Annotated in this window: 57 protein-coding genes (2 of these 57 running past the window's edge); 38 read left to right on the forward strand and 19 right to left on the reverse strand. The window is 73.4% G+C overall.

The annotated features are described in order from the left end of the window. The 5 genes from HPT28_RS10495 to HPT28_RS10515 form a co-directional block, all read left to right on the forward strand. Positions 1-186, forward strand: partial view of a hypothetical protein gene (locus HPT28_RS10495; protein ID WP_219090735.1) — the end only. 1,173 nt of this gene lie to the left of the window's left edge; 186 of the gene's 1,359 nt are visible here — the last part of the coding sequence; its start codon lies off the left edge, out of view; its stop codon occupies positions 184-186. Between the two features lie 27 nt (positions 187-213). After that, positions 214-858 (forward strand): rhomboid family intramembrane serine protease, encoded by a 645-nt coding sequence (locus HPT28_RS10500; RefSeq protein ID WP_219090736.1) that lies wholly within the window; start codon positions 214-216, stop codon positions 856-858. Positions 859-973: 115 nt separating this feature from the next. After that, positions 974-1,807, forward strand: coding sequence for a hypothetical protein (locus HPT28_RS10505; protein WP_219090737.1), 834 nt, complete (start codon positions 974-976; stop codon positions 1,805-1,807). A gap of 233 nt (positions 1,808-2,040) precedes the next feature. Beyond that, the gene (locus HPT28_RS10510; protein WP_219090738.1) at positions 2,041-2,634 is read left to right on the forward strand and encodes a sigma-70 family RNA polymerase sigma factor; all 594 of its coding nucleotides are present in this window, start codon (positions 2,041-2,043) and stop codon (positions 2,632-2,634) included. A gap of 123 nt (positions 2,635-2,757) precedes the next feature. After that, the gene (locus HPT28_RS10515; RefSeq protein ID WP_219090739.1) at positions 2,758-3,513 is read left to right on the forward strand and encodes an aspartyl/asparaginyl beta-hydroxylase domain-containing protein; all 756 of its coding nucleotides are present in this window, start codon (positions 2,758-2,760) and stop codon (positions 3,511-3,513) included. Positions 3,514-3,563: 50 nt separating this feature from the next. Here the strand turns inward: HPT28_RS10515 and HPT28_RS10520 are convergent, their stop codons facing one another. From HPT28_RS10520 to HPT28_RS10530, 3 genes are read right to left on the reverse strand one after another with little or no spacing between them, the layout of a single operon-like run. After that, positions 3,564-4,058 (reverse strand): copper chaperone PCu(A)C, encoded by a 495-nt coding sequence (locus tag HPT28_RS10520; protein WP_219090740.1) that lies wholly within the window; start codon positions 4,056-4,058, stop codon positions 3,564-3,566. Beyond that, positions 4,055-6,454, reverse strand: coding sequence for a cation-translocating P-type ATPase (locus HPT28_RS10525; protein WP_257578377.1), 2,400 nt, complete (start codon positions 6,452-6,454; stop codon positions 4,055-4,057). Before HPT28_RS10525 ends, HPT28_RS10520 begins: the two co-directional genes overlap by 4 nt. Next, positions 6,454-6,699 (reverse strand): hypothetical protein, encoded by a 246-nt coding sequence (locus HPT28_RS10530; RefSeq protein ID WP_219090808.1) that lies wholly within the window; start codon positions 6,697-6,699, stop codon positions 6,454-6,456. Before HPT28_RS10530 ends, HPT28_RS10525 begins: the two co-directional genes overlap by 1 nt. Positions 6,700-7,250: 551 nt before the next feature. On the opposite strand from HPT28_RS10530, the gene HPT28_RS10535 reads away from it, so the two are divergent. The 11 genes from HPT28_RS10535 to HPT28_RS10585 all read left to right on the forward strand — a co-directional run bounded on the left by HPT28_RS10535 (position 7,251) and on the right by HPT28_RS10585 (position 21,220). Further along, positions 7,251-8,732, forward strand: a complete 1,482-nt coding sequence (locus tag HPT28_RS10535; protein WP_219090741.1) for an MFS transporter — start codon at positions 7,251-7,253, stop codon at positions 8,730-8,732. A gap of 124 nt (positions 8,733-8,856) precedes the next feature. Further along, entirely contained in the window at positions 8,857-10,026 is a 1,170-nt protein-coding gene (locus HPT28_RS10540; protein WP_219090742.1) for a beta-ketoacyl-ACP synthase III, read from the forward strand. Continuing rightward, positions 10,023-10,280, forward strand: a complete 258-nt coding sequence (locus tag HPT28_RS10545; protein WP_308119153.1) for an acyl carrier protein — start codon at positions 10,023-10,025, stop codon at positions 10,278-10,280. The genes HPT28_RS10540 and HPT28_RS10545 overlap by 4 nt, the downstream gene beginning before the upstream one ends. 8 nt (positions 10,281-10,288) lie before the next feature. Further along, a complete protein-coding gene (locus HPT28_RS10550; protein ID WP_219090743.1) occupies positions 10,289-11,227 on the forward strand; it encodes a TauD/TfdA family dioxygenase in 939 nt (312 codons plus the stop codon). Further along, entirely contained in the window at positions 11,224-11,817 is a 594-nt protein-coding gene (locus HPT28_RS10555; RefSeq protein WP_219090744.1) for an FcoT family thioesterase, read from the forward strand. Before HPT28_RS10550 ends, HPT28_RS10555 begins: the two co-directional genes overlap by 4 nt. After that, on the forward strand, positions 11,814-13,391 hold the full coding sequence (locus HPT28_RS10560; protein WP_219090745.1) for a long-chain-fatty-acid--CoA ligase: 1,578 nt from the start codon (positions 11,814-11,816) through the stop codon (positions 13,389-13,391). The genes HPT28_RS10555 and HPT28_RS10560 overlap by 4 nt, the downstream gene beginning before the upstream one ends. Before the next feature lie 91 nt (positions 13,392-13,482). Then, positions 13,483-13,749: a phosphopantetheine-binding protein gene (locus HPT28_RS10565; protein ID WP_219090746.1), complete on the forward strand. Its 267-nt coding sequence runs from the start codon at positions 13,483-13,485 to the stop codon at positions 13,747-13,749. Further along, positions 13,739-18,187, forward strand: a complete 4,449-nt coding sequence (locus tag HPT28_RS10570; protein WP_219090747.1) for a non-ribosomal peptide synthetase — start codon at positions 13,739-13,741, stop codon at positions 18,185-18,187. The genes HPT28_RS10565 and HPT28_RS10570 overlap by 11 nt, the downstream gene beginning before the upstream one ends. Before the next feature lie 107 nt (positions 18,188-18,294). Beyond that, positions 18,295-19,395: an ABC transporter substrate-binding protein gene (locus HPT28_RS10575; protein WP_219090748.1), complete on the forward strand. Its 1,101-nt coding sequence runs from the start codon at positions 18,295-18,297 to the stop codon at positions 19,393-19,395. 62 nt (positions 19,396-19,457) lie between these two features. Further along, positions 19,458-20,429 carry an iron ABC transporter permease gene (locus tag HPT28_RS10580; RefSeq protein WP_219090799.1) on the forward strand — a complete coding sequence of 324 codons (972 nt, stop codon included), beginning with the start codon at positions 19,458-19,460 and terminating at the stop codon, positions 20,427-20,429. Continuing rightward, positions 20,426-21,220 (forward strand): ABC transporter ATP-binding protein, encoded by a 795-nt coding sequence (locus HPT28_RS10585; RefSeq protein WP_219090749.1) that lies wholly within the window; start codon positions 20,426-20,428, stop codon positions 21,218-21,220. Before HPT28_RS10580 ends, HPT28_RS10585 begins: the two co-directional genes overlap by 4 nt. Positions 21,221-21,371: 151 nt before the next feature. Here the strand turns inward: HPT28_RS10585 and HPT28_RS10590 are convergent, their stop codons facing one another. From HPT28_RS10590 to HPT28_RS10605, 4 genes are all read right to left on the reverse strand, one after another. Then, positions 21,372-21,845 carry a diadenosine tetraphosphate hydrolase gene (locus HPT28_RS10590; RefSeq protein ID WP_219090750.1) on the reverse strand — a complete coding sequence of 158 codons (474 nt, stop codon included), beginning with the start codon at positions 21,843-21,845 and terminating at the stop codon, positions 21,372-21,374. A 48-nt stretch (positions 21,846-21,893) separates the two neighbouring features. Then, positions 21,894-22,466, reverse strand: a complete 573-nt coding sequence (locus HPT28_RS10595; RefSeq protein ID WP_219090751.1) for a Uma2 family endonuclease — start codon at positions 22,464-22,466, stop codon at positions 21,894-21,896. A 119-nt stretch (positions 22,467-22,585) separates the two neighbouring features. Next, a complete protein-coding gene (mqnP, locus tag HPT28_RS10600; protein WP_219090752.1) occupies positions 22,586-23,506 on the reverse strand; it encodes a menaquinone biosynthesis prenyltransferase MqnP in 921 nt (306 codons plus the stop codon). Next, positions 23,503-24,948, reverse strand: coding sequence for a menaquinone biosynthesis decarboxylase (locus tag HPT28_RS10605; protein WP_219090753.1), 1,446 nt, complete (start codon positions 24,946-24,948; stop codon positions 23,503-23,505). The genes mqnP and HPT28_RS10605 overlap by 4 nt, the downstream gene beginning before the upstream one ends. A gap of 75 nt (positions 24,949-25,023) precedes the next feature. On the opposite strand from HPT28_RS10605, the gene HPT28_RS10610 reads away from it, so the two are divergent. Both HPT28_RS10610 and HPT28_RS10615 read left to right on the forward strand, forming a co-directional pair. Continuing rightward, complete coding sequence (locus HPT28_RS10610; protein WP_374226948.1) at positions 25,024-25,494, forward strand: PLD nuclease N-terminal domain-containing protein; 471 nt, start codon at positions 25,024-25,026, stop codon at positions 25,492-25,494. Between the two features lie 184 nt (positions 25,495-25,678). Further along, complete coding sequence (locus tag HPT28_RS10615) at positions 25,679-26,926, forward strand: hypothetical protein (protein WP_219090754.1); 1,248 nt, start codon at positions 25,679-25,681, stop codon at positions 26,924-26,926. Between the two features lie 59 nt (positions 26,927-26,985). Here HPT28_RS10615 and ccsB read toward each other — a convergent pair whose 3' ends face one another. From ccsB to hemL, 6 genes are all read right to left on the reverse strand, one after another. Then, entirely contained in the window at positions 26,986-28,104 is a 1,119-nt protein-coding gene (gene ccsB / locus HPT28_RS10620) for a c-type cytochrome biogenesis protein CcsB (protein WP_219090755.1), read from the reverse strand. Positions 28,105-28,107: 3 nt separating this feature from the next. After that, positions 28,108-29,955: a cytochrome c biogenesis protein ResB gene (locus tag HPT28_RS10625; protein WP_219090756.1), complete on the reverse strand. Its 1,848-nt coding sequence runs from the start codon at positions 29,953-29,955 to the stop codon at positions 28,108-28,110. A gap of 4 nt (positions 29,956-29,959) precedes the next feature. Further along, positions 29,960-30,724 carry a cytochrome c biogenesis CcdA family protein gene (locus HPT28_RS10630; protein WP_219090757.1) on the reverse strand — a complete coding sequence of 255 codons (765 nt, stop codon included), beginning with the start codon at positions 30,722-30,724 and terminating at the stop codon, positions 29,960-29,962. 19 nt (positions 30,725-30,743) lie between these two features. Further along, a complete protein-coding gene (locus tag HPT28_RS10635) occupies positions 30,744-31,361 on the reverse strand; it encodes a TlpA disulfide reductase family protein (RefSeq protein WP_219090801.1) in 618 nt (205 codons plus the stop codon). A gap of 209 nt (positions 31,362-31,570) precedes the next feature. Further along, on the reverse strand, positions 31,571-32,218 hold the full coding sequence (locus HPT28_RS10640) for a histidine phosphatase family protein (RefSeq protein WP_257578400.1): 648 nt from the start codon (positions 32,216-32,218) through the stop codon (positions 31,571-31,573). 80 nt (positions 32,219-32,298) lie between these two features. Beyond that, positions 32,299-33,618: a glutamate-1-semialdehyde 2,1-aminomutase gene (gene hemL / locus HPT28_RS10645; protein WP_219090759.1), complete on the reverse strand. Its 1,320-nt coding sequence runs from the start codon at positions 33,616-33,618 to the stop codon at positions 32,299-32,301. 162 nt (positions 33,619-33,780) lie between these two features. Between hemL and HPT28_RS10650 the strand changes: the two genes are divergently transcribed. The 6 genes from HPT28_RS10650 (at position 33,781) to HPT28_RS10675 (ending at position 36,776) form a co-directional block, all read left to right on the forward strand. Next, the gene (locus HPT28_RS10650; RefSeq protein WP_219090760.1) at positions 33,781-34,335 is read left to right on the forward strand and encodes a hypothetical protein; all 555 of its coding nucleotides are present in this window, start codon (positions 33,781-33,783) and stop codon (positions 34,333-34,335) included. Positions 34,336-34,520: 185 nt separating this feature from the next. Continuing rightward, complete coding sequence (locus HPT28_RS10655) at positions 34,521-34,868, forward strand: transcriptional regulator (RefSeq protein ID WP_219090761.1); 348 nt, start codon at positions 34,521-34,523, stop codon at positions 34,866-34,868. After that, positions 34,865-35,533 (forward strand): nucleotidyl transferase AbiEii/AbiGii toxin family protein, encoded by a 669-nt coding sequence (locus tag HPT28_RS10660; RefSeq protein WP_219090762.1) that lies wholly within the window; start codon positions 34,865-34,867, stop codon positions 35,531-35,533. The genes HPT28_RS10655 and HPT28_RS10660 overlap by 4 nt, the downstream gene beginning before the upstream one ends. 185 nt (positions 35,534-35,718) lie before the next feature. Further along, entirely contained in the window at positions 35,719-36,090 is a 372-nt protein-coding gene (locus tag HPT28_RS10665; protein WP_257578401.1) for an IS3 family transposase, read from the forward strand. 13 nt (positions 36,091-36,103) lie between these two features. Continuing rightward, positions 36,104-36,592 (forward strand): hypothetical protein, encoded by a 489-nt coding sequence (locus HPT28_RS10670; RefSeq protein ID WP_219090763.1) that lies wholly within the window; start codon positions 36,104-36,106, stop codon positions 36,590-36,592. A 16-nt stretch (positions 36,593-36,608) separates the two neighbouring features. Then, the gene (locus HPT28_RS10675) at positions 36,609-36,776 is read left to right on the forward strand and encodes a hypothetical protein (protein WP_219090809.1); all 168 of its coding nucleotides are present in this window, start codon (positions 36,609-36,611) and stop codon (positions 36,774-36,776) included. A 144-nt stretch (positions 36,777-36,920) separates the two neighbouring features. Here the strand turns inward: HPT28_RS10675 and HPT28_RS10680 are convergent, their stop codons facing one another. The 4 genes from HPT28_RS10680 to HPT28_RS10695 all read right to left on the reverse strand — a co-directional run bounded on the left by HPT28_RS10680 (position 36,921) and on the right by HPT28_RS10695 (position 38,734). Further along, entirely contained in the window at positions 36,921-37,325 is a 405-nt protein-coding gene (locus HPT28_RS10680; RefSeq protein WP_219090764.1) for a PIN domain-containing protein, read from the reverse strand. After that, a complete protein-coding gene (locus HPT28_RS10685; RefSeq protein WP_219090765.1) occupies positions 37,318-37,596 on the reverse strand; it encodes a type II toxin-antitoxin system Phd/YefM family antitoxin in 279 nt (92 codons plus the stop codon). The genes HPT28_RS10680 and HPT28_RS10685 overlap by 8 nt, the downstream gene beginning before the upstream one ends. 213 nt (positions 37,597-37,809) lie before the next feature. After that, positions 37,810-38,202: a hypothetical protein gene (locus tag HPT28_RS10690; protein WP_219090766.1), complete on the reverse strand. Its 393-nt coding sequence runs from the start codon at positions 38,200-38,202 to the stop codon at positions 37,810-37,812. A gap of 100 nt (positions 38,203-38,302) precedes the next feature. Then, on the reverse strand, positions 38,303-38,734 hold the full coding sequence (locus HPT28_RS10695) for a hypothetical protein (RefSeq protein ID WP_257578378.1): 432 nt from the start codon (positions 38,732-38,734) through the stop codon (positions 38,303-38,305). Between the two features lie 114 nt (positions 38,735-38,848). Between HPT28_RS10695 and HPT28_RS10700 the strand changes: the two genes are divergently transcribed. From HPT28_RS10700 to HPT28_RS10735, 8 genes are all read left to right on the forward strand, one after another. Continuing rightward, positions 38,849-39,664 (forward strand): helix-turn-helix domain-containing protein, encoded by an 816-nt coding sequence (locus tag HPT28_RS10700; RefSeq protein WP_219090767.1) that lies wholly within the window; start codon positions 38,849-38,851, stop codon positions 39,662-39,664. A 244-nt stretch (positions 39,665-39,908) separates the two neighbouring features. Next, positions 39,909-40,448, forward strand: coding sequence for a hypothetical protein (locus HPT28_RS10705; protein WP_219090768.1), 540 nt, complete (start codon positions 39,909-39,911; stop codon positions 40,446-40,448). Positions 40,449-40,454: 6 nt separating this feature from the next. Continuing rightward, positions 40,455-40,928, forward strand: coding sequence for a hypothetical protein (locus HPT28_RS10710; protein ID WP_219090769.1), 474 nt, complete (start codon positions 40,455-40,457; stop codon positions 40,926-40,928). A gap of 382 nt (positions 40,929-41,310) precedes the next feature. After that, a complete protein-coding gene (locus HPT28_RS10715; protein ID WP_219090770.1) occupies positions 41,311-41,706 on the forward strand; it encodes a molybdopterin-binding protein in 396 nt (131 codons plus the stop codon). Between the two features lie 31 nt (positions 41,707-41,737). Further along, positions 41,738-42,502: a molybdate ABC transporter substrate-binding protein gene (gene modA / locus HPT28_RS10720; RefSeq protein WP_219090771.1), complete on the forward strand. Its 765-nt coding sequence runs from the start codon at positions 41,738-41,740 to the stop codon at positions 42,500-42,502. A 43-nt stretch (positions 42,503-42,545) separates the two neighbouring features. Then, entirely contained in the window at positions 42,546-44,546 is a 2,001-nt protein-coding gene (locus tag HPT28_RS10725; RefSeq protein ID WP_219090772.1) for an ABC transporter permease, read from the forward strand. Between the two features lie 20 nt (positions 44,547-44,566). After that, entirely contained in the window at positions 44,567-44,899 is a 333-nt protein-coding gene (locus HPT28_RS10730) for a YnfA family protein (protein WP_219090773.1), read from the forward strand. Positions 44,900-44,941: 42 nt separating this feature from the next. Beyond that, positions 44,942-45,706 carry an SDR family NAD(P)-dependent oxidoreductase gene (locus HPT28_RS10735; protein WP_219090774.1) on the forward strand — a complete coding sequence of 255 codons (765 nt, stop codon included), beginning with the start codon at positions 44,942-44,944 and terminating at the stop codon, positions 45,704-45,706. A gap of 7 nt (positions 45,707-45,713) precedes the next feature. Here HPT28_RS10735 and HPT28_RS10740 read toward each other — a convergent pair whose 3' ends face one another. After that, complete coding sequence (locus HPT28_RS10740) at positions 45,714-46,907, reverse strand: RtcB family protein (protein WP_219090775.1); 1,194 nt, start codon at positions 46,905-46,907, stop codon at positions 45,714-45,716. 192 nt (positions 46,908-47,099) lie between these two features. Between HPT28_RS10740 and HPT28_RS10745 the strand changes: the two genes are divergently transcribed. The 3 genes from HPT28_RS10745 to HPT28_RS10755 all read left to right on the forward strand — a co-directional run bounded on the left by HPT28_RS10745 (position 47,100) and on the right by HPT28_RS10755 (position 50,079). Continuing rightward, positions 47,100-48,089 carry a DUF3558 domain-containing protein gene (locus tag HPT28_RS10745; RefSeq protein ID WP_219090776.1) on the forward strand — a complete coding sequence of 330 codons (990 nt, stop codon included), beginning with the start codon at positions 47,100-47,102 and terminating at the stop codon, positions 48,087-48,089. 26 nt (positions 48,090-48,115) lie between these two features. After that, positions 48,116-48,862: a DUF3558 family protein gene (locus tag HPT28_RS10750; protein ID WP_219090777.1), complete on the forward strand. Its 747-nt coding sequence runs from the start codon at positions 48,116-48,118 to the stop codon at positions 48,860-48,862. Between the two features lie 98 nt (positions 48,863-48,960). Further along, positions 48,961-50,079, forward strand: coding sequence for a DUF2637 domain-containing protein (locus tag HPT28_RS10755; protein WP_219090804.1), 1,119 nt, complete (start codon positions 48,961-48,963; stop codon positions 50,077-50,079). Positions 50,080-50,205: 126 nt separating this feature from the next. On the opposite strand, the gene lysS is transcribed toward HPT28_RS10755, so the two are convergent. Then, entirely contained in the window at positions 50,206-51,948 is a 1,743-nt protein-coding gene (gene lysS / locus HPT28_RS10760; protein WP_219090778.1) for a lysine--tRNA ligase, read from the reverse strand. 261 nt (positions 51,949-52,209) lie between these two features. Between lysS and argS the strand changes: the two genes are divergently transcribed. From argS to HPT28_RS10775, 3 genes are all read left to right on the forward strand, one after another. Further along, a complete protein-coding gene (argS, locus tag HPT28_RS10765) occupies positions 52,210-53,967 on the forward strand; it encodes an arginine--tRNA ligase (protein ID WP_219090779.1) in 1,758 nt (585 codons plus the stop codon). Positions 53,968-54,056: 89 nt separating this feature from the next. Further along, positions 54,057-54,632 carry a carboxylesterase family protein gene (locus tag HPT28_RS10770; protein ID WP_257578379.1) on the forward strand — a complete coding sequence of 192 codons (576 nt, stop codon included), beginning with the start codon at positions 54,057-54,059 and terminating at the stop codon, positions 54,630-54,632. Positions 54,633-54,641: 9 nt separating this feature from the next. Continuing rightward, positions 54,642-55,707, forward strand: partial view of a CoA transferase gene (locus HPT28_RS10775; RefSeq protein ID WP_219090780.1) — the 5' portion only. It continues 284 nt past the right edge of the window; only the first 1,066 of its 1,350 coding nucleotides appear in the window; it begins with the start codon at positions 54,642-54,644; the stop codon falls past the right edge of the window.

A 55,707-nucleotide genomic window follows, 5' to 3' on the forward strand; every position in this document is an offset into this window, starting at 1 on the left:
CCCGCGGCGGCGACGCTCCCGCTGCGCCTGGACTTCGCGCCCGGCCAGGTGGTCCGCGTCTCCGCGCCGCACGACGCGCCACGTCTGCGGCCCCAGGACCTGCTGGCCGCCCTCACCTACGCCGACCTGCACAAGCCACGGCTCTCCTCGCTGTTGCGCACCTTGCGTACGCTTGATCTGGAGTAAACCGAACCGGGGGGTATGGGGGTCTGCATGCCGTACGGACCGAGCGGGACGGGAACCCACCCGTCACGCCGCTCACGCGTCGTCACCGCCGGCACGTTCATGCTGTCCTGGGTCGCGCTGATGTGGTTCCTGACCGCGCTGGACGGCGCGAGCGGCCCGATCGTACGCGAGTACGGCATCCAGCCGCGGGACACCGACGAACTGCTGGACATCTTCCCCGCCGCGTTCCTGCACTTCGGCTGGGACCACGTCCTCGCGAACACCGTCCCGCTGGTGATCTTCGGCTTCCTCGCGGCGCTGCGCGGCATGGGCCGGTTCCTCGCCGTCGTCCTCGTCATCATCGTGACGAGCGGGCTGGGCGTCTGGCTGACGGCCCCCGCCGGCACCAACACCGCGGGCGCCTCCGGCGTCGTCTTCGGCCTCTTCGGCTATCTGCTCGTGCGCGGGTTCGTGGAGCGCGACGCCCTCGACATCACGGCGGGCATCACCGTGCTCCTGCTCTACGGCTCGATCCTGTGGGGCGTCCTGCCCACGTCCTCGGGCGTCTCCTGGCAGGGTCACCTCTTCGGGCTGATCGGCGGCGTGCTGGCGGCGTTCTGGCTGCGCCGCACCCCGCCCCGGCGTCGCCGCCGTCCAGCGCCCTACGGCGCCGGGCCGAGCCCCTGGAGCTGACGGCCGCCCGGTGCCCGTCCCCGTTCGAGCGGCACCGGGCTTCTCCCGTGAGTAAGCCCCGAGTTGGGCGGAGGACCCGCGAGCGGCGAAAGGGACGGCTGGCACAATAAGGGGCATGGCTCGCCCGCCGGCTCCGCCCCCACTCCGCGCCGCGGTGTTCTCGGCGGTGTGCGTGCTTCCGGCGGCCACCGGGCACGTGATGATGTCCCACACGCTGCCGTTATGGGCACCCGTCGCCGCGTTCCTCCTCACCGCGGCCCTCAGCGTCCCGTTCGCGCGCCGCGAGCACGGCGCCCTGGCCGTCATCGGCTCCTCGGTCCTCGTCCAGACCCTGCTGCACCTGACGTTCTCGCTGGTCCAGGCGCTCGTGGCTCCCGCCATGAGGCACTCCGCCACGGGGGCGCACGCGGCCCCCGGTGGGCACTCCGACATGGCCGGGCACGCGGCCGCGGCCGGACACGGCCCCGGCGGGCCGCACGGCAACCCCGCGCTCGGCGGCTTCGGCACCTGCGGCGACGGCGTGACCGGCGCGCCGGCGCCGGGCGGCCCCGGCGACATCGGGACGGCCGCCGGGCACCACGTCCCCGGGCTCGACCTCTGGTCCCTGCTCACCCACGGCTCGGGGGGCATGACCGCCGCCCACCTCCTGGCCGCGACGATCACCGGCTGGTGGCTGTGGCGCGGCGAGGCGGCGGCCTTCCGGATCGGCCGCGCGCTGATCGCCGCCCTCTTCGAGCCGCTGCTCAGCCCGCCGCGCCGCGGCCACGTCCTCTTCCCCGACGTCCCCGCGGTCCCGCCCCGGTCCACGCTCGCCGTCCTCCGCGAGGGGCGGCACCTGCGCCACACCCTCTCCCGGAGAGGCCCGCCGCCGCGTCCCGCCGCCGTCGTCGACGTCGACGGGACGACACCCGTACCCCTGAGGACCGGCCGGGTGCTCGCGGTCTGCTGACCACCGCCGCGGGCGCCACGCCACGCTGCGCCGCGCCACACCGTGCCGCGTCGTGCCGCGCCGTGCCGTGGCATGCCAGCCCGTCGGGCGGCCCGCCCTCGGGGCCTCACCGCTCATCCCGACGACGTTCGACGACGGAACGCACCCACCTCCCCACCGGCCCGGCGCGACGGGCCGGCCGACCGGGGCCGGGCTGCCCCAGCGCGGCCCCCCTTGTGAACGAAGGAACAGGGATGCACTCCGTGACCGAACCCGTACCCCGCCGCGGCACCCCGCGCCCGGGTACGTCGAACGACGAGAAGGTGACCCGCTGGGCTCTCGCGGCCCAGCGGGGCGACCGGCTCGCGGCGGAACGCTTCGTCCGGGCGACCCACTGGGACGTCTGGCGCTTCGTCGCCCACCTCAGCGGGGACGTCCACGCGGCCGACGACCTCACCCAGGAGACGTTCGTCCGCGCCCTGCAGAGCCTCCACGGCTTCGCGGGACGCTCCTGCGCCCGGACCTGGCTGCTCACGATCGCCCGCCGGGTGGTCGTGGACCAGCGGCGCCGGGCGTCGGCCCGCCCGGCCATCGCCGACGTCGGCGACTGGCAGGCGGCCGTCGAGCGGACGCAGGACGAGGAGGACAGCGGCTTCGAGGAGCTGGTGGCCCTGCGCGACCTGATGGACGCGCTGGACCCGCCGCGGCGGCAGGCGTTCGTCCTCACCCAGCTCGTCGGGCTGTCCTACGCGGACACGGCGGAACTCGTGCGGTGCCCGGTGGGCACCGTGCGCTCCCGCGTGTCCCGGGCCCGGCGCGAGATGACCGCATCGATCAGGGCCGCGTAGGAGGCGCGGCCCCACGGTGACGGTGCCCCGGGCCGTGGCCCGCCCACGGCGGGCCCCACGGCCCGGGGCACCCCCGACCGAACGCAGAACCACGAGAAGGCAGAAGGAAAGGGTGAAGCACGCATGACACCGGAGATCGAGGCCGCCTTCGCGGCCCTGACCCAGGAGTACGGCCCCGGCGCTCTGGACCGGGTGGAACGCATGCTGGAGCCGGGCGGGGCCGAGCGCCATCCGCTCCAGGAGAAGACCCGCTGGGTGCTGCCCGGCATATCGCCCCGGCCCTGGCACGACCCGTACGAACACCCGGAGATCAAGCCGCTGGTGACGGCCCTGGAGACCCACCACGGGGCGATCCGGGAGGAGTTGGCGACCGCCTGGGCCGACCGGCGGGCCATGTTCGGCGACTACGAGCACTACCTGCAACGGCAGACGGACTGGCAGGCTCTCTACCTGTTCAAGGACGGTGCCACGGTGCCGTCCTCGGAGGCCGTCGTCCCGACGACCGCGCGGATCCTGCGGGAGCACGCCATCGAGCCGGGGCTGCTGTCACCGCTGCTGGAGTGCCACTTCTCCACCCTGCTCCCGGGAGCGGCCATCGCCCCGCACTGCGACCTGTGGAACTTCACGATCAACCTCCACCTCGCCGTGGACATCCCGGAGGGCTGCGGCATCCGGGTCGCGGAGGAGACCCGCGCCTGGGAGCAGGGCAGGTGCCTGCTGTTCGACTACTCCTTCGAGCACGAGGCGTGGAACCACGGCACCGCACCGCGTACCTGCCTGCTGATGGACCTGTGGCACCCGGAGACGACCGAGTGCGAGCGGCGGGCGCTGACGGTGCTGGTCACCGAGGTGCGCAAGCTCATGGGCGAGACGTCATGACCTCGTGGCCTCATGGCCTCGTCGCCTCATGGCCTCGTGGCCTCGTGGCCTCATGAGCGAGGGCGCGTGCGAGCGCCGTACTCCGCGATCGTCACGGTCGTGGCGACGGCCTCGATCTCGCCGCTGACGGCGAAGCGCAGGACGAAGCGAACCGGCTGCCCGGGCACCAGCCCGGGCGGCCGGTTCAGCATGACGTTGCCCTGCCAGGGGTCCATGCGGACCTCCTGCCCGGCGGGCACGGCCACCGAGTCCAGCGGACGCATGGAACCGCCGCCGTCCCGGACGACGACACGGCTGAGCATGACGCCGTCCGGGACGTCGGGCGAGGACACGGACAGCAGCCGGTCGGCGCCCTCCCCCGTGTTCCGCAGGGTGAAGTAGGCCGAGCCCTGGCGGTCGTTGGTGGGCTCCAGGACCATGCCGTCGACGACGGCGATCTCCGGCCGGCCCTCGCCCGCGGCACCGGTGGCGGTGTAGAGGGTGAGCAGGAGCAGCGTGACGGCGGCGGCGCCGAGGGCGGTGAGCGCGGTGCGGACGGTGCTCATGCGAGGCGGCTCCTGGCGGGCGGTGCGGGGCGGAGGCCGCGGCGGGCGGGGCGGAAGCCGCGCAGCCGCAGGCTGTTGCCGACGACGAGGAGGGAGCTGGCCGACATGGCGAGCCCCGCGAACATCGGCGTCAGCCAGCCGGTGGCGGCCAGCGGCACGGTGACGAGGTTGTAGCCGAAGGCCCACAGCAGGTTGGCGCGGATCGTGGCGAGCGTGGACCGGGTGAGCAGCACGGCGTCGGTGATGCCGTGCAGCCCGCCGTGCACGAGGGTGAAGTCCGCGGCGCCGATGGCGGCGTCGGTGCCGCTGCCCATGGCGATGCCGAGGTCGGCGGCGGCCAGGGCGGCGGCGTCGTTGACCCCGTCGCCCACCATGGCCACCCGTCGTCCCCCGGCGCGCAGTTCGGCGACCTTGGCCGCCTTGCCCTCGGGTGTGACCTCGGCGTGGACGGTGCGGATGCCGGCCTCGCGGGCGGCGGCCTCGGCGGCCGCGCGGGAGTCCCCGGAGACGAGTACGGGTTCGATGCCCTGGCGGCGGAGGGTGTCGACGGTCCGGTAGGCGTCGGGGCGCAGGGTGTCGCCGAGGGCGAGCACGGCCACGGGCCGGGCGTCGAACTCGACGACGACGGCGGTGCGTCCGGCCTCGTCCGCGCGGCGCAGGGCCAGGGTGAGGGGCTCGGGCAGGGCGCCGTTCGTCCGGGGACGCCGCACGGCCACCGTCCGGCCGCCGACGCGGCCGGTGACGCCGACGCCCGCCTCGGCCCGGAAGTCCTCCGCCGCGGGCAGGCGTTCGCCCGGCGCGAGGCGTTCGGCGGCGGCCACGACGGCCCTCCCCACGGGGTGTTCGGAGCCCGTCTCGACGGCCGCGGCGGCCCGGAGCACCTCGGCCTCGCCGGGGGCGTCGGGCTGGCCGTCCGCCGGGCCGCCGACCGTCGTCTCGTGCAGGGTCATGCGGCCGGTGGTGAGGGTGCCGGTCTTGTCGAAGAGCATGACGTCCACGCGGCGCAGCCGCTCCAGCGCCTCCGGGCCGCGCACGAGGACGCCGAGCTGGGCGCCCCTCCCGGTGGCGGCGAGGAACGCGGTGGGGATGGCCAGACCGAGGGCACAGGGGCAGGCGACGACGAGGACGGCGGCGGCGGCCGTCGCGGCGGCCGAGGCGTCCGCCCCGGCGCCGAGCCAGAACCCGCAGGTGGCGACGGCGACGGCGAGGACGGCGGGGACGAAGACCATGGAGACGGCGTCGGCCAGCCGCTGGGCCCGCGCCTTGCGGGCCTGCGCGTCGGTGACGAGCCGGGTGATGCGGGCGAGCTGGGTGTCGGCGCCCACCGCCGTCGCCCGGACGACCAGCAGCCCGGAGGAGTTGACGGCGGCGCCGACGACGGAGGTACCCGGCCCGGCCTCGACGGGGGCGCTCTCTCCGGTGACGAGGGAGAGGTCCAGCGTCGAGCGGCCGGAGACCACCTCGCCGTCGGTGGCCACCTTCTCCCCGGGCCGGACGAGGAAGTGCCGCCCGACGCCGAGTTCGGCGACGGGGACCCGGGTGCCCGTTCCGGTCCCGGTGGAGCTGTCGTACAACTCGACGTCCCTGGCCCCGAGTTCTGCCAGGGCCCGCAGGGCGGCACCGGAACCGGAGCGGGCCCGCCCCTCCAGCCGGCGGCCCGCCAGCACGAACAGGGTGACGGCGACGGCGGCCTCCAGGTACACGTGCGGGGTGCCGTTGTCGGCCCGGGGGAAGGGCGAGAAGTCCATGCGCATGCCGGGGTCGCCGGCGCCGCCGAGGAAGAGGGCGTAGACGGACCAGCCGTAGGAGGCGGCCACACCGAGGGAGACCAGGGTGTCCATGGTGGCCGTCCCGTGCCGCAGCCCGCTCAGCGCCCGCCGGTGGAAGGGGAGGGCGCTCCACAGCACGACGGGGGTGGACAGGGCGAAGCAGAGCCACTGCCAGGAGTCGAACTGGGCGGCGGGCACCATCGACAGGAAGATCACGGGGATGGCCAGGACCGCCGTCGCCAGGAGGCGGCGGTCCTCGTCGGTGTCGTCCCCAAAGTGGTGAGCGCTTGGGTCCGCCGGCTCGGGGGCCGTGGCCGCCGGTGCGCCGGAGCCCGCGGTCGCGGGCCCGGAGGCGTGCGGCCCGGAGGCCGCGGGCGGGGCGACAGGGCTGGCGGTGTAGCCGGCGTGCTCCACGGTGGCGACGAGGGTGTCCGCCGTGACCTCGGGCGCGTGGTCGACGTTGGCCCGTCCGGTCGCGAGGTTGACGCTCGCCGAGGTGACGCCGTCCAGCCGGGTCAGCTTGCGCTCGACGCGGCCGACGCAGGCGGCGCAGGTCATGCCGCCGACGAGCAGTTCGGTGACGACGAGTTCCTCCGGCTCCGCGGCGGCGGGAGACGCGGTGCTCATCAGTGCCCTCCTCCCCCGTGCCCCTGGCCCGTTCCCCGGCCGGGGGCGTCGGGGCTGTGCAGACCGGGCGCGACGGGCCCGGCGGCGGCGCCGGCCGCGTAGGACCCGGCGAACACGGCGGCGAGCAGCAGGAGGAACCCGGCAGCGGCGTGCCAGGCGGGGCGGGCGACCGCGGAGACGGTCCCCGTGCGCTCCCGGAGGCGGCCGGGCGCGGGGCCGGGCGCGGGGCCGGGCGGTGCGGGCATGACGACGGCTCCCTTGCTTGCGGGCCCGGACCCGGTACGGCTCCCTCGATGCGAAGCCGAGACGGGCCGGTGGACGGCTCTGACGGCGGTTCAGGGGCCGCGCCAGGCTAATACGCGCCCGGCACCGAACACACACAGAACCGCCGGGCCGAATGCCGGATGGTCGCGGATATCCCGCCGTTCGGCTAAAATCCACCAAGCCTTCGGGAACTTTCCCGACACGCCATCCGACTTCCTCTGAATGGCCTGCGGAGAAGCCATCCGGGTTTCGGTCATTCCCCCCGACCGGACGGGGCTCCGTCCCAGTTCCCGGCGCTGGCTCATTCGTCTGGAAATCGCCGGACGCATACTCGCTAATACCGTTGCTCCGCAGCAATCCACAAGACGGGTTCCAGCCTGGCCGAAATCGTGTGACCTGTTTGCCCTCGAACTGGCGTCGGGCGACAGTGGAACGGCCGGAGCGGAAGCTTCGACAGTAATCCGGTGACGCTACCGACGTGATTCATGTCACCGAATTCTGCGGCACTTTTTGTGTTCAGGGGGAGAGCACGATGGATGGAGCGGAAGGCACGCGACCCGTGCCGTCCGACGCGCACCGGACGGCCGACCGAACGGGCCGCGGACGCGGAGGCGCACGGGCGCAGCTGGCGGTGCTCGCCGCAGCGCAGTTCGTCATCGCCGCCGACTACAACATCGTGCACGTCGCCCTGCCCAGCATCGGCACGGCAGCCGGCTTCTCCGAGCACGACCTCCAGTGGGTCGTCAGCGCCTACGTCGTCGTCACCGGCGGCTTCCTGCTGTTCGGCGGGCGCGCCGCCGATCTGCTGGGCAGGCGCCGGATGTTCGTGACCGCGGCGGTGCTGTACGCGGTGGCCTCCCTGGCCGGCGGCGCCACGGCGGAGCCCGGGGTGATCGTCGCCGCCCGCGCGGCCCAGGGGCTGGGCGGCGCTCTCCTGTTCCCCGCCACGCTCTCCCTCATCAGCACGCTGTTCGCCGAAGGCCCCGCCCGCAACCGGGCGCTCGCGGTGTGGGGTGCGATGGGTGCCTTCGGCCTGTGCGCCGGTTCGCTGGCCGGCGGGCTGCTCGTGGACGCCTTCGGCTGGGCGTCCGTCTTCTACGCCAACATCCCGCCCGCGCTGGCCATCGCGGCGGGAGCGCTGCTGCTCTTCCCGCCCGACGCCGCCCGGGAGCCCGGCCGCCGCTTCGACGCCCCCGGCGCCGTGGCGGTCACGGGCGGCGCGACGCTTCTCGTCTACACCGTCGTACGCGGGCCCCAGTCCGGGTGGCTCAGCCCGGAGGTCCTCGGGTGCGGCGGGCTCGCCCTGCTGCTGCTCGCCGCCTACGCGCGGCGGGAGCGCCGCTTCGCGGACCCGCTCACGCCGCCGCGCCTGCTGCGGGCGGCGGGCGTGCGGACGGCCGTACCCACCGCGCTCGTCTTCGGCGCGACGTTCAGCGCGCTCCCCTACTTCCTCACCCTCTACCTCCAGCGCGTCGCCGGTCTGGAGCCGTTGGCCACCGGGGCCGCCTTCCTCTGGCCGGCCATCGTGGTGGCCGTCGGCGCCCGGGCCGGCGAGTGGGCGGTCGGCCGGTTCGACGCAGCGGCCCCGCTGCGCTACGGCCTGGCCTCGGGCGCGCTCGGCACCGCGCTGCTGGCCCTCGCCATGACCGAGGACGGCGGCTACCTCGCGTTGCTGCCCGGTCTCACCCTGCTCAGCCTGGCCCAGGGCGCGGTGTGGACGGCGCTGTGGATCGTCGCGGCCGACGGCATCGCGCCCGCCGACCAGGGCGTGGCCTCGGGCACCGCCTCCACCGCGCTCCAACTCGGCGGCGCGGTGGGCCTGGCCGTCCTGGTCGCCGTCGCCAACGCGGGAGTGTCCGGTGCGGCGGCCGAGGGTCCGGGCGCGGCGGGCGCGGACGGGCTGCGCACGACGGTGTTCGTCGTCGCCGGGACGCTGCTGGCCGCCGCCCTCGCCTACACCGCCCGTGCCCGCGCCGCCCGCCCGCGGAAGGCGGCTCCGGCCATGAGGCGCTGACCCGCGCGGACGGCGCTCCCCTCGCCCGCCGGCGAGGCGCTCCGCCACCACCACGATCCACGTCCACCGCCGCGGCCCTGACCCCGCCGCGCGGTTCCCCTCAGGCGAGAAGGAGTGACCCTCCATGGCCCGACCGTCCCCGCCCGAACACGGCGCCGCGGTGCTCTGCGGCCTGGGTGGCTGGGTGCCGCCCAGAGTCGTCGACAACGCGGAGCTCTCCGCCCGGCTCGACACGACCGACGCATGGATCACCGAGCGCACGGGGATCCGCTACCGGCGGCACATCGAGCCCGGTCAGGCCACCTCCGACCTGGCCGTCGAGGCCGGACGGCGAGCCCTGAGCTCGGCCGGCGGCGAGCCCCCGGACGCCGTCCTGGTGGCGACGACGACACCGGACCGGCCCTGCCCGGCCACAGCACCGGCGGTGGCGGCGCGGCTGGGCCTGGGCGGCGTCCCCGCGTTCGACGTCGCCGCCGTGTGCACCGGCTTCCTCTACGGGCTGGCCACGGCCTCCGGGCTCCTCGCGACCGGCGCCGCCCGCCGCGTCCTGCTGATCGGCGCCGACGCCTACTCGACCATCGTGGACCCCGACGACCGCACGAACGCGGTCATCTTCGGCGACGGAGCCGGGGCCGTCGTCCTGCGCCCGGGAACGCCCGACGAACTCGGCGCCCTCGGGCCGTTCGACCTGGGCAGCGACGGCACCGGCGAGGACCTGATCACCGTCCGGGCGGGCGGCTCCCGACAGCGCTCGGACCGGGGCGGCGACGAACCGGCCCGCGGGGACCGCTTCTTCGCGATGCACGGCCGCGCCGTCTACCGCCAGGCCGTCACCCGCATGACCGACTCGGCCAGGGCCGTGCTGGACGCGGCCGACTGGAAGCCCGACGCCGTCGGCCACATCGTCCCCCACCAGGCCAACCTGCGCATTCTGCGGTCCGTCGCCGAGCACCTCGGCCTGCCGGCGGAACGCCTCGTGACCAACATCCGCCACATCGGCAACACCGGCGCCGCCTCTGTCCCGCTCGCCCTGTGCGACGCGGCGGCCGAGGGCCGGCTCGCCTCCGGCGACGGCGTCCTGCTCACCGCCTTCGGCGGCGGGCTGACCTGGGGCTCCACCCTCCTGCGCTGGCCCGCCCTCGCCCCGCCGACCCGCCCGACCGACCCCACCGACCCGGCCGAGGCAGCCCACACGGCTGATCAGGCCGGGGCTCACGGAACCACCGACACCGCCGACCCCACGGACCCACGTCCCGGCACACCGCGGACCCCCGCACCGAAGGAGCACGCGTGAACGACACGACGACCACACTCGAACGGCTGGTCTCCGCCGTCGAGGCCCTGGACCCGGGGCTGGCCGACGCCGACCCCGACGCCACCTACCACGCGCTCGGACTCGACTCGCTGACGCTGGCCGAGATCAGCCTGCGCATCGAGCGCGACTTCGAGGTCCCGGTGGACGACACCGAGATCACCGAGGAGTTCAGCCTCCGCAGCACCGCCCAGCTCGTCGACGAGAAGCTCGCCCACCGCGCGAAGGAACAGTGAGAGCAGCCATGGAGATCACCGTCCGCACCGACGCCCAGCTCGGCGCCGAGGCCAACGACTTCGACCACCGCACCGCGAGCGAGGACGACATCGTCCGGCTCAAGGAGGCCGTGTACCGCCACAAGATCGTGGTGCTCAAGCAGCAGGACCTCTCCCCGCGCGCGTTCCTGGAGCTCGGCCGCCGTCTGGGCCGCCCGGAGACGTACTACGAGGAGATGTACCACCACCCCGAGGTGCCGGAGGTCTTCGTCTCCTCCAACGTTCCGGAGGACGGCAAGCAGGTCGGCGTTCCCAAGACGGGCAAGTTCTGGCACGCCGACTACATGTTCATGCCCGACCCCTTCGGGCTGACCCTCATCTATCCGCAGGTCATACCTGAGCGCAACCGGGGCACGTACTTCATCGACATGGGCCGCGCCTACGAACGGCTGCCCGAGGACCTGCGCCGGGAGATCGCCGGGACCCGCTGCGTCCACAGCGTGCGCAAGTACTTCAAGATCCGCCCGCACGACGTGTACCGGCCGCTGTCCGAGATCATCGACGAGGTCGAGCGCAAGTCGCCGCCCGTCACGCACCCCACCACGTTCACCCACCCCATGACCGGCGAGACGGTGCTCTACCTCAGCGAGGGCTTCACCGTCGGCATCGAGGACGAGGACGGCAAGCCGCTCGACGACCTGCTGCTGGACCGCCTCTACGAGGCCACCGGGCAGCGGGACGAAACGTACAGCCACGAGAACATCCACCTGCAGAGCTTCGAGAAGGGCGACCTGCTGGTCTGGGACAACCGCAGCCTCATCCACCGCGCCCTGCACACCAGCACCCCCGAGCCCACCGCCTCCTACCGCGTCACCGTGCACGACGAGAAGCCGCTCTACGAGGGGCTCGTCCACGAGGACGCCCGGCCCGAGGGCGCTCCGGGCGCGCCGGAGGTGGGCACACGATGACCGCCACCCGCGTCCAGGACCCCGCCCCGAGCGCGGGCGCGGAAACCCGCCACCCGACCGACGGCCCGCTGCTCACCCGGGTGCTGCGGCCCTACAAGCCGGGCTGCGCCTACCTGAGATCGGCGGAGGTCACCGTCTCCGGGGACGGGCGGCTCGCCGTGCACGGCACCTTCTCCATCCCCGAGTCCTGCTACATCGACGACACCGGGCACCTCAACGCCGTCGAAGTCAACATCGCCTACAACCAGATGATGTACTACGCGGTCGCGAAGTCGGTGAAGGAGCGGCTGCTGCCCGAGTTCGGCGACTGGACGCTGGAGGACTACTGGCGCCACCAGCTCCCCGACATCCTCATCGTCCGCTTCCACAGCACCTTCCGGCGCCCCGTCAGCCCGCGCGACTTCACGGGCTCCATGGAGTTCACCGGGTTCAGCCGTCCGCGTCGCACCGCCGACGCCCGCCCCATGGTGCTGGCCGACACCGCGTTCCGGTACGCCGACGCCGCGGGCGGGCGCTGCGACGGCGAGGTGCGGCTCGCCCTCGTCGGCCTCGGCGGCGGAGCCCTCGGCAGCGCGGAGGAGGCCCCGTGACGCTGCCCACTCTGGTGGACTCGCTGCGCGAGCAGGCCCGGCTGCGCCCCGACCACCCCGCCGTCCGCTGCGGCCCGCACGTCCTCACCTACGCCGAACTCCACGCGGCCGGTACGCGGGTGGCCCGGCGGCTGCGGCAGGCGGGGCTGCGCCCCGGGGACCGGGTGGTCTACCTGGGCAAGGAGTCCGAGCGCTACTACGAGATCCTCTACGGCTGCGCGCTCGCCGGCACCGTCCTCGTACCGCTCAACTGGCGGCTCACCGCCGTCGAGGTCAGCCACGTCCTCGCCGACTCGGGCGCGGAGCTGGTGTTCCTGGAGTCCGCCTTCGAGGAGCTGCTGCGGCAGGTGGACGACGCGGCCCGGCCCTCGCGGCACGTCCTGCTCGGGGACGACCGCCGGGACGCGTATGCCCGCTGGAAGGCGGACGCGGACGCCGACGACGCCCACGGCGGCGACGTGGCGGACGCGGGTGGCGCGCTCACGCCGGACACCCCCGTCGTCCAGCTCTACACGAGCGGAACCACCGGGCTGCCCAAGGGCGTCGTGCTCGCCCACCGCTCCTTCGCCGCCGTCCGCACCGCCATGGCGGAGGCGGGCGTCGACTGGATCGACTGGCGGCCCGAGGACGTGAGCCTCATCGGCATCCCCGGCTTCCACGTCGGCGGGCTGTGGTGGGCCACCCAGAACCTGGCCCGCGGCGCCACCGTCGTCGCCCTGCCCGCCTTCACGGCACGGGACGCCGTCCGCGCCGTCCGCGAGCACGGGGTGACGACCGCCTGCGTCGTGCCGTCCATGCTGCGGCTGCTGCTCGCCGAACCGGACGTCGGCCCCGCCGACTTCGCCAGCCTGCGGAAGATCGTCTACGGGGGCTCCCCGATCACCGAGGACCTGCTCGAACGCAGCCTCCGCGTGTTCGGCGCCGAGTTCGCCCAGATCTACGGCCTGACGGAGACGGGCAACACGGCCGTGTGCCTGCCGCCCGCCGACCACCGGCCCGGACAGCCCCGCATGCGCGCCGCGGGCCGCCCCTACCCCGGGGTGCGGGTCAAGGTCGTGGACGCGAAGGGCGCGGAGCTCCCGGCCGGACGGGTCGGCGAGGTATGCCTGGCCACCCCGGCCCGGATGGTCGAGTACTTCGGACTGCCCGAGCGCACGGCCGAGACGCTCGTCGACGGCTGGGTCCACACCGGCGACGCCGGCTACCTGGACGACGAGGGCTACGTCTTCATCCAGGACCGCATCAAGGACGCGATCATCGTCGCCGGGGAGAACGTCTACCCGGCGGAGATCGAAGACGCCCTGGAGAAGCACCCGGGCGTGGCCGACGCCGTCGTCGTCGGCGCACCGGACGACAGCTGGGGCGAGCGCGTGCACGCCTTCTGGGTCCCGGCGCCCGGCACCCCGCCCACGCGCCGCGAGCTGCACCGCTTCCTGACCGAGCGGCTGGCCGCCTTCAAACTGCCCGCCGCGTACGAGGAGATCGCGCACGTGCCGCGCAACCCCAGCGGGAAGATCCTCCGCCGCGAGCTGCGCGACCGGCTGTGGGACGGGCGCGACCGCAAGGTCAACTAGCCCGTCCCCCAACCGACCCGAGCGCCCCGCCCGCCCCCTTCCGGCGCGCGCCCTGGCCCGCCGCCCCGAACGCACCCCCCAGGAGAGGACGATGAACGAACGAGTCGAGGCCGTCACCCCGGCCTCCTTCCGGGCCGATCTGGCGGAGCTCCTCCACCAGAGCCCCGACGAGGTGGACCTCAGCGAGGGCCCGGTCGACGCGGGGCTGGACTCGCTGCGCATCAGCACCCTCGCCGAGCGCTGGCGGGCCGCGGGCGTCGAGGTCGGCTACGTCGACCTCGCCGAGCGCGGCACGTTCCAGGAGTGGTGGGAACTGCTGGCCGCGCGCATGGGGCGGACGGTGCCCGATGGCCGCTGACGCCGCGACGGCACCCGGTCTGCCCCTGCTCGCCGCGCAGTGGGGCATCTGGGCCGCCCAGCAACTCGACCCGGACAGCGCCGCGTTCAACACCGCCGAGTACCTCGCCATCGACGGCCCCCTCGACCCGGCGCTGTTCGAGGCCGCGCTCCGCCGCACCGTCGCCGAGACCGACGCCCTGCGGGTGCGGTTCAGCGTCACGGACGGCGTCCCGCGCCAGCACGTCCTGGAGACCGTGGAGGCGACACCGGAGTACGCGGACCTCAGCGGGGAACCCGACCCCCAGGCCGCCGCGCACGCCCGGATGGCCGCCGACCTGGACCGCCCGGTCGACCTCACCTCCGAACCCGTCTTCGCCCACGCCCTGTTGCGCACCGGACCCGAACGGCACCTGTGGTACCACCGGGTGCACCACATCGCGCTGGACGGCTACGGGCTCTCGCTCGTCGCCCGCCGGGTCGCCGAGGTGTACACGGCACTGGCCCGCGGGGACGAGCCGGGCGAACGTCCCTTCGGCACCCTGGAGTCCGTGCTCGCCGAGGAGCGCGCCTACCTCACCTCCGAGCGGCACGCCCGCGACCGGGGGCACTGGACCGAGCGGTTCGCCGACCGGCCGCACGTGCCCACCTTCGCCGCCGGCGGCCGGACCGCCCTGCCCGCCCGCGGCTTCCGGCGGCACGTCGCCGACCTCGGCCCCCGCGACTCCGCCCGGCTGCGCGAGCTCGCCGGCGAACTCGGCGTCACCTGGCCCGACGTCGTCCTGGCACTCACGGCCGCAGCGCTGCACCGGCACACCGGCGCGCCCGAGGTGGTGCTCAGCGTCCCGGCCACCGCCCGCCTGGGTTCCGTGAGCCTGCGGGTGCCCTGCATGGTCCGCAACATCCTCCCGCTGCGGCTGTCCGTCGGCCCCGGTGACACACTCCGCGAGCTCGCGGTGCGCACCTCGGCCGAACTGCGCGCCGCCACCCGGCACCAGCGCTACCGGTACGAGCAGCTCCGCCGGGACACCCGGCTGATCGGCGGCGAGCGCCGCCTGTCCGGCCCCGGCGTCAACATCATGCCCTTCGCCTACGCGCTGGACTTCGGGACCGCGACCAGCACCGCGCACAACCTCACCGCCGGGCCCGTGGACGACTTCTCCGTCAACGTCTACGACCGCGGCGAGGGCGGCCTGCGCGTCGCGTTCGACGCCCATCCCGACCTCTACACCGAGGACGAACTCGCCGACCGGGCCGGGGAGCTGCTCTCCCTGCTGCGCGACGCCACGCCCGTCGGCGTCCTCGGCCGCGCACCCGCCGCCGCGCGGACGCCGCGCCCCGCCCCCGGCCGCCCCGCCCCCGGCCGACGCGTCACCGTCCTCGACGGCGGCCCGCTGCCCGGCCCCGTGCGCTCCGTACCGGAGCTGATCGCCGCCCGGGCCGCCGAGAACGGCGAGCGGACCGCGCTGGTGGCCGGGGACCACGCCCTCAGCTACGCCGAACTGCACCGGGACGCCGAGGCCCTGGCAGCGCGCATGGCCGAGCTGGGCGTCCGGCGCGGCGCCCTCGTGGCGGTGCTGCTGCCACGCGGGGCCGAGGCGATCACCGCCGTCCTGGCCGCGTTCGCCGCCGGTGCCGCCTACTGCCCGCTGGACGTCGCCGCCCCGGCCGCCCGCACCACGGCGCTGCTCGACGACGCGGCCCCGGCCCTCGTCGTCACCGTCCGCGCCCACGCCGACCGCGTACCGGCCGGCACCCCGGTCCTGCTGCTCGACGACGCCGAGGCGGCTCAGGCACCCCGGGAGCCGGGCCCCGCGGCGGAGGACGCGGAGGCAGGGGACGCGGAGGCGGCGGACGCCGCCTACGTCATCTTCACCTCCGGCTCCACCGGCACCCCGAAGGGCGTGCGCGTCGGGCAAACGGCGCTGGCCCGGTTCGTCGCCGCGGCGACGGAACGCTACGGGGTGACCGCCGAGGACCGGATACTCCAGTTCGCGCCGCTGCACTTCGACGCGAGTGTCGAGGAGATCTTCGTGACCCTGTGCGCGGGGGCGACCCTCGTCCTGCGCACCCCGGAGATGACCGAGTCCGTCGACACCCTCCTGCGGGCCTGCGCCCACCACCGGGTGACCGTGCTCGACCTGCCCACCGCCTACTGGAACGAACTCGCCTACGCCGTCGCGGGCCGCGCCGTCACCCTGCCCGCGAGCCTGCGCGCCGTCGTCATCGGCGGCGAGAGCGCCCACCCGGAGCGGGTGGACCGCTGGCGGGAGGCGGTCGGTGACGCCGTCCGGCTGTTCAACACCTACGGGCCCACCGAGGCCACGGTGGTCGCCACCGTGGCCGAGCTGAGCGATCCCGGTCTGCCGCGCGGCGAGGTGCCCATCGGGCTGCCGCTCCCGGGCACCACCGTCGCCGTCGTGTCGGACGGCGGCGCCGGACCGAGCGAGGGCGGCGAGCTGTACCTCCTCGGCGACTCGCTCGCCCTCGGCTACCTCGGCCGCCCCGAGCAGGAGGCCGCCGCCTTCGCCCCGCTGACCGAACTGCCCGGCGGCCCCCGCGCCTACCGCACCGGAGACCTCGCGGAGTTCGGCGCGGACGGCCAGCTGCGCTTCCTGGGCCGCGCCGACGACGAGTTCAAGATCAGCGGCCATCGGGTCCAGCCCGCCGAGGTGGAGTCGGCGCTGCTGGGCCACCCCCGGGTTCGGGAGGCCGCCGTCGTGGGGCAGGAGCTGCCCGACGGCACCAAGCGGCTCGTGGCGCACGTCGTCACCGAGGCCCCGGCACCGGACGAGGCCGAGCTGCGCGCGCACGCCCGCGCGGCGCTCCCGGCCCCGCTGGTGCCCGCGCTCTTCGTCCCCGCCGCGCGGCTGCCCCGCACCGGCACCGGCAAGATCGACCGCCGGGCCCTCACCCCGCCCGACGCCGTGCCCGCCGACCCGGCTCCGGAGCCGCGGGGCGAGACCGTCGGCGTCATCCTGGAGGTCTGGCAACAGGCCCTCGGGGGGAGGCGGCTGACCGCGCACGACGACTTCTTCGACGCCGGCGGCCAGTCGCTCCAGGCCATCCAGGCCGCCAACCGGCTGACGGTACGGCTCGGCCGGGACGTGCGGGTCGCGACGCTCTTCCAGCACCCCACCGCCGCCGGGCTCGCCGCCGCCCTCGAGGAGGCCGACGCCCGCGCGGACGCCGGGGACACGGCCTCCGACAGCGGGGACGGCGCCGGGGACGGCGCCGCGCCCGGGCTGCCCGCCCAGGCGCTGGAGGACGCCGTCCTCACCCTGCCCGCGCCCGTGCCGTCCCGCCCGCCGGTGGGCACGGAGGGCCCCGGGCGGGTGCTGCTCACCGGCGCCACCGGGTTCGTCGGCGCCCAGCTCCTCGCCGAACTCCTGCGCCGCACCACGGCGGAGATCGTCTGCCCGGTGCGCGCCCCGGACGCCGAGGCCGCCGGGCGGCGGCTGGAACGGGCGCTCGCGGCCCAGGGCCTCACACCCGAACCGGAGGCGGCCAAGCGGATCGTGCCGCTCCCGGCCGACCTGGCCCGGCCCCGGCTCGGGCTGGACGAGGCCGGGTGGGCCGACCTCGCCGCCGGCGTCGACCTGGTGTGCCACAACGGCGCCATGGTCAGCGTGATGCGCGAGTACGCCTCGCTGCGGTCCGCCAACGTGGAGGCCACGCGGGACCTGCTCACCCTCGCCGCCGTCCGGGGCGTGCCGTTCCACCTCGTCTCGACGCTCTCGGTCGCCCAGCCGAGAGCCCGCGCCGCCGAGGTGCCCGAGGACTTCCTCCCGGCGCACCCGGGGCTCGTGACGGGCTACCAGCAGTCCAAGTGGGTCGCCGAGCGGCTGGCCGAGCAGGCCGCCGGGCTCGGGCTGCCGGCGACCGTGCACCGGCTCGGGCGGGTCACGGGCGAGGCCCGCACCGGCCACGTCAACCCGCAGGACGTGCTGTGGGGTGTCCTGCGCACGGGCGTGCCCCACGGCGTCCTGCCCGAGCTGTTCGAACGGGAGGTGTGGACCCCGGTGGACTACGTCGCCCGCGCCCTGGTCCACGTGATGCTGGCCGCCGAGCCACCCGGCGGCGTCCTCAACCACGCCCCCGCGCCACCGATACCGCTCGCCGAGCTGTACGAGGCGCTGCGCGCCTACGGCTATCCCGTCCGCTCCGTGCCGATCGGCCGCTGGCACGCCGAGCTGACGTCGTCCCGCCCCGAGGCCGTCCGGGAGGGCGTGGCCGCCACCACACTGTCCTTCTTCGACTCCTGGGAGGCCCCGGACACCGGCGGCGGCGCGGGAGCCGAGACGCTCGACATCGGCACCGTGCGCGCCGGTCGGGCCGCCGCCGCGCTCGACGGCAGCGGGGTGACGTGCCCGCCCCCGGACCGCGAGCTCGTCTTCCGCTATCTCGACCACTGCGTGGCCACCGGGGCCCTGCCCGCGCCAACCACCGGGCAGGGCTGACGCCCGGTCGCACCACGGGCGGCGGGCGCGCGCCGGGAACCAGGGGCGCCCGCCGTCCGACTACTGCACGGAAGGTCGCCCACCCCTATCCGTGCCCGGGAGTCTCCATGCCCTCGCCCCGTTCCACCGTCGCCCTGGGCGCGGTGCTGGCCGCCGTCTGCCTGGCCGCCGTGGCCTGCGCTCCGGCCGACAGCACCACCGTCGGCTCGGCCACCCCGACCGCCGCCGGCAGCCAGGACGCCTGGCAGGGCGAGGGCTACCCGGTGACGCTCGACGTCTGCGGCGTCGAGCAGACCTTCGAACAGGCCCCCGAGCGCGTGGTCGTGATGAACGGCGCCTCCGTGGCGGAGGTCTCCACACTCCTCGCCCTCGGCCTGGAGGACCGCATCGTGGCCAACGCCCAGAGCTACGGCCGCTCGGAGGTGAAGGGGCGAGCCGAGGCGATCGACAAGCTGCCGACCGGCGACGTCCGCCGCAACGACCTCCAGGACTTCCCCCGCGAGTCGATGCTCGCCCTCAAGCCGGACCTCGTGCTCTCCACCACCGGCTTCGGCTTCCGCTCGGAGAACGGCTTCGCCACCCGCGAGGAGCTGGCCAAGGCCGGGGCCGACACCTACATACCGCGCAAGGGCTGCGACGAGCGCGCCGCGCTCGACGACCCGCCGACCATCGAGGACAGCTACGCCATGCTGCGCGACCTCGGCGCCGTCTTCGACGTCCGGGAGCGGGCGGAGAAACGTATCGACGCCTCCGAGAAGCGCATCGCGGCCACCGCGGAAGCCGTCCGCGAAGCCCGCCGGAAGCAGGGCACGGGCGAGGAGGACAAGCCCGAAGTCCTCGTCGTCTTCGCCAACATGAGCATGGGCGCCAACCAGTACAGCTCCGTCGCCGCCCGCGGCATCTGGAACGACATCCTGGCCAGGGCCGGAGCCCGCAACGCCTTCGCCGACGCCTCCCCCACCATGTTCGCCGACCTCAGCGCCGAGCAGCTCGCCGCGACGGACGTCGACGCCGTCGTCGTCGTCGCCTGGCAGCCCGGGGACGACGCCGACGCCTACGCCCGCGAACTCCTCGACACCTTCCCCCAGTGGCCCGCCGCCCGCGAGGACCGGTACACCGTCCTGTCCGACTCCATCTACCTCGGCCCCTCGAACCACCTCGCCGTCGAACGCGTCGCCGGCCTGCTCTACCCCGCAACCGCACGATGACCCGCACGGCACCTCCCCTGCCCGTCCTGCTCCTCGGGCTCACCCTCGCCCTGCTCGCCCTCATGCTGGTCGCCGTCGGCATCGGCTCCGTCTCCGTCCCGCCCGACGAGACCTGGCGCATCGTCCTCGCCCAACTCACCGGCGGCTCCGGCACCGGCACCGACCCCACCCACACCCAGATCATCTGGGACTTCCGCGTACCGCGCGTCCTGCTCGCCGCGCTCGCCGGCACCGGGCTCGCCGTCGCCGGGGTGGTGCTCCAGGCCGTCGTCGCCAACCCCATCGCCGACCCCTACGTCCTCGGCATCTCCTCCGGCTCCGCCCTCGGCGCCGTCCTCGCCCTCTCCTTCCTGCCCCTGACCGTCGGCTGGATCGGCGTCTCCGCGGCCGCGTTCCTCGGCGCCATGCTCTCGGCCGCCCTCGCCTTCCTCCTCGGCCGCCGCGCCGGACGGATCGCCCCCACCCGCCTCGTCCTCTCCGGCGTGGCCATCGGCTACCTCTTCCTCGCCGCCACCAGCTTCCTCCAACTCCGCGCCACCCCGGGCGAGCTGCGCTCCGTCATGTTCTGGATGCTCGGCAGCGTCGCCGGCGCGAGCTGGCAGCAGCTCCCCGTCGCCGCCACCGTCATCCTCGCCACCACCGTCGTGCTCGTGCTGCTCGCCCGACGCCTCAACACCCTGCTCATGGGCGACGAGACCGCCACCGCGCTCGGCGTCGACGTCCACCGGCTGCGCGCCGTCCTCCTCGTCCTCTCCGCCCTCCTCACCGGCACGGTGATCGCGGTGGCCGGCGGCATCGGCTTCGTCGGCCTCGTCGTCCCCCACCTCGTCCGGCTCAGCTGCGGCGGCGACCACCGCAGGCTCCTCCCCCTGGCCGCCCTCACCGGCGCCGCCTACCTCGTCGCCGTCGACCTCCTCTCCCGCACCGTGGACCGCCCCAACGAACTCCCCATCGGCATCTTCACCGCCTTCTTCGGCGCCCCGTTCTTCCTGTGGCTCCTGCGCCGCAACACCAGCCTGGACGCCGCCGCATGAGGCTGACGGTGGAACAGCTGTGCGTCGCCCTCGGCGGCAAGCCCGTCCTCCACGACGTCACCCTCGACGCCGCGGACCGCGAGATCGTCGGACTCGTCGGCCCCAACGGCAGCGGCAAGTCCACCGTGCTGCGCGCCGTCTACCGCTCCCTGCGCCCCGAGCACGGTGCCGTCCGCGTCTGCGGCGACGACGTGTGGCGGCTCACCGCCCGCCAGGCCGCCCGCCGCACGGCCGCCGTCCTCCAGGACGCCACCGGCAACCCCGTGGGGCTCAGCGTCGCCGAGGTCGTCGCCATGGGCCGCACCCCGCACCACGGACTGTTCGGCCGCGACGACGCCGGCGACCACCGCGCCGTACGGGAAGCCCTCGCCGCCTGCACCGCCGGCCACCTCGTCGACCGCGAGTTCACCTCCCTGTCCGGCGGCGAACGGCAACGCGTGCTGCTCGCCCGCGCCCTCGTCCAGCGCCCCCGCCTCCTCGTCCTGGACGAACTCACCAACCACCTGGACATCCGGGCCCGCTTCGAACTCCTGGAGCTCGTCCGCTCGACCGGCGTGACCACCCTCGCCGTCCTCCACGACCTCGACCTCGCCGTCCGGCTCTGCGACCGCGTCGTCGTCCTGCACGAGGGCGCCGTCGTGGCCTCGGGGCCGGTCCTGGAGACCCTCACCTCCGCGCTCCTGGCCGAGGTGTTCGGCGTCGCGGCCACCGTCGACCGCCACGCCGACGGCGTCACCCGCGTCACCTACGCCGCCGACCCCCTGGCCGACCGGGCTGTCCAGGTGCGTTGACCTCACCCCCGGCCACCGCCACGGCGTTCGACGCGGTGCTGTGCGATCCGGACGAAGCCCGGGCAGCGGGCGCGCGCTGGGAACCGCGGTGGCGACGGCGCCGTTCGGGGCCGGCGAAGCGGTGGTCGCCCCGCTCCGTCAGGCGTCGGGCTCAGCTCGTCAGGCGGTCCAGCTCCTCGCCGATCGCCTCCCGCACGGCGTCGTGCCGCTCCCCGAGCGCGTACCGCTCGTCGCTCCACCGGTCCCGTGGATACAGCCACACCGGCAGGCTGACGCGTTCGGCGGGCTCCCACTCGAACCGGGGCCACACGTGGGCGTGCAGGAAGCCATCGGTGTTGCCCAGGATCTCCAGATTCACCCGGCGGAAGGCCGGGTCAAGCCCCCGGCAGGCCCTCTCGACAGCCTCGCCCAGCCGGTCCATGTCGGACAGGAAGGCCAGCCGCCTGCTCCTCGGCAGGTCGGACAGCCGCTGGACGGCGGGGTCGTCCGTCAACAGCACCGAGTACCCGGGCAGGAACTGGACGTCCCCGATCGCCGCGAACCCCGCGTCCAGCCGCCGCAGCACCGTCGGGTTCTCACCCCGGAGCGCGCTGCCGATCCGGTCGTTCCGCCAGTCCCCGTCCATGACCGGTGACCCTACACACCCTTGATCACCGGGGCCGGGGCGGCCTGCCTAGGCGCGGTCCGCCGTGCCCCGGTCGACCGGGAGCGCGGTCGTGTCGAAGCTCAGTTTGCCGACCGGGGTGTCCACGGACACCGTCCCGCCGTACGGGAACGTGTCCCGGCCCCGGTAGCCCTCGGGGCCCGGGTTCCACAGGGTGACGCAGTGCGCCTGGTAGGGATCGAAGATCAGGTAGACCGGGATACCGGCCCGGGCGTACCGCGTGTTCTTGACCTCGTAGTCATTGCGCACGCTCGTGGGCGACACAACCTCGGCGGCGAACTCGACAAGCTCCGGGGAGTAATGAGTGAGATTCTTGTCCTTCTCCACGGCCGGGATAACGGCCAAGTCGGGGCAGAACTCGAACTCCGCATCGATCGGGATACTCACACCGCCCATCAGGGCCAGGCCGTCCGGCAACTGCGGTTTCAGCTCGGTCCACAGCGCCACGATGGTCTCAAGGTGGTAGGGACGGACTGGACTCATCACGATGTTGCCCTCAACGATCTCTGTCGTATAGCCCGGAAACTGGTCCTCCAGGCGGCTGAGCTGTGAGTGCAGGCGGTCCAGATCCGAGATCACCACGGCGCTCTCCCTTCCTTGCCCTCATGGTACGAGCAGAGGCTATGAAGGCCCCTGCGCCGCATATGCCGAGACTGCCGACGTCGCACCCGAACGGGTGACGCTCGGCGCCGACGTCACGGTCAGAGCGTGAGGCCGCGGACGGCGAGGTCGGTGAGGGCGCAGACGAAGAGGGCGATGCCGATGAAGCCGTTCACCGTGAAGAAGGCGCGGTTGAGCCGGGAGAGGTCGCCGGGCCGGACGATGGCGTGCTCGTACGCGAACGCGGCGGCGACGACGACGAGGCCCGCCCAGAAGAACGCGCCGGCGTCCGTGGCCAGGGCGAACCAGACGAACAGGGCGAGCGTGACGACGTGACTGGCCCGGGAGGCGTGGAGGGCGGCGGCGATACCGAAGCGGGCGGGTACCGAGCCGACGCCCTCCTCGCGGTCGGCCTCGACGTCCTGGCAGGCGAAGATCAGGTCGAAGCCGCCGATCCAGACGCCGACCGCCAGGCCGAGCAGGACCGCGTCCCAGGACCAGGCACCGGTGACGGCGAGCCAGGCGCCGATGGGGCCGATCGCCTGCGCGAGCCCGAGGATGGCGTGCGGGTAGGTCGTGAACCGCTTGCCGTAGGGGTAGACGACCATCGGGACGACGGCGAGCGGCGACAGCACGAGGCACAGCGGGTTGAGCGCGGCGGCCGCGGCGAGGAAGAGGGCGAGCGCGATCAGCGCGCCCGTCCACGCCGTACGCACGGACACCGCACCGGTGACCAGCTCACGGGAGGCCGTGCGGGGGTTGCGGGCGTCGATCTCCCGGTCGATGATCCGGTTCGCCGCCATCGCGAAGGTGCGCAGCGTCACCATCGCCACGGTGACGAGGAACAGCGTCCACCACTGGACCGAGCCGCCATGCAGGTACATCGCGGTGAGCGAGGCGATGTAGGCGAAGGGCAGGGCGAAGACGGAGTGCTCGACCATCACCAGCCGCAGGAACGCGCGCACCCGGCCGGACGGCGCCGGGGCGGGCGGCGGCCCGGTGAGCGACCCCGTGGCGCTCACAGCCCGTACTCCCGCCAGCGCCGGTCCACCAGGGCCGCCGTGTCCGGGTCGGAGGTGACCATCTCCGGCCAGCCGCGGGTGTAGCCCTCCTCGGGCCACTTCGCGGTGGCGTCGATGCCGGCCTTGCCGCCCCAGAACTGCTGGTAGGAGGCGTGGTCCAGGTGGTCCACCGGGCCTTCGACGACGCTGAGGTCGCGGGCGTAGTCGGTGTTGCCCAGGGCCCGCCAGGCCACTTCGTGCAGGTCGTGGACGTCACAGTCGGAGTCGACGACGATGATCAGCTTGGTCAGCGACATCATGTGGGCGCCCCACACGGCGTGCATGACCTTCTGGGCGTGTTTGGGGTACTTCTTGTCGATCGAGATGATCGCGCAGTTGTGGAAGCCCCCGGCCTCGGGCAGGTGGTAGTCCACGATGTCCGGAATGATGATCTTCAGCAGGGGGAGGAAGAAACGCTCGGTGGCGCGGCCCAGCGGGCCGTCCTCGGTCGGCGGGCGGCCGACGACGATCGACTGGAGCAGCGGGCGCTTGCGCGTGGTGACGCAGTCGATCGTCAGCGCCGGGAAGTCCTCCTGCGGCGTGTAGAAGCCGGTGTGGTCGCCGAACGGCCCCTCCGGCAGCATCCTGCCCGGTTCGAGCCAGCCCTCCAGGACGACCTCGGCCTGCGCGGGCACCTGGAGCGGGACGGTCTTGCAGTCCACCATCTCCACCCGGCGGCCCTGGAGGAAGCCGGCGAACAGGTACTCGTCGATGTCCCCCGGCAGCGGGGCGGTGGAGGCGTAGGTGACGGCGGGCGGGCAGCCGAAGGCGATGGCGACGGGCAGTCGCTCGCCGCGCCGCGCGGCGACCTGGTAGTGGTTGCGGCTGTCCTTGTGGATCTGCCAGTGCATGCCGATCGTGCGGCGGTCGTGGCGCTGAAGCCGGTACAGGCCGAGGTTGCGGACGCCGGTGTCCGGGTCCTTGGTGTGGGTGAGGCCCAGGTTGAAGAACGAACCGCCGTCCTCGGGCCAGGTGAACAGCGCGGGCAGCTCGTCCAGGTCGACCTCGTCGCCCACGCGGACGACGTCCTGCACGGGGGCGTCCTTCACCTTGCGCGGCGGGACGTGGGTCATGCCCGCCAGCTTGCCGAAGGCCTCCCGGAAGCCGACGAAGCCCTGCGGCAGCTCGGGCTTCAGCAGCCCCCCGATGCGCTCCGAGATCTCCGCGTAGGACTTCAGGCCGAGCGCCTTCAGCAGCCGTCTGTCGGTGCCGAAGACGTTCATGGCCAGCGGCATCGCCGAGCCCTTGACGTTCTCGAACAGCAGCGCGGGGCCGCCCGCCTTGTTCACCCGGTCGGTGATTTCCCCGACCTCCAGGTACGGGTCGACCTCAGCCGTCACGCGCTTGAGATCACCATCGCGTTCCAGCGCCCGAAGCAGCGAACGGAGATCCTCGAATGCCATGGGTGCCAGTATCCGCCATCGCCGCGCGCCCACGGCGGCGGGGCGGGCGCCGCGGCGCGTACGCACCGTAGGCTGGTGGCGTACGACGTGCTCGGCCGTGCGGAACCCCGCGCGGGTCACATGCTCTGGGGGCTGCCCACAATGCTGCGGACTCTTCCGTTCCTGCTGATGCTCGCGGTGTGGATCTACGCCTTCGTGGAGTGCCTCAACACGCCCGAGCAGGAGGTGCGCAAGCTCCCCAAGGTGGCATGGGTGATCATCATCCTGCTGTTCGTGCCGCTGGGCCCGATCGCCTGGTTCATCGCGGGGCGCCCGCGCCGCAACGCGCCCTACGGCGCCGTGCGCTCGGACGAGCGCCGCTGGGTCGCCCCCGACGACAACCCGAACTTCCTGAAGTCCCTCGACGAGCGCGACGGCGAGCAGGAGCGACGTGACCGGGGCCGGGAGCGGGAACGAGGGGACCGGGAGCGGCGCCCGCGCCGGGACGCCGACGACGAACCCCCCGCGAGCGACGCGGGCCCCGAGGACCCGCCCCCGTCCCGCTGACCCGCCCCCGTCCCGCTGACCCGGGCACGGCCCCGCCACGCCCGCCCCGCCACGCCCCGGACACAGCCCGGCCCTTGCCCGGCCCCGGGGCAAAGGCTGGGCAAATCCGGCGCCCGTACGGAACCCCGCGGGCGCGGACTGCCTCCTTGCCGGTGACGGCGACGTCGCTGCGAGGGAGAGTGCCATGGCCGGGATGGACCGACGGAGGCTGCTGGGGCTGGGGGCCGCAGCGACGGCATCGCTGGCGGTGGGGCTGACGGGCTGCTCCGGCGGGACGGACGCCGACGCGCGCGGGCCCGCCGACGGGAGCGAGGGGCCGGGCAAGAGCACCGAGGGCCCCCAGGAGAAGCCGATCGGTGACGGCTCGACCGCCGACACCGGGCCGCAGCCGAACCAGCCGCCCGCGCCCCGGCCGCTCGAGCCGGGCGAGAAGCCGCCCCAGTTCGTCGTCTTCTCCTGGGACGGCGCGGGCGAGGTCGGCAACGGGCTGTTCCCCCGGTTCCGCAAGGTGGCCGAGGACCACGGTGCGGCGATGACGTTCTTCCTCTCCGGGCTGTATCTGCTCCCGGAGTCGCAGCGGAACAAGTACCGGCCCCCGGGTAACGCCGTCGGCGCCTCCGACATCGGCTACCTGAAGGACGAGAACATCCGGCTGACGCTGGAGAACCTGCGCGCCGCCTGGCTGGAGGGCCACGAGATAGGCACGCACTTCAACGGCCACTTCTGCGGCGGCTCCGGTTCGGTGGAGCACTGGACGCCGCAGGAGTGGCGCTCGGAGATCGAGCAGGCGAAGAGGTTCGTCTCCGAGTGGCGCACGAACACCGGGTTCACCGACCTGAAGCCGCTGCCGTTCGACTACGACAAGGAGCTCATCGGCGCCCGCACGCCCTGCCTGCTCGGCCAGGACAACCTGCTGCCGACGGCGGCGGAACTGGGATGGCGCTATGACGCCAGCTCCTCGGGCGGGCTCCAGGTGTGGCCGCGCAAGCGGCAGGGGGTGTGGGACCTCCCGCTCCAGTCGCTGCCGTTCCCGGGCCACAGCTTCGAGGTGCTGTCCATGGACTACAACATCCTCGCCAACCAGTCCCAGGCGACGACCAAGGGCCCGCCCGCCAACTACCCGAGGTGGCGCCAGCAGGCCATCGACACCTACGTCCAGGGCTTCCAGCGCGCCTACGAGACGAACCGGGCGCCGCTTTTCATAGGCAACCACTTCGAGGAGTGGAACGGCGGCATCTACATGGACGCCGTCGAGGAGTCCCTGAAGCAGATGGCGGGCGGGGGCTACTCCGACGTGCGGCTGGTCTCGTTCCGGCAGTTGGTCGACTGGCTCGACGTGCAGGACCCGGCCGTGCTGGCCAAGCTGCGCGACCTGCCCGTGGGCCGGGCCCCGGCGGCGGGCTGGAAGAGCTACCTGTCCGGCGCCGCCTGAGCCCGCGCGTCAGGACCGCCCGTGGTACGACGCCGGGCGGTCCCTCGGACGTGCGGCCGTCAGACGCCCGCGTAGGAGTGCTGGCCGTTGAAGAGGAAGTTCACGCCGTAGTAGTTGAACAGGAAGGTCGCGAACGCGATCAGGGCCAGATAGGCGGCCTTGCGGCCCCGCCACCCGGCCGTCGCCCGGGCGTGCAGGTAACAGGCGTAGGCGGCCCAGGTGATGAAGGACCAGACCTCCTTCGGGTCCCAGCCCCAGTACCGGCCCCAGGCGCTCTCCGCCCAGATCGCCCCGGCCACGATGGTGAACGTCCAGAACGGGAAGACGGCCGCGTTGAGGCGGTAGGCGAACTTGTCCAGCGAGGCGGCCGAGGGCAGTCGTTCCAGCACCGAGGTGGCGAACGCGCCGGGCTTTCCGCCACGCTCCAGCTTCGCCTCGTAGTGGTCGCGGAAGAGGTAGAGGCCGGTGCCGACGGCCCCGAGGTAGAACAGCGCGCCGCAGGCGATCGCCAGCGAGACGTGGATGACCAGCCAGTACGAGTCGAGCGCGGGCGGGAGCTGGTCGCTCTCGGTGTACAGCACGGTGGTGGCCAGGCCCAGGTCCAGCAGGACGGTCGTGACCAGCGGCAGTCCGAGCCAGCGGACGTTCTTCTTGGCCAGCACCATCGCCAGGTAGGAGCCGACGGCCAGCACCGAGAACGTCGTGGAGAACTCGTACATGTTCGCCCACGGCACGCGCCCCACGGACAGGCCACGGGTGACGACGCCGACGGCGTGGATGCAGAACGCCAGGATCGTCAGGGCCAGCGCGATGGTGCCGTAGAGGTCGCCCTGCTCGTCACCGGCGGCGGCCCCGGGCCCGTCGGGCACGTCCGCGCGGCCAGTGGACGAGCGGGAGACGACCTTCGGCCGGTCCAGCACGGTGGTGCCACCGCCCCGGGTGGCCTTCGCCCCCTTGACCCGCACCTCCGGTACGGCCGCGGCGCGCCGGCCCGGCTCCCGCTCCCCGCCCCTGCCCGGGCTCAGCGCGGCCGCCGTGCGGGCGACTCTGCTGCGCGTGCCGAAGACCCACTCGGCGACGTGGCCGAGGAAGGCGAGGACGTAGACCGCCATCGCCATGTGGACGACGGTGGTGCTGAAGTCGGCCAGTGACTGGTTGTTCGCGGCGGCGAGGTTCACGGCTCAGCTCCTTCGGCGTTGGTCGGTGCCGACGGCGGAGCCGCCGTCCGGCGAGGGGTCTGCGGGGTCGGTGGCGGTGCGTGGCTCAGCCTGCGGCTCGGCGCCAGGCTCCGGCGCGGCGCTGGCGTCGGCGTCGGCATCCGGCCTGGCGCCAGGCCCCGGCTCGGCGTCGGCGTCCGGCTCGGCGTCGGCGTCCGGCTCGACGGGCTCCGCCTTCGCGGACAGGTCGGCCACGAGTTGGTTCAGCTCCTCGGAGAGCCGCGCCGACTCGCTGCGGCCCAGCCCGGCCAGCTCGACGGCGGTGTGCCCGTCGCCGTCCCGCCGGGCCCGCACCCACACGCGGCGGCGCTGGATGAACAGCGAGCCCGCGAGTCCGGCGATGGCGGCGAGCGCCCCGAACAGCGCCCAGCCGCTCGCGGGCTTCTGGGAGATGTTGAAGGACGCCCAGCGCTCGATGCCCTCGAACTTCAGCGTGCCCGCGCCGTCCGGCAGCTCCCAGGAGTCCCCGGGGCGGAGGGCCTCCCTGACGGTGTCGCCGTTCTCGTCCTCGAACGGCTCCATGTTGCGCTGGTCGAGCTGGTAGACGTTCTGGGAAAGTCCGGAGTCCAGGCCGAGGTCACCGTGGTGGGCGGACAACGAGAGCACCGGGTAGTTCAGCGCCGGGAACGTGGAGTGCGGCCCGAGGTCGGCGTTCAGCCCGTAGGTGGGGGTGAAGATGCCGACGAAGCCGAGCTGGTCGGGCTCGCCCTTCGCGTCGCGGTAGTCGGTGACCTTGATGACGCCCGCCGCGGTGCCCCCGACGTCCCGGGGCAGGAACGGCACCGGGCCCCGGAAGGCCAACTCGCCCTGTCCGTCGGTCACCGAGACGACGGGCGCGTACCCGTGGCCGATCAGATAGACCTTGGAGTCGCCGATCTCCAACGGGTGGTTGACCTCGATGCTGGCCTTCCGCTCGGGCCCGTCCACGCCCTCCCAGTAGGAGACGTCGGCGCGGAACTCGCGTGGCGTGCCCTTCTGCGGGCCGTCGGGCTCGAAGGAGGAGTGGAAGTCGTCGAGCGTGAAGCCGAACACGCCGAGGTCGTCGTAGTCGTAGAGGCTGCCGGAGGAGATGTCGTCGTACTGGGGCAGGGTGTTGGCGAAGGTGTGGCCCTGGACGAGCAGCTTGCCGCCCTCGACCTTCCACAGCTGGCCGACCGCGAAGGCGATGAGCATGAGGACGAGCGCCAGGTGGAAGAGCAGGTTCCCGGTCTCGCGCAGATAGCCCTTCTCGGCGGCCACCGATCCCTCGCCGTCGGCGACCCGGAAGCGGCGACCGCGCAGCAGCCCCCGGGCGGCGCCGAGCACCTCGTCCGGCGTGGCCTCGGTGCGCCAGCTCGCGTAGGCGGGCATGCGGTCGAGGCGACGCGGCGCGCGCGGCGGGGCGGCCCGGAGCTGGCCGACGAACTGCCAGCTCCGCGGAACGATGCAGCCGATGAGGGAGACGAACAGCAGCAGGTAGATGGCCGAGAACCACACCGAGCTGAAGACGTCGAAGAGCTGGAGCTTCTCGTAGATCGGCGTGAGGGTGGGGTGGTCCTGCTTGAACAGCTCGACCTTGAGCTGGTCCACGCCGTTCTGCGGGATCATCGAGCCCGGTACGGCGGCCAGCGCCAGCATGAGGAGCAGGAGGAGCGCCGTCCGCATGGAGGTGAGCTGCCGCCAGAACCAGCGGGCCCACCCGATGACCCCGATGCCCACGGGGCCCGGCGGCTCCTCACGCGGCGCCGTCGACAACTGCTGGTCCGCCTCACGGTTGCCCTCGGCGTGCTCCTCGGCATCGCGCGTGGCGTCGGCGCTCTCGACGGTGCTCATCGGCTCAGATCCCCACGGTGAAGTCGGACGACCACAGTTGCAGCTCGTACACGATCTCGGTCCAGACTCCGGTCACCAGCAGCAGGCCGACGGCGACGAGCATGCCGCCGCCGATCCGCATGACCAGCTTGTAGTGCTGCTTGACCCAGCCGAACGCGCCGAGCGCCTTGCGGAAGGCGAGGGCGGCGACGACGAACGGCAGGCCGAGCCCCAGACAGTAGGCCACCATGAGCGCCGCGCCCCGCCCGGCGCTGGCCTCGGTGAGCGCGAGCCCCTGCACCGCGCCCAGGGTGGGGCCCACGCAGGGCGTCCAGCCGATGCCGAACAGGATGCCCAGCAACGGCGCCCCGAGCAGGCCCACGGCGGGCCTGCGGTGGATGCGGAACTCCCGCTGGGTCAGCCCCGGCAGCAGCAGGCCCATGAACGACAGCCCCATCGCGATCGTCAGCACGCCGAGGATCCGCGTGATGACGTCCTGATGCTCCTGGAGCGTGTCGCCGAAGTAGCCGAACAGGGCCCCGGTGGAGACGAAGACGGCGGTGAAGCCACCGACGAAGAGGAGCGCGCCGGCGAGCATCCGGCCCCGGCGGGCGTCGGCGAGGTCGGCACCGGAGATGCCCGTCACGTACGACAGGTAGCCGGGGACGAGCGGCAGGACGCAGGGGGAGAAGAACGACACGAGGCCCGCGAGCAGGGCGATGGGCGCGGCCAGGAGGAGTGCGCCGCTGGTGACCGTGTCGGTGGTCGTGCCGGCGAGAAGCTGGTTCATGAGGGAGTCGCCGGGCCCGTCACTTCTCCGCCAGGACCGGCTCGATGAGCTCGCGCAGCTCCTCCGCGCCCAGGGGCTTGAGCGCTCGCGCGGCGATCTTTCCGTCGCGGTCCACCACGAGTGTGGAGGGAATCGCCTTGGGGGAAAGCGTGCCACGGGGGAACTTCAGGATCTGCCGCCCGCTGGGGTCGTAGATGCTGGGGTACGGGACGTCGAACCTCTCCTCGAACCGTCGCGCGGGCACGACGTCCAGATCCCGCGTGTTGATTCCGAGGAACCGGACGCCCTCGTCCGCCATGTCCTCGGCGACCTCGGCGAAATGCGGTGCCTCGACACGGCACGGCCCGCACCACGATCCCCAGACGTTGAGCACGACGACGTCGCCCGCGTAGTCGGAGAGCTTCACCTCGCCCTTGCCGTCGTCCTGGACCGTCTCCCCGCCGACATCGGGCGCCGCCACTCGGTCACCGGCCGGAACGACGCTGACCTGGCCGTTGCCGGAGACGAAGTTCGTCCCCTCGGCGCTGCTGACCTGCTGGTCCGAGCACCCGGACAGGGCCAGGGCCAAGGTACCCGCGAGGAGAGCGACGGCGGCGCGGGCACCAGAACGGATCCGGGGTCGACGGACCGGGCTCATAGTCATGTGAAAAGTTTCGCATGCGCCGTCGCGCCCCCTCACACGCCCCCCGTTTCGGACATAACTTCCCACGTCACCCCGGCTCGGACAGCCGGTGCGGGCGGGGACGCCCGGACCGGACGCGGTGACGGCGGCACCCCGAACACGCCGAAGCCCCGGCCGCCGTGCTGCACGTCGTCGACCAGGGCCCGGGGAAGGCGGCGGGAGACTCAGGCGCCGAACCCCTTGCCCTTCCCCTTCGCCGGTCGGGCACCGGCCAGCAGGTGCGGGGGCACCAGGTCGCGGGCCGGCTCCGAGTAGCCGACGGAGACGATCTTGTCCCCGACGTAGGTGAAGCTGGTCAGCGACGCGAGCGTGCACTCACGCTTGCGGGGGTCGTGCCACAGCCTGCGGCCCTCGACGAAGCTCCGCACCGTCCAGATGGGGAGCTGGTGGCTGACGCACACCGCCTCCCGGCCCCGGGCCGCGTCCTTGGCGGCGTCCAGCGCGCCCATCATCCGCACCACCTGGTCGAGGTACGGCTCACCCCAGGACGGCTTGAACGGGTTGCGCAGGAGGCGCCAGTTCCCCGGCCGCCGCAGGGCGCCGTCGCCGACGCCGAAGGTCTTGCCCTGGAAGGAGTTGCCCGCCTCGATCAGCCGCTCGTCCGTCGCCACGTCGGCGCCGTGCGCCTTCGCGATGGGAGCGGCCGTCTCCTGCGCCCGCTCCAGCGGCGAGGCGACGACGTGGGCGATGTCGTTGTCCGTCAGCGACTCCGCCACCCGGTCGGCCATGCGGCGGCCCAGCTCGGAGAGGTGGTACCCGGGCAACCGGCCGTAGAGGATGCCGTCCGGGTTGTGCACCTCGCCATGCCGCATCAGGTGCACGACCGTGACCGTCTTGTCCCGTGCGGGCGGCTTCGGCGCGCCCGCCCCCGCCTCGGCGTTCGGCGCCCCGCTCATGCCGGCACCGCCTCGGCGGCGGCCCGGGCGGCCCCCGGCAGCGCGGCGGCGACGCGCTCGATCGCGGCGTCGTCCAGCGCCGTCGACACGAACCACGACTCGAACGCCGACGGCGGCAGGTACACCCCGGCCGCCAGCATGGCGTGGAAGAACGCGGTGAAGCGGAACGTCTCCTGCGTCCGGGCGCCGTGGTAGTCCGTGACCGGCCGGTCCGTGAAGAAGACGGAGAACATGTTCCCCGCCCGCTGGAGGGTGTGCGCCACGCCCTCCTTCGTCAGCGCGTCGGCGACCAGCCCGCGCAGCGTGGCGGCCGACGCGTCGAGCCGCGCGTAGGCCGCGTCGTCCAGCTGCCTCAGCTGGGCCACGCCCGCCGCCGTAGCGACCGGGTTCCCCGACAGCGTCCCCGCCTGGTAGACGGGACCGGCCGGGGCGAGGGCCGCCATGACGTCCTCCCGGCCGCCGAAGGCCGCGGCCGGGAAGCCGCCGCCCATGACCTTGCCGAAGGTCATCAGGTCCGGCACGACGCCGTCCAGCCCGAACCAGCCGGCCCTCGAGACCCGGAAGCCGGTCATGACCTCGTCGGACACGTACAGCGCGCCGTGCTCCTCGCACAGCGCCTTCAGCCCCGCGTTGAAACCCTCCCGCGGCGGGACGACGCCCATGTTGCCCGGCGACGCCTCGGTGATCACGCAGGCGATCTGGCCCGGGTGGGCGGCGAACGCCTCGCGAACCGCGTCCAGATCGTTGTACGGCAGCACCAGCGTGTCCCCGGCCTGGGCGCCCGTCACGCCCGGGGTGTCCGGCAGCGCGAACGTCGCCACCCCGGAGCCGGCGGCGGCCAGCAGCGCGTCCACGTGGCCGTGGTAGCAGCCGGCGAACTTGACGACCTTCGCCCGGCCGGTGAAACCGCGGGCCAGCCGGATCGCGGACATGGTGGCCTCCGTGCCGGAGGACACCAGCCGGACTTGCTCCACCGGTGCGATGCGGGAGACGATCTCCTCGGCCAGTTCGACCTCGCCCTGACCAGGCGTTCCGAACGAGGTGCCGCGGGCCACGGCCGCCTCCACGGCCTCCTGGACGGCCGGATGCCGGTGGCCGAGGATCATCGGCCCCCAGGAGCAGACGAGGTCCACGTACTCGCGGCCGTCGGCGTCCGTGAGGTACGGGCCGGAACCGGAGACCATGAACCGGGGCGTACCGCCCACGGCTCCGAAAGCCCGCACCGGGGAGTTCACGCCTCCCGGTGTCACGACGGCCGCACGGTCGAAGAGGGACTGCGATACTGGTGCTTGGTACGGATAGCTCACAGGGGCCATGGTGACAGAGCTTCGTGCGGGTGGGCGGCCGGGCGTTTCGGCAGCCGTGGGCGGGGGAGGTCTCTGGGACGATGATCGGGTCGCGCGGCATGGGCCGCGGGCGTATGGGGGCACTCCCGGGCGGAGTCCGGGGGAGAATGCGGCGAACAGTCGGGTGGTGACATGCAGCGCGGAGGCGGACCGGGCGATGGCGCCGGGGACCTCGAACCGGAACGCGTCCCCCGCGGCCGACACCGCGGGGAAGCGTCCGAGAGCGAGGGTCTCGGACGGAGCGGCGGCCGTATGGAGGTGACCTACAAGTACTTCGGCGCCCCCGACGGTGCGACGGCGGCCCGGGTACCCCTGTCCATGCGCCCCCAGGATCTCGGGGGCGACGAACTCGGCCACGGCATGTTCACCCGCATCAAGCCCGAGACGATGGCCGCGATGGTCCTCACCGGCCTCGAGGGCATACCCCTGCACCGGGTACCACCCCTGGAGCTCGTCGTCCTCCACCCCGACTACGCCGTCGTCAAGCTCCCCATGACCGTCGTGGACCCCCTGCGGGGCGTCGGCGAGGAGTCCGTCGGCGCCGCGGCCTTCATCTGGTCCACCGTCCCCGACCGCAGCGGCCCCCGCGACGCGTTCGACGTCTACCGCCTGCTGCACCAGTGGCAGGACTTCAGCCACCGCCTCCACGAGGCCGGCCACGAACCCTACTGCCTCGTCTGGCCCTGACCGCCCCCACTGCGGGGTGGGGCGCCCGCGGCCCCGGGCCAACGCGGCATGCCCCCAGGCAGCCACCCCGCACGCAGACGCATCGCGCCTGGTCACGGGGCGCACGAAGCTCCGACGCGCCCCGGTCGCACCCTCCTGTCGCCGAGCCCCGGCCCTGACCGCCATGGCTACGCCATAATGCGAGCATGGCTCCAGCGCTCAGCGTCTCCGACCTTCGCCGCGCCAAGTACCGTCGGCGCCTGCCCACCGAACTCTCCGCGCTCGCCGGTCCCGACGGCGGCATCGTTGAGCTGCCGCTGCATGTGAGCTGGTCCGGCCTGTCCCGTTACGACCTCGACCAACCCCGGCTACGGATGAGCTGCTACCGGATCGTCCTGGCCGAGGGCCAGCACGACGACCTGGTCCGGTACCTCAACCGCGACCTTCTCCTCGACGCGTGGCCCGTCCTGCGCACCCTGATCAGCCGCGATATCCGGGACGTCTGGGAGGACGCGTTCACCGAGCTTTCCCACCGCGTGCCCGCTACAGCATGAATCTCACCGGCCTGCACAAGCGACTGCTGATCGACGTCCTGAGCGTGGGTTCCGGATTCCCGCTCGCGCTGACTGGAGGCTACGCGGTCCAAGCCCACGGTCTGGTGAACCGGCTCAGCAAGGACCTGGACGTTGCCACCGAAACCCAGGTCCGAATGGACCAGGTCGCCACCCAGCTCCGCGCGGGCCTGGAAGAACGAGGCTGGCACGTACGGGAAGTGGAAACCGACCCGCTGTCCGCCCGTTTGATCGTCACCGACGCGACCACGGGTGAGGACTGCGAACTCGACATCCTTAAAGAAACGACCTGGGGGCCGCTCGTGCACACCGAGTACGGCCCCGTGCTCGCGATCGAGGACGTCGTCGGCACGAAGGTGCGCGCCCTCGCCGACCGAGGGCTGGCCCGCGATCTCATCGACGTTCGTGCCGCCGCGCGCCGGTGGACCGATACCGATCTCGAAGAACTGGGTGGCCGTCACGCCCGCGACGAACTCGATCTCGAAGAACTCCAGGACCGGCTGAATGGCGCCGACTGGATCGACGACACCGAGTTCGCCGCCCATGGCCTTGACGACGCCGCCATCGCCGAACTTCGGGGCTGGGCCCAACGCTGGGCCGACAGCATCACTTCCCGCCTTCCCCGCGCTGAACCAGGTGAGGACTGAGTCGCCTCGGCTTTTTTCGCCCAGGAGCTCGACCCGACCCGGCGCAGGTCCTGACGCTCATCGACGAGCACCCAGACCTCGGGGCCGAGCCCGTCCTCCGGGAACTGAACATCCCCGCTTCCACCTACTACCGATGGCGCAAGACCGCCCGGCAGCCCTGTCGGCGCAAGCAGGAGGACACGGAGCTGACGGAGAAGATCGAACAGATCCACACCGACTCGATGGGCACCTACGGCTCGCCCCGCGTCCACGCGGCTCTGGCCAGGCAAGGGGTGAGGACAGGCCGCAAGCGGGTCGAACGCCTGATGCGCGAAGCCGGACTGGCCGGGCTCAGCCCCCGCCGCACCAAGGGCTTCACCCGCCGCGACCCGACCGCCCAAGCAGCCGACGACCTCGTAGAACGCGACTTCACCGCCCCCGCGCCGAACCGACTGTGGGTCGCCGACATCACCCACATCCCCACCACCGAAGGCCCCCTGTGGCTGGCCACGGTCAAGGACGCCTACTCCGGCAAGATCACCGGCAGAGATCGCATCCGTGACCTGCTGACGAACTGAGGAGGCGAATCGGATGACCATCCTGGCAGTGACGGGCCACATGGACCTGACCGACGACACTGTGCCACTCGTGCGACGGGCGCTGCGCAAAATTCTTGCCGAGTACCGAGGCGGGGAACTGGTCGGGATCTCGTGCATCGCGAAGGGCTCGGACTCCCTCTTCGCGGAGGCCGTTCTGGAGGCCGGTGGACGTCTCGTCGTGGTGATCCCGTCGCAGGACTACCGGGAACGGAAGGTGAAGCCGGATCACGCTGCGACGTTCGACCGGTTGACGGCGGCAGCGTCGGAGGTGGTCGTGATGCCTCACGCGACGGCCGACCGGTCAGCGTACGAGGCCGCGAACACGGTACTCCTGGAGCGCGGCGAGCGGCTCGTCGCGGTGTGGAACGGACAACCGCCGGGGGCCAAGGGCGGAGGCACGGCGGACGTGGTGCTGGCCGCTCGCAGCTCCGGATTGCCCGTGGACGTCGTGTGGCCCGAGGGAGCTGCCCGAGGCACGTGAGGGCGATGCCCATGCCGTGAGTGACCGATCCCGACCAACTCGGGTCCCGGAGGCGCTCAGCAACCTCCGCCGCAGCGGCCCCCGCGACGCGTTCGACGTCTACCGCCTGCTGCACCAGTGGCAGGACTTCAGCCACCGCCTCCACGAGGCGGGGCATCAGCCTTATTGCTTGGTGTGGCCCTGACCCGCCCGCTCCGGGCGCCCTGCCCCTGCCCTGCCCCCAACAGGGCAGACAAGGCACGCCGGTCCGTGATCCGTGATTCCGAGCATGGGCCAGAGCTCAAGCGTCGCCGGTCTTCGCCGATCCACGTACGCCCGGCTGCTGAGTTCAGACGGGCACGACAGTGACGACGCTGTCCAGCGCCTTGAAGTCGTCAGCGTTGCGGGTGAACAGCGGCAGCCCCCGGACCGAGGCGATGGCCGCGATCATCAGATCCGGCTTGCGGGGGCGCGGGTCGCGGCGCGCCGCGAGCGTCAGCGAGACCAGCGTGCCGTACCGGGCCGCCGCTTCACCGTCGAACGGAAGCGGATCGAACCCGGCGACAGCCGCCCCCAGCAGCTCCGTCCGCGCGGCCCGGGCAGCCGCGTCCCTGGCCATGGCCACACCCTGGTGCAGCTCCGCCAAGGTAACGGCCGTGAGCTCGGAGACCACGGGGAGGTCGGCGGGGTCGAGCAAGTGCAGATCGATGTATGTGCAGGTGTCGAGCACGCCGGCCGGGTACTGCTCAGCCACGACGCCGCTCCCAGGGGTCCTCGTCACCGATACGCTCCTCCGCTCCGAAGAGCTCTTCGGCTTCCTCGCGCATCCGCGCGTAGTCCACACGGGGCAGCCTGCGGTGCCGCTCGACCAGCTCCCGGGCACTGAGACGGGGCTTGCGGTGTATGGGGCGCAGCTCGGCCACCTCATTGCCGTTGCGCGTGATGTAGTACGTCTCACCCGCTTCGACAGCGTCCATGACGGCGGCGGAGTTGTTGCGGAACTCACGCTGAGTGATCGTCTTCATGCATCCATCGTAGCGCAGCGTGTCTCACGAGGCTACGCACTCGGAAGGGCTGCCCACCGCCGGGATTCCGGTGGCCGGCTGCCGCCTTCGGCGCGGAGCCCGGCCACAGGACCCGCGCCCGGGCGCCCCACGTGGGCGCCCGGGCGCGGGTCCTGTACGCCGGGGGCCGCCGGAACCAGTGGACGTGACGGGCGGCCCCGGCCGGGGCGCGCGTCAGCCGACGGGGCGGCGGGTGGCGGTGAGACGGAGGCGGGTCTCCAGTTCGTGCTCGCCTGGGACCGTGCCGTGGTCCTCGGAGACGAAGGCCGACATCAGGACCTCGTGGACCCGCCGCACGGGATCGGCCGCGCCGTGGATCTCCACGGCCACGTCCTCGTCCAGCGGCACCGGCACCGCCGGCAGGCCGGAGCGGGGCGTCTCGGTGTCCACCGTCGAGGTCCAGACGACGTGGTGCTCCGCTTCGGCGGTGCCGCGCGCGGCTCGCGGTGTCGGGTCGCAGCCCTCCGGGTAGGCGGTCTCCAGCGCGCCGAAGACCGCGCTGGCCGTCTCGTGGCCGCAGCCCGTCAGGTGGACGCTGACGCAGTACTCGCTGTCGGGACTCCGCATCACGGGCTCCTTACCCACGGTCGTCCGGCCCCCTCGCCTCCACCCCACCGTACGACGCGGGCCCCGTCCGGGCACGCCCGCGCCGTCGGCGAGTGTGACGTCACCGCATGCGGCGCAGGGCGAGGTACTCGACGTCGGCGAAGACGGCGACCGCGAGGGCTCCGGTGACGAGGACGGCCGTGCCGAGGCCGGTGAGCGGGACCCAGCCGGTGAGGGGCAGGAGCAGCATCTCCAGGGCGCACACCGCGTTGAGGGCGATGACGGCCCAGGCCAGGCCGCGCGGGATCGTCCGGTACCCGGCGATGAGGGCGAGGGCCACGGCGGCGCCCAGGAGGAAGACGCCGAAGGGCACGGACCAGTGGGCGGGCAGGCCGAGCGGCGTGCTGAGCCAGTCGGCGCCGAGCAGGAGGACGAGGCCGAGCACGCCGCAGGCGGCGGCGTCCACCCGGAGCACGGTGCGCAGGAGGCGCGCCGGGTCGGCGGCGTGGGCGGTCGCGGTGAGGGGGCGGTGGTCGAGGGCGTGCGGGGTCATGTCGGCCTCCGTCTTTTCGGTCGATTGCCCCTGACCTTCGCAGCGCGGAGGTCAGGGGCTCAATGACGTCCAAGGTCATGGCCGAGCGCACCGGCCGCTCGCTACGCTCCGGGCATGGAGACCGCCGAACTGCCGGGAGTGGGCACGCTGTTGCGCGAGTGGCGGCAGCACCGCAGGCTCAGTCAGCTGCAACTCGCGCTCGACGCCGACTCCTCCGCGCGGCACGTGTCGTACGTGGAGACGGGCCGGGCCAGGCCGAGCCGGGAGATGGTGCTGCGCCTGGCGGAGACGCTGGACGTGCCGCTGCGGGAGCGCAACACGCTCCTGCTGGCGGCCGGTTACGCGCCCGCCTTCCGGGAGTCGGCGATGGACGCCGCCGAGATGGCCGCCGTCCGCTCGGCGCTCGACGTCATGCTCACCGCGCACGAGCCGTACCCGGCGGTCGTCGTGGACCGGGTGTGGAACGTGGTCTCGGCCAACGAGGCGATGGGGGCGCTGCTCGACGGGCTTCCGGCCGGGCTGGCGGAGCCACCGGCCAACGTGTACCGGATGGTGCTCCACCCCGAGGGGCTGCTGACGCGGGTCGTGAACGCGGACGAGGTGCGCCACCACCTGCTCGACCGGCTGCGGCGGCAGGCGCGGGCGAGCGGGGACGCGGAGCTGCGGGCCCTGCACGAGGAGGTCGCCGCGTACGGGCCCTGGGTGGAGGAGCCGGAGGGCCACGGCGCGGGCGGGCAGGCGGCGGGGCCGGTGGCGTTGCCGGTGCGGCTGCGGGGACCGCACGGGGAGCTGTCGATGTTCAGCACGATCGCGACGTTCGGCGCCCCGGCCGACGTCACCCTCTCCGAGCTGGCGATCGAGTCGTTCTTCCCGTCGGACGAGGCCACGGCGCGCGCGTTCCGGGCGCTGGCCGAGGAGCGGGCCCGGTGACGGCGCCGGTGTGGCCGACGGTGGCGGAGCTGCTGGCCTGGCTGGAGCGGGAGAGCCGGCTGCCGCCCGGACGGCCCTGCGGAACATGATGCGCGACCAGAACCGCGACTCAACGTGATCGCCCCTCAGATCGCTCGCAGGCGACCCTGGCCGTAGCAGCGGCCAGGCGAGGCTGGGGCGTCCTCGTCGATGCTGATCACGCACGTGCAACGATGTCACCCTTCCCCGCACGAAAGACACGCCAATGAGCCGTCCCGCGATACCCGACCTGGCCTGGTGGCGCGGGGACCCCGAGCGATGGGAGCTTCTGGAGTTCGACGGGCAGCACACTGAGGACGGGCTGCCCATGGACGCCCGCTGGGAGGACAGGCAGCAGGTCCTCGAAGCCCTGGTCGGGGACCCTTGCCAGGAAGACGGGAACTTCGCCCGGTTCCTGCTCCTTCAGGAGACACGCCGGCATGGGCATTCCTGGGGATTCAGCCACAGCATCGAACTCGCCGCCCTGCGGGTCGCCGAAGAGCGCCGCGTCGAGGACGTCTGGCTCCTGTGGGAAGCCGTCTGCCGGAGCTTCGACACCTGGTGCGGCCTTCCCCACCACCTGCTGCTCACTGCCGGAGTTTCCACCACCACGGAGTACGTCCAAGACTCTGACCATCCCCAGCGGGACAACCTTCTGGAGCACCTCAGGAAGATCTCCCAGGTCACAGACAAGGAGGTCGCCCAGACACTGAGCCAGCGGCGCCGCTACTACGGCAAGATCCTCGACGAGCTGGGCGGGGAGTGAGGCTGCGTGGAGATCACTGTGCAGTGGGTACGGACCTCGTGGACCAAGGAGTCGCGGGGAGGTGAGAGTGCCGCGCGCAGGAATGCCGCCCCGATCGGGTTCCCTCTTCCACATGCGTCGAGTTCGCTGGCGCACGTGGTGCGCATGCGTGAGGAGAATGGCTTTCAGCCTCATGTCACTCTTGAGGACCTCGGCAAGGCCGATGTCCAACTCCGTGAAGTCGAAGGACGTCTGCGGGTCTTCCCGCGAGTGCAGCCTTTGCTTGCCCTGCCGCCGCGGCGACGACGCCGGCCGGCCGTGCGACTTGCCCCCGGGCAGTGGGCCCGTTGGCAGCTGAACTACCGCTTCAGCAGCGCACTGGGGATCCGGGACTGGTCCTACTGGTTGGACACCTTCAACATCGCCTACGGGCCGGTGACCACTGACCTGTTCTGTGAAACGCCTGACTTCTTCATCGACGAGCGGGGCCCCGTCCGCTAGCGCTGGCTGACGTGACCAGCGAGAGGTTGCGGCCCCTGCCATCATGCGCCCGTCGTCACCATGGATTCGTCAAACGCCCCCGACCAACTACTCCGCGCCCAGCTGACGCAGGTGCTCAGCGGCATCGAGCCCTGGGACGATCACGAGCAGACACACCTTGCTGCAACAGCAGAGTGGATCACCAGCGGAGCGCCTCCCTACAGGACGCTTAAGCCTGCCACCCCCGCGAAGCACCTGGTCAGCTACTTCGTCGTGCTCGACAGGTGGCCGCGCGCAGCCTGGGGTAGGCCCTCGGAGGAAGCTCCAAGCGAAGCCGCAGCTACCAGGCCGGAGCTCCTAATTTCCTTGCAGGTGCGAGGAAGATGGCCGTAGGTTGACGCACATGCAGTCCTACACCATCGGACAGGCGGCCCGGTTGCTCGGTGTCAGCCCCGACACCGCGCGTCGCTGGGCGGACGCCGGCCGGGTCGCGACCCACCGCGACGACTCCGGGCGCCGCCTCGTCGACGGCCGCGACCTGGCCGCCTTCGCCGTCGAGCTGGGCCAGGGAGCGCACGGTGAGGACGAGGTGGCCTACACCTCGGCCCGCAACGCCTTCTCCGGCATCGTCACGGGCGTCACGCTCGGCGACGTCGCGGCGCAGGTGGAGATCCAGGCCGGGCCGCACCGCCTCGTCTCCCTCCTGACCAGGGAGGCCGTCGAGGAGCTGGGGCTTGAGGTGGGCGTCCGGGCGGTCGCCCGCGTGAAGTCCACCAGCGTCCACATCGACCGCCCGTGACGCGCCCGCGATCCGCCCCCGAGGAGCTCCCGTGTTCACCGCCCGACGCCGCCCCCGGCACCGCGCCGCCGCCCTGCTCGCCACCGCCCTGCTCGTCCCGACGGCGGCCTGCGGCGGCGGGGACGGGGGCGGCGCCAGGCTGACCGTGCTCGCCGCCTCCTCCCTCACCGACGCCTTCGAGGAGGCCGGCGCCGCCTGGGAGAGGGAGAACCCCGGCACGGAGGTGTCGTTCTCCTTCGCCGGCTCGCAGGAGCTCGTCTCCCAGGTGCGCCAGGGCGCCCCCGCCGACGTGATCGCCACCGCCGACAGCCGGACGATGGACGACATCGCGGACGACACCGAGCACCGGGCGACGTTCGCGACCAACCGGCTGGTCATCGTCGTCGGCGCGGGCAATCCGCACGGGGTCGACGAGCTGACGGACCTGGCCGACCCCGGGCTCACGGTCGTCCTCGCCGCGCCGGAGGTCCCCGTCGGCGGCTACAGCCGCCAGGTCCTCGACCGGCAGGACGTGGACGTGCGGACGGTCTCCGAGGAGCCCAACGTGCGGGCCGTCCTCAGCAAGGTGGAGCTGGGCGAGGCCGACGCGGGCATCGTCTACCGGACGGATGCCGCCGTCGCCGCCGACAGGGTCGACGCCGTCGAGATACCGGAGGAGCAGAACCAGCTCGCCTCCTACCCCGTGGCCGTGCTGAAGGAGTCCGGGCGGCCAAAGGCCGCGGCCTCCTTCGTGGAGTGGCTGCGGGGCCCGGAGGCGCGGAAGATCCTCGCCGAGCACGGCTTCCAGCAGCCGTAGAGCCCCCAGCGCCGGCCCCCGACGCCCCCGGAACGTGTCCGCCATGCCTCGATCCACCGCCCCCGCTCCCCGACCGCCCCGGCCCCCCCGGAGCCCCGGCCGTCGTCGCGGCCCGCGCGCGCCCCTCGCGCTCGTGCTGCCCGCCCTGCTCGCCGTGGCGTTCCTGGTCCTGCCGCTGCTCGGCGTCCTGAGCCGGACCCGGTGGGACGAGCTGGGCGGGCACCTCACCGACCCGCGCACGGTCGAGGCCGTGCGGCTCTCCCTCGTCGTCTCCGGCTGGGCGCTGGGCCTGTCCCTGCTCCTGGGCGTGCCGCTCGCGTGGGTGCTCGCCCGGGTGCCGTTCCCCGGCAAGGCGCTCGTCCGCTCCCTGGTGCTGCTGCCCATGGTGCTGCCGCCGACGGTCGCCGGGGTGGCGCTGCTGCTCGGCCTCGGCCGGCGCGGGCTGCTCGGGCCGTGGCTGGAGGACACGTTCGGCGTCACGCTGCCGTTCCACACCTCGGGCGCCGTCGTCGCGGCCACGTTCGTGTCCATGCCGTTCCTCGTCATCAGCCTGGAGGGCGCCTTCGCCGGGCTGCGGCCCCGGTACGAGGAGACGGCGGCGTCGCTGGGCGCGTCCCCGCTGCGGGTCTTCGCCACGGTGACGCTGCCGATGGTGGCCCCCGGGCTCGCCGCCGGCGCGGCCCTGACCTGGGCCCGCGCCCTGGGCGAGTTCGGGGCGACCATCACCTTCGCGGGCAACCTCCCCGGCGTCACCCAGACCCTGCCGCTGGAGGTCTACCTCCTGCTCCAGGACGAGCCGCAGGCCGCCACCTCCGTCTCCCTGCTGCTGCTCGCCGTCGCGATGGCGGTCCTCGTCGCGCTGCGCGGCCGGTGGACGGCCGTGGGCACCGGCCCGGGGACGGGACGCCGGGGGCCCGCCCCGGCGGCGGAACCGGAGACGGGCCCGGAGCCCGGGTCGCGGGTCACCGAACGCGGGGCCCGGCTGCCCGAGGAGGCTCCCGCCGACCGCCGCTGGGCCCTGCACGCCGAGCTGACCGGCTTTACCCGGCTCACCCTCGACGCCGAACCGGGCACCACCATCGCCGTCGTCGGCCCGAACGGCGCGGGCAAGACGACGCTGCTGCGGGCCCTCCTCGGCCTCACACCCCGCGCCCACGCCACCCTGCGCCTCGGCGACGACGACGTCACCGGCCGCCCGCCGCACCGCCGCCACGTGGCCTGGGTGCCGCAGGACGGCGCGCTCTTCCCGCACCTGTCCGCCCTGGCCAACACCGCGTACGGGCTGCGGGCCCTCGGCACCGGGCGCGTGGTCGCCCGCCGGGCCGCCCGCATCTGGCTGGAGCGGCTCGGCGTCGGCCACCTCGCCCACCGCAGGCCCGCCCAGCTCTCCGGCGGGCAGGCCCAGCGCGTCGCCCTCGCCCGGGCCCTGGCCACCCGGCCCCGGCTGCTCCTGCTCGACGAGCCCCTCGCCGCGCTCGACCAGACCACCCGCGCCCACGTCCGCCACACCCTGCGCACCCATCTGCGGTACTTCGGCGGGGTGTGCCTCATCGTCACGCACGACCCCGTGGAGGCCGTCTCGCTCGCGGACCGCGTCCTCGTGCTGGACGAGGGCCGCGCGCTCCAGTACGCCCCGCCCGCCGAGGTGAGCCGCCACCCGCGCTCTCCCTGGGTCGCCCGGATGCTGGGGCGCAACGCCTGGCCGGGCACCGGGACGGCCGAGGGGCTGGCCCTGGCCGGGGGCGGGCACCTCGTCGTCGCCGAGCCCGGTGCGGCCGGGGACGAGGCCTTGGCGATCATCCCGCCGGAGGCCGTCTCCGTGCACCGCGACCGCCCCGGCGGCAGCCCCCGCAACGTCTGGCCCGGCACCGTCCGCGAGATCACCGGGCTCGGCAGCCGGCTGCGGGTGCTCGTGGCGTCCGACGCGGCGCCCGACCTCGTCGCCGAGATCACCCCGGGGGCCGCGGCCGAGCTGGGCCTGGCCGAGGGCGTCGAGGTGTGGACGAGCGTCAAGGCGACGGAGGTCACCCTCGTCGCCCGCTGAGCGCACACTACGCTCCGCCCATGACCGTCGGGCGATCCGTGCTGCTGTTCCTGCTCGCCGCGCTGCTGGAGATCGGCGGGGCGTGGCTGGTGTGGCAGGGCGTGCGCGAGCACCGCGGGTGGCTCTGGGTGGGCGCGGGCGTCCTGGCCCTCGGCGGCTACGGCTTCGTGGCCACCTTCCAGCCCGACGCCAACTTCGGCCGCATCCTCGCGGCCTACGGCGGGGTGTTCGTCGCCGGGTCACTGGCCTGGGGCATGATCGTGGACGGCTTCCGCCCCGACCGCTGGGACGTCATGGGCGCCCTCGTGTGCCTCGTCGGCGTGGCGGTCATCATGTACCCACCGCGCGGTTAGCAGGGCGGCCGCGCCGGGGAGCCACGTGAGAAAGGGACTCGTATGACCAGCCGTACCGCCGTCGTGACCGGAGCCAGCAGCGGGATCGGCGCGGCGACCGCGCGGCGGCTGGCCGAGGAGGGCTACCGCGTCGTGCTGACCGCCCGCCGGGCCGACCGGCTGGCGGCCCTGGAGAAGGAGCTGACGGCGGCCGGCCTGGCCGCCGAGGCCCGCCCGCTGGACGTCACCGACCGGGCGGCGGTGGACGCCTTCGCCGCCTCGCTGAGCCCCGGGGGCGTGCAGGTGCTGGTCAACAACGCGGGCGGGGCGCTGGGCACCGAGTCCGTGGCCGAGGGCGACCCGGCGGACTGGCGGGCGATGTACGAGATCAACGTGCTCGGCGTCCTGCACATGACGCAGGCCCTCCTGCCCTCCCTCACCGCCGCGCCCGACGGCGGCACGGTCGTCGTCGTGTCCTCGACCGCCGGGCACGGGGTGTACGAGGGCGGGGGCGGCTACGCCGCGGCGAAGTACGGGGCCCACGCCCTGACGGAGACGCTGCGGCTGGAGCTGTGCGGGGAGCCGGTGCGCGTCATCGAGGTCGCGCCCGGCATGGTCCGCACCGAGGAGTTCGCGCTCACCCGCTTCAGGGGCGACGCGGAGCGGGCCGAGGCCGTGTACGCGGGCGTGCCGGACCCGCTGCGCGCGGAGGACGTGGCCGACACCATCGGCTGGGCCGTCACCCGCCCCCCGCACGTCAACGTGGACCTGCTCGTCGTCCGCCCGCGCGCCCAGGCCGCCAACCGCAAGGTGCACCGCGAGGGCTGAGCGGCGGTCAGCCCTTCACGCACACCACCTGCCGCAGCTGGGCCACGACCTCCACCAGGTCCCGCTGCTGGTCGATGACCTGCTCGATCGGCTTGTAGGCGCCGGGGATCTCGTCGACGACGCCGGAGTCCTTGCGGCACTCCACGCCCTGCGTCTGCCGCTCCAGGTCCTGGGTCGTGAACCGCTTGCGCGCCTGGTTCCGGCTCATCCGGCGGCCGGCGCCGTGCGAGGCGGAGTTGAAGGACGCGGCGTTGCCGAGCCCCTTCACGATGTAGGAGCCGGTGCCCATCGAGCCGGGGATGATGCCGTACTCGCCGCTGCCCGCGCGGATCGCGCCCTTGCGGGTGACGAGCAGGTCCACGCCCTCGTAGCGCTCCTCGGCGACGTAGTTGTGGTGGCAGGAGATCACCGGGTCGAAGGTCGGCTTGGCCTTCCTGAACTCCTTGCGGAGCACGTCGAGCGAGAGCGCCATCATGACCTCGCGGTTGTGCCGCGCGTACTCCTGCGCCCAGAACAGGTCGTGCCGGTAGGCCGCCATCTGCGGGGTGTCGGCGACGAAGACCGCCAGGTCGCGGTCGATCAGGCCCTGGTTGTGCGGCAGGCTCTGGGCGACGCCGATGTGGTGGTCGGCCAGTTCCTTGCCGATGTTGCGGGAGCCGGAGTGCAGCATGACCCACACCGAACCGGACGTATCCACGCAAAGCTCCCAGAAGTGATTCCCGGAGCCAAGCGTTCCCATCTGCCTGGCCGCCCGGTCCCGCCGGAAGTGGACCGGCTCCGCGACGCCGTCGAAGCGCGCCCAGAAGTCGTCCCAGCGGGCCGCCGGAACGCCGTGCAGGCGCCGCGGGTCGACGGCCTCGTCGTGCATACCGCGGCCCACCGGGATCGCCGCCTCGATCTTCGACCGCAGCCGCGAGAGGTCCCCGGGGAGGTCGTTCGCGGTCAGCGAGGTGCGGACGGCGGACATGCCGCAGCCGATGTCCACACCGACGGCGGCCGGGCACACCGCGCCCCGCATGGCGATGACGGACCCCACCGTCGCGCCCTTGCCGAAGTGGACGTCGGGCATGACGGCCAGACCCTTGATCCAGGGCAGGGTGGTGGTGTTCCGCAGCTGCCGCATCGCCACGTCCTCGACCCCGGCCGGGTCCGTCCACATCCGGATCGGGACCCGCGCCCCCTCGACCTCGATGTACGACATGGTGTCCAACTCCCCCTACGTGACGATTCTCAACCCGACGCAGAATCCGGACAAGGCGCGACAAACAGCCCGGCAGGCCGGACGTCGGTGCGTGGGTTGCTGTAGACATTGTCTTCTGCCGCCCCGAGCGGGCGGCAACACGTTTTCGACGTCGAGCCGATCGACGCGACGAGCGAGTGCAGGGAGGCCAACGTGCGGCGCAGGACGTACCTGGGCGGCCCCGCGGCCCTCGCGGCGCTGACCGTGGTCCTGGCGGGCTGCACGGACGGCGTCGTCGGCGGCGGCCCGAACGACGGCAAGTCCGACGCGTTCACCAGCTCGACGCACGACAAGAAGCCCGGCCGGTACCGCACCCTCCCCGAGCCATGCGGTTCGCTGGACCGGGACGCGCTGCGCAAGGCGCTGTTCCCGGAGGGCGACGGCGAGGGCTCCACGGCGTCCACCCACCCCACGGACTCCGTCCTGGACGGCGAGGCGGCCGTCACCTTCGACACCGACCGCCGCGTCGGATGCAGCTGGAAGAGCTCCACCCCGCTGGGCAGCCGCCACCTTTCGCTGGACTTCGAGCGCGTCGTCTCCTACGACCCCGAGGTCAGCGACGACGACCGGGCCCTTGAGCTCTTCGACCTGCGCGCCGCGGAGGCCGGCATCCCGGCCGAGCCGCCGGCCGGGGACGGCGGCGGCGAGGGGGACGGGGAGGAGACCGGCGAGCCCTCAAAGGAGCCGACGAGGGAGCCCTCGGACTCCGAGTCGACCCCCGCCTCCGGCACCGCGTCGGACGAGCCGGGCAGCGGAGCCGCGAAGGACGCCGGGGGCGACACCGGAGCCCCGGACGACGGCGGGGGCGCCACCCAGCCCGCCTCGGCGGGCCAGGAGCCGCCGCCCACGGACGGGGCCAGCGGTGACGGGGCCAGCGGCCGGTCCACGCCCGACATCGGCCCGGAGCTCGCCCCGCGTCCCCTGGAGAACGTCGGCGAGAACGCCTACCTCGACGACAAGCTGGTCACCGCCGACGCCGGCGTCCACCGGGACGTCACGCTGGTCTTCCGCACCGGCAACGTCATCGTCACCGTCCAGTACAACCAGTGGTCCACCGACAAGCGCCGCCTGCCCGACAGCGAACAGCTGCAACGGCAGGCCGACCGCCTCGCGAAGCAGATCGCCCGGCGGCTCGACAGTTGATCCGAGACCGGGAAAGCGAAGCCACCATGCTCCACACCGCCCCGACCCTGCGCCGCGCGCTCGCGCTCGCGGCCATACCCGCGCTGCTCGTCACCGGCTGCCTCGGCGGCGGGGACGACGGCAAGGCGGCCGAGTCCCCGTCCCCGAAGGCCGAGTCCGCCGAGCCCACGCCCGAGCCGGTGAAGTACTCCACGCTGCCGGACACCTGCAAGCTGGTGCCGGCAAAGCTCGTCGAGGAGCTCGTGCCGGAGGTCGACCACAAGAGCGGTGAGCCGCTCAAGACCTCGGACGTCGCCACCTACAACGGCTGCCAGTGGTCCGCGCTGGAGGACTACGACTACCGCACCCTCGTGGTGTCGCTGCGCCGTCACGAGTCGGAGGTCGGGGTCGGCAGCGGTGACGAACGCGCCGCGCGGTACGCCGAGTCCCAGATCAAGAAGCTCACCGGCGACAAATCCCTCAAGGGCGTCGAGCAGACCGCGGTCGAGGGCGTCGGCGACGAGGCCACCGGCATCGCCTACGAGCACACGTCCGACGGCGACGACTACCGCACCCGCACCGTCGTGGCCCGGACCGGCAACGTCGTCGTTGTCGTCGACTACGGCGGTACCGGCTTCGAGGACGGCGAGAAGCCGAGCGCGAAGGACCTGGGCGAACCCGCCGAGAAGGCTGCGAAACAGACCATCGCGGCCCTGGACAAGGCCAAGGACCAGCCGAAGGACGAAGCCGAGGACAAGGCCGAGGACAAGGCCGAGGGCGAGACCGAGGCGTAACCCGGGACACCCCTCCCGCCGGGCATGCCCTTGACAACGTGTGCCAGGCTGGGCGCCGCTCACGTGTCCAGAGCGGGAGGAGACCGCGGGTGTCCGCGATGAAGCTCAGCCGCACGCACCGCGTGCTCGTCGGCGTGGTCGTGATCGGGGCACTGGTGATCGCGGCGATCGGGTTCGCCGGTTCCTACGCCGCCGTGCGGGACCTCGCCGAGCGCAAGGGCTTCGGCGCCTTCGCCCCGTTCTTCCCCATCGGCATCGACGCCGGCATCGTCGTCCTGCTCGCGCTGGACCTGCTGTTGACGTGGCTGCGCATCGGCTTCCCGCTGCTGCGCCAGACCGCGTGGCTGCTCACCGCCGCCACCATCGCCTTCAACGGCGCCGCCGCCTGGCCCGACCCGCTCGGCGTCGGCATGCACGCGGTCATCCCCGTGCTGTTCGTGGTGGCGGTGGAGGCCGCCCGGCACGCCATCGGGCGCATCGCCGACATCACCGCCGACAAGCACATGGACGGCGTCCGCGTCTCCCGCTGGCTGCTCGCCTTCCCCTCCACCTTCCGGCTGTGGCGCCGCATGAAGCTGTGGGAGCTGCGCTCCTACGACGAGGTCATCCGGCTGGAGCAGGAGCGGCTCGTCTACCAGACGCGGCTGCGCGCCCGGTACGGGCGGGCCTGGCGCCGCCGGGCACCCGTCGAGGCGCTCATGCCGCTGAAGCTCGCGCGCTACGGCATACCCCTCGCGGAGAGCACCCGCGCCCTCGCCGCCACCGAGCCCCCGGCCCGGCCGGAGGCCACCGCGGGCCCGGCCCCGGAGGCCGTCACCGGTGACGCCGCCCAGGCCGCGCCCGCGCCCCCGGCAGAACCCGAGCCCGTGCCGGAGCTCGAACCCGTGCCGGAGCCCGCCCCGGCGTACGTCCCCGGCAGCCAGGGGCGCCGTCCGATCCGCCGTCCCCCGGAGCCCCCGTCCCCGGAGCCCACCGACGAGCCGGTGGGCCTCCCCGAAGACGTCCCCCTGGAGGACGTCTTCTACCACGCCTACCGCGACCTCGCAGCGCAGGGGCAGGAGCATGCCATGCCCAGCGCCCGCGACCTGTCCAGGGCCCTCGACGGGCGCTTCGGCATCCGCAACCGGGACGGCAGCCTGCTGAGCGAGCCGTACCTGCGCCCGCATGTACGCGAGTTCCGCGCACGCCTGAGGGGAGAGATGGGCGTCTCCAGCTGAGGCACGCGCAGGGCCGCGCCCCGCAGGGGCGCGGGGAACTGCGCGACCCGCCACAGCGCACCCGCGGCCCGCGACCACCGCAAGGGGCACCCCCTGCCCGGCCCGTCGGCCGCCCAGGCCGCAGTCCTACGCGGCGAGCAGCTTGCGGACGCGGTCGGCGCCGACGGCAAGCAGCAGCGTGGGCAGACGCGGACCGGTGTCCCGGCTCACCAGCAGCCGGTACAGCAGCGCGAAGAACGCCCGCTGGGCCAGCTTCAACTCGGGCGTCGGCTTGGCCTCCGGGTCCAGCCCGGCCTGCACCTTCGGCACGCCGTAGACCAGCGTCGTCAGCCCGTCCAGCGACCAGTGGGTGTCCAGCCCCTCCAGCAGGAGCCGCAGGCCCTCGCGCTGCTGCTCGTCCAGCGAGGCCAGCAGCTCGGTGTCCGGCTCGTCCCGCACCCGGGTGCGCTGGTCGACGGGGACCTGGGTGGAGATCCAGCGCTCGGCGCGGTCCAGCCGGGGCCGGGTCTGGTCCAGCGAGGTGACCGGCCGCTCCGGGTCGAGCTCGCCGAGGATGCGCAGGGTCTGCTCCGCCGAGCCCTGGGTGATGTCCACGACCGAGGCCAGCGTGCGGTAGGGCAGGGGACGCGGGGTGCGGGGCAGCTCGGCGGCGGCCGTGCGCACGGAGCGGGCGTGCGCGGCGACGTCGGCGGGCTGCGCCGTGCCGTCGGCGATCCGGCGCTCCAGCGCGTCCCACTCGTCGTAGGTGCGCTGGATCTCCTGGTCGAAGGCGATCTTGAAGGACTGGTTCGGCTTGCGGCGCGCGTACAGCCAGCGCAGCAGCGGCGCCTCCATGATCTCCAGTGCGTCGGCGGGCGTGGGCACGCCGCCGCGCGAGCTGGACATCTTCGCCATGCCGCTGATGCCGACGAACGCGTACATGGGCCCGATGGGCTGCCGGCCGCCGAAGACCTCGCGGACGATCTGCCCGCCGACGACGAACGAGGAGCCCGGCGAGGAGTGGTCGACGCCGGACGGCTCGAAGGTCACGCCCTCGTAGGCCCAGCGCATCGGCCAGTCGACCTTCCACACCAGCTTGCCGCGGTCGTACTCGCGCAGCAGCACCGTCTCGCGGTGGCCGCAGGTGCAGGTGTAGGTCAGCTCGGTGGTCTCGTCGTCGTAGGCGACGACGTTCGTGAAGTCCTTCTCGCAGTTCCCGCAGTAGGGCTTGTAGGGGTAGTAGGCGCCGCCGCTGCCGCTGCCGTCGTCCTCGGACGCGGCGCCCGAGCCCTCGGCCGCGGCCAGCTCGGCCTCGTCCACCGGCTTCTGGCTCTGCTTCCCGCCCTTGCCGCCCTTCCCACCGGCCGGCTTGTCCTTGGTGCGGTAGCGGTCCAGGACGCCGTCGATCGTGCCGCGCTCGCGCATGGCCAGCAGGATCTGCTCGCGGTAGGCACCGGAGGTGTACATCTGCGTCTGGCTGACGCCCCGGAACTCGACGCCCAGTTCCGCGAGCGCCCGGACCATGGCCGACTTGAAGTGCTCGGCCCAGTTGGGGTGCTCGCTGCCGGGCGGGGCGGGCACGGAGGTCAGCGGCTTGCCGATGTGCTCGGCCCAGGACGGGTCGATGCCGGCCGGGACCTTGCGGAAGCGGTCGTAGTCGTCCCACGAGATGAGGTGCACGCACGCGTGGCCGCGGCGCCGGATCTCGTCGGCGACGAGGTGCGGCGTCATGACCTCGCGCAGGTTGCCCAGGTGGATCGGCCCCGAGGGGCTGAGGCCCGAGGCGCAGACGATGGGTTTGCCGGGGGCGTGTCGCTCCGCCTCGGCGATGACCTCGTCCGCGAATCGGGAGACCCAGTCGGTCTCGGTGCTCTGAGCCACGTTCGGCACGTCCTTAGCTTCCGTGTGTTCCTGTGGTGCGTGTTCCGCGGGCCCGTGGGCCTCCGCGCGGCCCGTCCGGACCGGCGCGGACCCGCGTGTTCCCGGGTGCTTTCGTGAGGCCCATTGTCCCAGACGGACTCCGCCGCCCCGCGTCCGCACGGTGAGAAACCACGCCGGGTCGCGGGGCCCCGCGTGGGATACTGCCGATACGTCCACGGGACGTTCGAACGTCCACGCGTCCACACCACCGAACGGAACGGTTCACCTTTCATGGCTTCGGTCACTTCGCTCACCGCTACGGTCCACCAGCGCGTCGCGGACGCCCTCGCGGGCGCCCTGCCGGAGGCCGCCTCCGCCGACCCGCTGCTGCGACGCAGCGACCGGGCGGACTTCCAGGCCAACGGCATGCTGGCGCTCGCCAAGAAGCTGAAGGGGAACCCGCGCGAGCTGGCCGGGCAGGTCGTGGAGCGGCTGCCGGAGGAGGACGACGTCCTCGCGTCCGTCGAGGTCTCGGGCCCCGGCTTCCTGAACATCACCGTCACGGACGGCGCCATCGTGCGCACGCTGGCCGCCCGGGCCGCCGACGAGCGGCTGGGCGTGCCCCGGGCCGAGCACCCCGGCACCACCGTCATCGACTACTCGCAGCCGAACGTGGCCAAGCAGATGCACGTCGGCCACCTGCGGTCGACGGTGATCGGCGACGCGGTCATGCGCATCCTGGAGCACCAGGGCGAGCACGTCGTCCGGCGGCACCACATCGGGGACTGGGGCACCCAGTTCGGCATGCTCATCCAGTACCTGGTCGAGCACCCGCACGAGCTGGACCACAGCTCCGACGCCGAGGGCGGCGAGGCCGCCATGGCCCGGCTCGACCGGCTCTACAAGGCGTCCCGCGCCCTGTTCGACTCCGACGAGGAGTTCAAGACCCGCGCCCGGGACCGGGTCGTGCAGCTGCAGGGCGGCGACGAGGAGACCCTCGCCCTCTGGCACAAGATCGTGGACGAGTCCAAGATCTACTTCCAGGCCGTCTACGAGCAGCTGGACGTCGAGATCCGCGACGAGGACGTCGTGGGCGAGAGCGCCTACAACGACGACCTCCAGCAGGTCGTGAAGGACCTGGAGTCCTCCGGCGTCGCCGTGCGCTCCGACGGCGCGCTGTGCGTCTTCTTCGACGACGTCAAGGGCCCCGACGGCACGCCGAGCCCGCTCATCGTCCAGAAGTCCAACGGTGGCTTCGGCTACGCCGCCACCGACCTCGCGGCCATCCGCGACCGGATCGGCACCCTGAAGGCCGACAAGCTGCTCTACGTCGTCGACGCCCGGCAGGCGCTGCACTTCCGGATGGTGTTCGAGACCGCGCAGCGGGCCGGCTGGCTGCCCGAGGGCGCCGCGCTGCAGCTCGCGTTCGGCACGGTCCTGGGCAAGGACGGCAAGCCGTTCAAGACCCGGGAGGGCGAGACGGTCCGGCTGGTCGACCTCCTCGACGAGGCCGTGGACCGGGCGGCCGACGTCGTCCGGGAGAAGGCCCAGGACCTCACGGACGAGGAGATCGCCGAGCGGGCCGCCCAGGTCGGCATCGGCGCCGTGAAGTACGCGGACCTCTCCACCTCCATGTCCCGCGACTACGTCTTCGACCTGGACCGGATGGTGTCCCTCAACGGCGACACCAGCGTCTACCTCCAGTACGCCTACGCCCGCATCCAGTCGATCCTGCGCAAGGCGGGGGACGCCCGGCCCGTCGCGCACCCGGAGCTGGCCCTGGCCCCCGCCGAACGCGCCCTCGGCCTGCACCTGGACGAGTTCTCCCAGACGCTGGCGGGCGTCGCGGAGACCTACGAGCCGCACAAGCTGGCCGCCTACCTCTACGCCCTGGCCACGCACTACACGTCCTTCTACGAGCACTGCCCGGTGCTCAAGGCGGAGGACGCGGCCACCGTCGAGAACCGGCTCTTCCTGTGCGAGCTCACAGCCCGCACGCTGCACCAGGGCATGGAGCTGCTCGGCATCCGCACCCCCGAACGCCTGTAGCCCCGAGGCCGGGGGTGGGGGCGGCCCCACCCCCGGCCCGGGGGCAGGGCGGCTCCTCAAGCGCCGTTCGACTGCCTAGCGTCATCGTCATGCGGACCATGACGAGACGTGGCGGCACCGTGCGGCGGGCGGCCTACGTGATGATCTCCGTCGCCGTGGCGGCGGGGCTGCCGACCGCCGCGGGACAGGCATCGGACGGCGACCCGGACCCGTCGGTCGTCCGCACGGACCAGGGCGCGGTCCGGGGCGAACTCACGCCCACCGCGCGGATCTTCCACGGCATCCCCTACACCTCCCCCACCATCGAGTGGCACGGGGTGCGGGACGCCACCGAGCCCTGCTCCGCGATCGCCTGCCGCAGCCTCACGGTGACCACGCCGCGCGGTGTGAGCGTCGGCGCCGGGCTCCCCGTCCACGTCCACCTCGGCCCCACCACGGCCTCGGTCGCCCCGGACACCGTCACCGTCGCCGTCCCGGACGAGGGGCTCGCCGATCAACAGGCCGCCCTGCGCTGGGTCCAGCGCAACGCCGTGCCCTTCGGCGGCGACCCCGACGCCGTCACCCTGCTCGGCCCGCGCGAGCGGCTCTGCGCCCACCGCTCCCACCCCGGCTCCGCCTACCTGTACGCCGCCACCGCCCCGGCCCGCCCCTGCCCCGCCCGGTAGCGTCACCGCATGACACACGACACGGCCACGGCCGAGGCCTGGGCGGCGCTCGGCGGACCGGCGGAGCTGGCGCGCCGGGTCGCCCACGCGGGCGCGCGCGACGTCCTGCCCGCCCGGCTCCCGGTGCGCGAGCTGGCCCGCGCGACCGTGGGCGCCTGCTCCCTCGCCGCGGCCGAGCTGCTGGCCCGCCGCAACGGCGGCCCGGTGCCGTCGGTCTCCGTCCACGAGAGCGCCGTGGCGACGGCCTTCGTCAGCGAGCGGCACCTGCGGATCGACGGCCGGCGGCCCACCGCGTTCGCCCCGCTGTCCGGGTTCTGGCGCACGGCGGACGGCTGGCTGCGGACCCACGCCAACTACCCGCACCACCGCGCCCGCCTGCTGGCGGCTCTGGACCTGCCGGAGCACACGGACGCCCCCGGGCTGGCCGACGCCCTGGCCCCGACGAGCGCGCGGACCGTGCAGGAGCGGGTGTACGCGGCGGGCGGGCTGGCGGTCGCCGTCGACGCGATGCCGGTCCCGGCCGGACTGCCGCTGGTCGAGCGCCGCGTCCTCGGCACGGGCGGCGCAGTGCGTGCCCTGCCGCCGGCTTCCGTACCCGCGCAGGGGGTGCGCGTGCTCGACCTGACGCGGGTCATCGCGGGCCCCGTGGCCACCCGCACCCTGGCCCTGCTCGGGGCCGACGTCCTGCGCGTGGACCCGCCCCGGCCACGCGAGGACGACGACGCGCACGCCGACACCGGTCTGGGCAAGCGCTCGGCGCGGCTCGACCTGAACGAGCCGGGCGACCGCACCCGCTTCGAGGAACTGCTCGCCGCCGCCGACGTCGTCGTCACCGGCTACCGTCCCGGCGCACTGGACCGGCACGGGCTCGCGCCGGAGGAACTGCTCGCCCGCCGCCCGGGGCTGACCGTGGCCCAGCTCTGCGCGTGGGGCTGGTCGGGTCCCTGGGCCGCACGGCGCGGCTTCGACAGCCTCGTGCAGGCCGCGGGCGGCATCGCCTCGGCCGAGGCGTCCGAGGACGGCACGCCCGGCGCGCTGCCCGCCCAGGCGCTGGACCACGGAACGGGCTACCTGC

Origin of the sequence: Streptomyces sp. JJ38, assembly GCF_019303475.1 — a bacterium.
In the GTDB taxonomy this organism is placed as follows: Bacteria; Actinomycetota; Actinomycetes; order Streptomycetales; family Streptomycetaceae; genus Streptomyces.

Bases quoted from the DNA above. Each gene is read 5' to 3' on its own strand.
- HPT28_RS10725 (WP_219090772.1), top strand. From the start codon at position 42,546: ATGCCTCGATCCACCGCCCCCGCTCCCCGACCGCCCCGGCCCCCCCGG.
- HPT28_RS10650 (WP_219090760.1), top strand. From the start codon at position 33,781: ATGCAGCGCGGAGGCGGACCGGGCGATGGCGCCGGGGACCTCGAACCG.
- HPT28_RS10660 (WP_219090762.1), top strand. From the start codon at position 34,865: ATGAATCTCACCGGCCTGCACAAGCGACTGCTGATCGACGTCCTGAGC.
- HPT28_RS10500 (WP_219090736.1), top strand. From the start codon at position 214: ATGCCGTACGGACCGAGCGGGACGGGAACCCACCCGTCACGCCGCTCA.
- HPT28_RS10655 (WP_219090761.1), top strand. From the start codon at position 34,521: ATGGCTCCAGCGCTCAGCGTCTCCGACCTTCGCCGCGCCAAGTACCGT.
- HPT28_RS10755 (WP_219090804.1), top strand. From the start codon at position 48,961: ATGAAGCTCAGCCGCACGCACCGCGTGCTCGTCGGCGTGGTCGTGATC.
- HPT28_RS10510 (WP_219090738.1), top strand. From the start codon at position 2,041: ATGCACTCCGTGACCGAACCCGTACCCCGCCGCGGCACCCCGCGCCCG.
- HPT28_RS10740 (WP_219090775.1), bottom strand. From the start codon at position 46,907: ATGTCGTACATCGAGGTCGAGGGGGCGCGGGTCCCGATCCGGATGTGG.
- HPT28_RS10685 (WP_219090765.1), bottom strand. From the start codon at position 37,596: ATGAAGACGATCACTCAGCGTGAGTTCCGCAACAACTCCGCCGCCGTC.
- HPT28_RS10590 (WP_219090750.1), bottom strand. From the start codon at position 21,845: ATGGACGGGGACTGGCGGAACGACCGGATCGGCAGCGCGCTCCGGGGT.
- HPT28_RS10670 (WP_219090763.1), top strand. From the start codon at position 36,104: ATGACCATCCTGGCAGTGACGGGCCACATGGACCTGACCGACGACACT.
- HPT28_RS10635 (WP_219090801.1), bottom strand. From the start codon at position 31,361: ATGAGCCCGGTCCGTCGACCCCGGATCCGTTCTGGTGCCCGCGCCGCC.
- HPT28_RS10585 (WP_219090749.1), top strand. From the start codon at position 20,426: ATGAGGCTGACGGTGGAACAGCTGTGCGTCGCCCTCGGCGGCAAGCCC.
- argS (WP_219090779.1), top strand. From the start codon at position 52,210: ATGGCTTCGGTCACTTCGCTCACCGCTACGGTCCACCAGCGCGTCGCG.
- HPT28_RS10750 (WP_219090777.1), top strand. From the start codon at position 48,116: ATGCTCCACACCGCCCCGACCCTGCGCCGCGCGCTCGCGCTCGCGGCC.
- HPT28_RS10730 (WP_219090773.1), top strand. From the start codon at position 44,567: ATGACCGTCGGGCGATCCGTGCTGCTGTTCCTGCTCGCCGCGCTGCTG.
- HPT28_RS10530 (WP_219090808.1), bottom strand. From the start codon at position 6,699: ATGCCCGCACCGCCCGGCCCCGCGCCCGGCCCCGCGCCCGGCCGCCTC.
- HPT28_RS10700 (WP_219090767.1), top strand. From the start codon at position 38,849: ATGGAGACCGCCGAACTGCCGGGAGTGGGCACGCTGTTGCGCGAGTGG.
- HPT28_RS10540 (WP_219090742.1), top strand. From the start codon at position 8,857: ATGGCCCGACCGTCCCCGCCCGAACACGGCGCCGCGGTGCTCTGCGGC.
- HPT28_RS10715 (WP_219090770.1), top strand. From the start codon at position 41,311: ATGCAGTCCTACACCATCGGACAGGCGGCCCGGTTGCTCGGTGTCAGC.
- HPT28_RS10640 (WP_257578400.1), bottom strand. From the start codon at position 32,218: ATGCGGCATGGCGAGGTGCACAACCCGGACGGCATCCTCTACGGCCGG.
- HPT28_RS10625 (WP_219090756.1), bottom strand. From the start codon at position 29,955: ATGAGCACCGTCGAGAGCGCCGACGCCACGCGCGATGCCGAGGAGCAC.
- HPT28_RS10565 (WP_219090746.1), top strand. From the start codon at position 13,483: ATGAACGAACGAGTCGAGGCCGTCACCCCGGCCTCCTTCCGGGCCGAT.
- HPT28_RS10580 (WP_219090799.1), top strand. From the start codon at position 19,458: ATGCTGGTCGCCGTCGGCATCGGCTCCGTCTCCGTCCCGCCCGACGAG.
- HPT28_RS10570 (WP_219090747.1), top strand. From the start codon at position 13,739: ATGGCCGCTGACGCCGCGACGGCACCCGGTCTGCCCCTGCTCGCCGCG.
- HPT28_RS10555 (WP_219090744.1), top strand. From the start codon at position 11,224: ATGACCGCCACCCGCGTCCAGGACCCCGCCCCGAGCGCGGGCGCGGAA.
- HPT28_RS10525 (WP_257578377.1), bottom strand. From the start codon at position 6,454: ATGAGCACCGCGTCTCCCGCCGCCGCGGAGCCGGAGGAACTCGTCGTC.
- HPT28_RS10575 (WP_219090748.1), top strand. From the start codon at position 18,295: ATGCCCTCGCCCCGTTCCACCGTCGCCCTGGGCGCGGTGCTGGCCGCC.
- HPT28_RS10770 (WP_257578379.1), top strand. From the start codon at position 54,057: ATGCGGACCATGACGAGACGTGGCGGCACCGTGCGGCGGGCGGCCTAC.
- HPT28_RS10550 (WP_219090743.1), top strand. From the start codon at position 10,289: ATGGAGATCACCGTCCGCACCGACGCCCAGCTCGGCGCCGAGGCCAAC.
- HPT28_RS10535 (WP_219090741.1), top strand. From the start codon at position 7,251: ATGGATGGAGCGGAAGGCACGCGACCCGTGCCGTCCGACGCGCACCGG.
- HPT28_RS10515 (WP_219090739.1), top strand. From the start codon at position 2,758: ATGACACCGGAGATCGAGGCCGCCTTCGCGGCCCTGACCCAGGAGTAC.
- HPT28_RS10695 (WP_257578378.1), bottom strand. From the start codon at position 38,734: ATGACCCCGCACGCCCTCGACCACCGCCCCCTCACCGCGACCGCCCAC.
- HPT28_RS10735 (WP_219090774.1), top strand. From the start codon at position 44,942: ATGACCAGCCGTACCGCCGTCGTGACCGGAGCCAGCAGCGGGATCGGC.
- HPT28_RS10705 (WP_219090768.1), top strand. From the start codon at position 39,909: ATGAGCCGTCCCGCGATACCCGACCTGGCCTGGTGGCGCGGGGACCCC.
- HPT28_RS10505 (WP_219090737.1), top strand. From the start codon at position 974: ATGGCTCGCCCGCCGGCTCCGCCCCCACTCCGCGCCGCGGTGTTCTCG.
- HPT28_RS10615 (WP_219090754.1), top strand. From the start codon at position 25,679: ATGGCCGGGATGGACCGACGGAGGCTGCTGGGGCTGGGGGCCGCAGCG.
- HPT28_RS10690 (WP_219090766.1), bottom strand. From the start codon at position 38,202: ATGCGGAGTCCCGACAGCGAGTACTGCGTCAGCGTCCACCTGACGGGC.
- HPT28_RS10630 (WP_219090757.1), bottom strand. From the start codon at position 30,724: ATGAACCAGCTTCTCGCCGGCACGACCACCGACACGGTCACCAGCGGC.
- HPT28_RS10605 (WP_219090753.1), bottom strand. From the start codon at position 24,948: ATGGCATTCGAGGATCTCCGTTCGCTGCTTCGGGCGCTGGAACGCGAT.
- HPT28_RS10520 (WP_219090740.1), bottom strand. From the start codon at position 4,058: ATGAGCACCGTCCGCACCGCGCTCACCGCCCTCGGCGCCGCCGCCGTC.
- hemL (WP_219090759.1), bottom strand. From the start codon at position 33,618: ATGGCCCCTGTGAGCTATCCGTACCAAGCACCAGTATCGCAGTCCCTC.